The 57,200-nt window shown below is 69.1% G+C and carries 51 protein-coding genes (1 of these 51 running past the window's edge); 24 read left to right on the top strand and 27 right to left on the bottom strand.

Features of this window, described 5'->3' with window-relative positions:
* The 3 genes in view from ACEXHE_RS12690 to ACEXHE_RS12680 are tightly spaced (at most 2 nt apart) and all read right to left on the bottom strand, a layout consistent with a single transcriptional unit that may run on beyond the window.
* Nucleotides 1–934, bottom strand: the 5' portion of a protein-coding gene (locus ACEXHE_RS12690; RefSeq protein WP_374786064.1) for an APC family permease. It extends 632 nt beyond the left edge of the window; the window shows 934 of its 1,566 coding nt (coding positions 1–934); its start codon is at nt 932–934; its stop codon lies beyond the left edge, outside the window.
* Nucleotides 931–1,869 carry a universal stress protein gene (locus ACEXHE_RS12685; RefSeq protein ID WP_374786063.1) on the bottom strand — a complete coding sequence of 313 codons (939 nt, stop codon included), beginning with the start codon at nt 1,867–1,869 and terminating at the stop codon, nt 931–933. The genes ACEXHE_RS12690 and ACEXHE_RS12685 overlap by 4 nt, the downstream gene beginning before the upstream one ends.
* Before the next feature lie 2 nt (nt 1,870–1,871).
* A complete protein-coding gene (locus tag ACEXHE_RS12680; protein WP_374786062.1) occupies nt 1,872–3,386 on the bottom strand; it encodes a flavin monoamine oxidase family protein in 1,515 nt (504 codons plus the stop codon).
* Nucleotides 3,387–3,473: 87 nt separating this feature from the next.
* Here ACEXHE_RS12680 and ACEXHE_RS12675 point away from each other — a divergent pair, with 87 nt between their 5' ends.
* Both ACEXHE_RS12675 and ACEXHE_RS12670 read left to right on the top strand, forming a co-directional pair.
* Complete coding sequence (locus tag ACEXHE_RS12675) at nt 3,474–4,190, top strand: TetR/AcrR family transcriptional regulator (RefSeq protein WP_374786077.1); 717 nt, start codon at nt 3,474–3,476, stop codon at nt 4,188–4,190.
* Between the two features lie 290 nt (nt 4,191–4,480).
* Nucleotides 4,481–5,176 (top strand): DUF899 family protein, encoded by a 696-nt coding sequence (locus tag ACEXHE_RS12670; RefSeq protein ID WP_374786061.1) that lies wholly within the window; start codon nt 4,481–4,483, stop codon nt 5,174–5,176.
* 17 nt (nt 5,177–5,193) lie between these two features.
* On the opposite strand, the gene ACEXHE_RS12665 is transcribed toward ACEXHE_RS12670, so the two are convergent.
* The 4 genes from ACEXHE_RS12665 to ACEXHE_RS12650 form a co-directional block, all read right to left on the bottom strand.
* Complete coding sequence (locus ACEXHE_RS12665) at nt 5,194–5,955, bottom strand: DUF2332 family protein (protein ID WP_374786060.1); 762 nt, start codon at nt 5,953–5,955, stop codon at nt 5,194–5,196.
* Nucleotides 5,956–6,183: 228 nt separating this feature from the next.
* A complete protein-coding gene (locus ACEXHE_RS12660) occupies nt 6,184–7,428 on the bottom strand; it encodes an amidohydrolase family protein (RefSeq protein WP_374786059.1) in 1,245 nt (414 codons plus the stop codon).
* The gene (locus tag ACEXHE_RS12655; RefSeq protein WP_374786058.1) at nt 7,428–9,614 is read right to left on the bottom strand and encodes a S9 family peptidase; all 2,187 of its coding nucleotides are present in this window, start codon (nt 9,612–9,614) and stop codon (nt 7,428–7,430) included. The genes ACEXHE_RS12660 and ACEXHE_RS12655 overlap by 1 nt, the downstream gene beginning before the upstream one ends.
* 49 nt (nt 9,615–9,663) lie before the next feature.
* Nucleotides 9,664–10,500 (bottom strand): formate/nitrite transporter family protein, encoded by an 837-nt coding sequence (locus tag ACEXHE_RS12650; RefSeq protein ID WP_091699290.1) that lies wholly within the window; start codon nt 10,498–10,500, stop codon nt 9,664–9,666.
* A gap of 275 nt (nt 10,501–10,775) precedes the next feature.
* Here ACEXHE_RS12650 and ACEXHE_RS12645 point away from each other — a divergent pair, with 275 nt between their 5' ends.
* The 7 genes from ACEXHE_RS12645 (at nt 10,776) to ACEXHE_RS12615 (ending at nt 20,111) form a co-directional block, all read left to right on the top strand.
* A complete protein-coding gene (locus ACEXHE_RS12645; protein WP_374786057.1) occupies nt 10,776–12,275 on the top strand; it encodes an MDR family MFS transporter in 1,500 nt (499 codons plus the stop codon).
* Nucleotides 12,276–12,606: 331 nt separating this feature from the next.
* Complete coding sequence (locus ACEXHE_RS12640) at nt 12,607–13,584, top strand: M14 family zinc carboxypeptidase (RefSeq protein WP_374786076.1); 978 nt, start codon at nt 12,607–12,609, stop codon at nt 13,582–13,584.
* 195 nt (nt 13,585–13,779) lie between these two features.
* Complete coding sequence (locus ACEXHE_RS12635) at nt 13,780–14,628, top strand: hypothetical protein (RefSeq protein ID WP_374786056.1); 849 nt, start codon at nt 13,780–13,782, stop codon at nt 14,626–14,628.
* A gap of 63 nt (nt 14,629–14,691) precedes the next feature.
* Entirely contained in the window at nt 14,692–15,135 is a 444-nt protein-coding gene (locus ACEXHE_RS12630; RefSeq protein ID WP_374786075.1) for an acyl-CoA thioesterase, read from the top strand.
* A gap of 101 nt (nt 15,136–15,236) precedes the next feature.
* On the top strand, nt 15,237–16,151 hold the full coding sequence (locus ACEXHE_RS12625; protein WP_374786055.1) for a sulfurtransferase: 915 nt from the start codon (nt 15,237–15,239) through the stop codon (nt 16,149–16,151).
* 47 nt (nt 16,152–16,198) lie between these two features.
* Complete coding sequence (locus ACEXHE_RS12620) at nt 16,199–17,671, top strand: YdiU family protein (RefSeq protein WP_374786054.1); 1,473 nt, start codon at nt 16,199–16,201, stop codon at nt 17,669–17,671.
* Between the two features lie 208 nt (nt 17,672–17,879).
* Entirely contained in the window at nt 17,880–20,111 is a 2,232-nt protein-coding gene (locus ACEXHE_RS12615; RefSeq protein WP_091699361.1) for a catalase, read from the top strand.
* A 214-nt stretch (nt 20,112–20,325) separates the two neighbouring features.
* On the opposite strand, the gene ACEXHE_RS12610 is transcribed toward ACEXHE_RS12615, so the two are convergent.
* Nucleotides 20,326–20,889, bottom strand: a complete 564-nt coding sequence (locus ACEXHE_RS12610; RefSeq protein ID WP_374786053.1) for a MarR family winged helix-turn-helix transcriptional regulator — start codon at nt 20,887–20,889, stop codon at nt 20,326–20,328.
* Nucleotides 20,890–21,001: 112 nt separating this feature from the next.
* Between ACEXHE_RS12610 and ACEXHE_RS12605 the strand changes: the two genes are divergently transcribed.
* Complete coding sequence (locus tag ACEXHE_RS12605) at nt 21,002–22,867, top strand: ABC transporter ATP-binding protein (RefSeq protein ID WP_374786052.1); 1,866 nt, start codon at nt 21,002–21,004, stop codon at nt 22,865–22,867.
* A 6-nt stretch (nt 22,868–22,873) separates the two neighbouring features.
* Here the strand turns inward: ACEXHE_RS12605 and ACEXHE_RS12600 are convergent, their stop codons facing one another.
* The 3 genes from ACEXHE_RS12600 to ACEXHE_RS12590 all read right to left on the bottom strand — a co-directional run bounded on the left by ACEXHE_RS12600 (nt 22,874) and on the right by ACEXHE_RS12590 (nt 26,074).
* Nucleotides 22,874–24,193: a hypothetical protein gene (locus ACEXHE_RS12600; protein WP_356969779.1), complete on the bottom strand. Its 1,320-nt coding sequence runs from the start codon at nt 24,191–24,193 to the stop codon at nt 22,874–22,876.
* A 76-nt stretch (nt 24,194–24,269) separates the two neighbouring features.
* A complete protein-coding gene (locus ACEXHE_RS12595) occupies nt 24,270–25,694 on the bottom strand; it encodes a hypothetical protein (RefSeq protein ID WP_091699307.1) in 1,425 nt (474 codons plus the stop codon).
* Complete coding sequence (locus tag ACEXHE_RS12590) at nt 25,691–26,074, bottom strand: DUF6507 family protein (RefSeq protein ID WP_374786051.1); 384 nt, start codon at nt 26,072–26,074, stop codon at nt 25,691–25,693. The genes ACEXHE_RS12595 and ACEXHE_RS12590 overlap by 4 nt, the downstream gene beginning before the upstream one ends.
* 156 nt (nt 26,075–26,230) lie before the next feature.
* On the opposite strand from ACEXHE_RS12590, the gene ACEXHE_RS12585 reads away from it, so the two are divergent.
* The 3 genes from ACEXHE_RS12585 (at nt 26,231) to ACEXHE_RS12575 (ending at nt 28,531) form a co-directional block, all read left to right on the top strand.
* A complete protein-coding gene (locus ACEXHE_RS12585; RefSeq protein ID WP_091699312.1) occupies nt 26,231–26,617 on the top strand; it encodes a hypothetical protein in 387 nt (128 codons plus the stop codon).
* Between the two features lie 79 nt (nt 26,618–26,696).
* A complete protein-coding gene (locus tag ACEXHE_RS12580; protein ID WP_374786050.1) occupies nt 26,697–28,019 on the top strand; it encodes an O-acetylhomoserine aminocarboxypropyltransferase/cysteine synthase family protein in 1,323 nt (440 codons plus the stop codon).
* Complete coding sequence (locus tag ACEXHE_RS12575) at nt 28,016–28,531, top strand: CoA-binding protein (RefSeq protein ID WP_374786049.1); 516 nt, start codon at nt 28,016–28,018, stop codon at nt 28,529–28,531. Before ACEXHE_RS12580 ends, ACEXHE_RS12575 begins: the two co-directional genes overlap by 4 nt.
* Before the next feature lie 92 nt (nt 28,532–28,623).
* Here ACEXHE_RS12575 and ACEXHE_RS12570 read toward each other — a convergent pair whose 3' ends face one another.
* Nucleotides 28,624–28,809, bottom strand: coding sequence for a hypothetical protein (locus ACEXHE_RS12570; RefSeq protein ID WP_091699317.1), 186 nt, complete (start codon nt 28,807–28,809; stop codon nt 28,624–28,626).
* Nucleotides 28,810–29,346: 537 nt separating this feature from the next.
* On the opposite strand from ACEXHE_RS12570, the gene ACEXHE_RS12565 reads away from it, so the two are divergent.
* A complete protein-coding gene (locus ACEXHE_RS12565; protein ID WP_374786048.1) occupies nt 29,347–31,782 on the top strand; it encodes a hypothetical protein in 2,436 nt (811 codons plus the stop codon).
* A gap of 201 nt (nt 31,783–31,983) precedes the next feature.
* On the opposite strand, the gene ACEXHE_RS12560 is transcribed toward ACEXHE_RS12565, so the two are convergent.
* Nucleotides 31,984–32,802 (bottom strand): carbon-nitrogen hydrolase family protein, encoded by an 819-nt coding sequence (locus tag ACEXHE_RS12560; RefSeq protein ID WP_374786047.1) that lies wholly within the window; start codon nt 32,800–32,802, stop codon nt 31,984–31,986.
* Between the two features lie 99 nt (nt 32,803–32,901).
* On the opposite strand from ACEXHE_RS12560, the gene hutG reads away from it, so the two are divergent.
* Complete coding sequence (hutG, locus tag ACEXHE_RS12555; RefSeq protein ID WP_374786046.1) at nt 32,902–33,936, top strand: formimidoylglutamase; 1,035 nt, start codon at nt 32,902–32,904, stop codon at nt 33,934–33,936.
* A gap of 1 nt (nt 33,937) precedes the next feature.
* On the opposite strand, the gene hutH is transcribed toward hutG, so the two are convergent.
* From hutH to ACEXHE_RS12535, 4 genes are all read right to left on the bottom strand, one after another.
* On the bottom strand, nt 33,938–35,557 hold the full coding sequence (gene hutH, locus ACEXHE_RS12550) for a histidine ammonia-lyase (protein WP_374786074.1): 1,620 nt from the start codon (nt 35,555–35,557) through the stop codon (nt 33,938–33,940).
* A gap of 103 nt (nt 35,558–35,660) precedes the next feature.
* Entirely contained in the window at nt 35,661–36,863 is a 1,203-nt protein-coding gene (hutI, locus tag ACEXHE_RS12545; RefSeq protein WP_374786045.1) for an imidazolonepropionase, read from the bottom strand.
* Between the two features lie 107 nt (nt 36,864–36,970).
* On the bottom strand, nt 36,971–38,353 hold the full coding sequence (locus ACEXHE_RS12540) for a YjiH family protein (protein WP_356969792.1): 1,383 nt from the start codon (nt 38,351–38,353) through the stop codon (nt 36,971–36,973).
* Nucleotides 38,354–38,368: 15 nt separating this feature from the next.
* Complete coding sequence (locus ACEXHE_RS12535) at nt 38,369–40,075, bottom strand: urocanate hydratase (protein WP_374786044.1); 1,707 nt, start codon at nt 40,073–40,075, stop codon at nt 38,369–38,371.
* A gap of 89 nt (nt 40,076–40,164) precedes the next feature.
* On the opposite strand from ACEXHE_RS12535, the gene ACEXHE_RS12530 reads away from it, so the two are divergent.
* Entirely contained in the window at nt 40,165–40,824 is a 660-nt protein-coding gene (locus tag ACEXHE_RS12530) for an IclR family transcriptional regulator (RefSeq protein WP_091699367.1), read from the top strand.
* 64 nt (nt 40,825–40,888) lie between these two features.
* Here the strand turns inward: ACEXHE_RS12530 and ACEXHE_RS12525 are convergent, their stop codons facing one another.
* Nucleotides 40,889–42,178, bottom strand: coding sequence for an adenylosuccinate synthase (locus tag ACEXHE_RS12525; protein ID WP_374786043.1), 1,290 nt, complete (start codon nt 42,176–42,178; stop codon nt 40,889–40,891).
* A 257-nt stretch (nt 42,179–42,435) separates the two neighbouring features.
* On the opposite strand from ACEXHE_RS12525, the gene ACEXHE_RS12520 reads away from it, so the two are divergent.
* From ACEXHE_RS12520 to ACEXHE_RS12510, 3 genes are all read left to right on the top strand, one after another.
* Complete coding sequence (locus ACEXHE_RS12520; RefSeq protein WP_374786042.1) at nt 42,436–43,824, top strand: short-chain fatty acid transporter; 1,389 nt, start codon at nt 42,436–42,438, stop codon at nt 43,822–43,824.
* Nucleotides 43,825–44,058: 234 nt separating this feature from the next.
* Complete coding sequence (locus ACEXHE_RS12515) at nt 44,059–44,955, top strand: Abi family protein (protein ID WP_374786041.1); 897 nt, start codon at nt 44,059–44,061, stop codon at nt 44,953–44,955.
* A 64-nt stretch (nt 44,956–45,019) separates the two neighbouring features.
* Nucleotides 45,020–45,364: a hypothetical protein gene (locus tag ACEXHE_RS12510; protein ID WP_374786040.1), complete on the top strand. Its 345-nt coding sequence runs from the start codon at nt 45,020–45,022 to the stop codon at nt 45,362–45,364.
* A gap of 3 nt (nt 45,365–45,367) precedes the next feature.
* Here the strand turns inward: ACEXHE_RS12510 and ACEXHE_RS12505 are convergent, their stop codons facing one another.
* The 3 genes from ACEXHE_RS12505 to ACEXHE_RS12495 form a co-directional block, all read right to left on the bottom strand.
* Nucleotides 45,368–45,997 (bottom strand): thymidine kinase, encoded by a 630-nt coding sequence (locus ACEXHE_RS12505; RefSeq protein WP_285179120.1) that lies wholly within the window; start codon nt 45,995–45,997, stop codon nt 45,368–45,370.
* A 3-nt stretch (nt 45,998–46,000) separates the two neighbouring features.
* Nucleotides 46,001–46,279, bottom strand: coding sequence for a muconolactone Delta-isomerase (gene catC, locus ACEXHE_RS12500; protein ID WP_374786039.1), 279 nt, complete (start codon nt 46,277–46,279; stop codon nt 46,001–46,003).
* A gap of 76 nt (nt 46,280–46,355) precedes the next feature.
* Nucleotides 46,356–47,270, bottom strand: coding sequence for a LysR family transcriptional regulator (locus tag ACEXHE_RS12495; protein WP_374786038.1), 915 nt, complete (start codon nt 47,268–47,270; stop codon nt 46,356–46,358).
* A 197-nt stretch (nt 47,271–47,467) separates the two neighbouring features.
* Here ACEXHE_RS12495 and ACEXHE_RS12490 point away from each other — a divergent pair, with 197 nt between their 5' ends.
* The 5 genes from ACEXHE_RS12490 (at nt 47,468) to ACEXHE_RS12470 (ending at nt 51,978) form a co-directional block, all read left to right on the top strand.
* The gene (locus ACEXHE_RS12490) at nt 47,468–48,526 is read left to right on the top strand and encodes a cyclase family protein (protein ID WP_374786037.1); all 1,059 of its coding nucleotides are present in this window, start codon (nt 47,468–47,470) and stop codon (nt 48,524–48,526) included.
* Nucleotides 48,527–48,552: 26 nt separating this feature from the next.
* On the top strand, nt 48,553–49,263 hold the full coding sequence (locus ACEXHE_RS12485; RefSeq protein WP_374786036.1) for an SDR family NAD(P)-dependent oxidoreductase: 711 nt from the start codon (nt 48,553–48,555) through the stop codon (nt 49,261–49,263).
* Entirely contained in the window at nt 49,256–50,194 is a 939-nt protein-coding gene (locus tag ACEXHE_RS12480; RefSeq protein WP_374786035.1) for a 3-hydroxyacyl-CoA dehydrogenase, read from the top strand. The genes ACEXHE_RS12485 and ACEXHE_RS12480 overlap by 8 nt, the downstream gene beginning before the upstream one ends.
* Before the next feature lie 64 nt (nt 50,195–50,258).
* Entirely contained in the window at nt 50,259–51,641 is a 1,383-nt protein-coding gene (locus ACEXHE_RS12475) for a short-chain fatty acid transporter (RefSeq protein ID WP_374786034.1), read from the top strand.
* A gap of 40 nt (nt 51,642–51,681) precedes the next feature.
* Nucleotides 51,682–51,978: a YciI family protein gene (locus ACEXHE_RS12470; RefSeq protein ID WP_374786033.1), complete on the top strand. Its 297-nt coding sequence runs from the start codon at nt 51,682–51,684 to the stop codon at nt 51,976–51,978.
* 23 nt (nt 51,979–52,001) lie between these two features.
* On the opposite strand, the gene ACEXHE_RS12465 is transcribed toward ACEXHE_RS12470, so the two are convergent.
* The 6 genes from ACEXHE_RS12465 to ACEXHE_RS12440 all read right to left on the bottom strand — a co-directional run bounded on the left by ACEXHE_RS12465 (nt 52,002) and on the right by ACEXHE_RS12440 (nt 57,144).
* Nucleotides 52,002–53,105: a lactonase family protein gene (locus ACEXHE_RS12465; RefSeq protein WP_374786032.1), complete on the bottom strand. Its 1,104-nt coding sequence runs from the start codon at nt 53,103–53,105 to the stop codon at nt 52,002–52,004.
* 3 nt (nt 53,106–53,108) lie between these two features.
* Nucleotides 53,109–53,531, bottom strand: coding sequence for a DUF3151 domain-containing protein (locus tag ACEXHE_RS12460; protein ID WP_091699344.1), 423 nt, complete (start codon nt 53,529–53,531; stop codon nt 53,109–53,111).
* Between the two features lie 143 nt (nt 53,532–53,674).
* On the bottom strand, nt 53,675–55,090 hold the full coding sequence (locus ACEXHE_RS12455; RefSeq protein WP_374786031.1) for a dihydrolipoyl dehydrogenase family protein: 1,416 nt from the start codon (nt 55,088–55,090) through the stop codon (nt 53,675–53,677).
* A 49-nt stretch (nt 55,091–55,139) separates the two neighbouring features.
* The gene (locus tag ACEXHE_RS12450; protein ID WP_374786030.1) at nt 55,140–55,538 is read right to left on the bottom strand and encodes a VOC family protein; all 399 of its coding nucleotides are present in this window, start codon (nt 55,536–55,538) and stop codon (nt 55,140–55,142) included.
* A 2-nt stretch (nt 55,539–55,540) separates the two neighbouring features.
* On the bottom strand, nt 55,541–55,828 hold the full coding sequence (locus ACEXHE_RS12445; protein WP_374786029.1) for a hypothetical protein: 288 nt from the start codon (nt 55,826–55,828) through the stop codon (nt 55,541–55,543).
* 150 nt (nt 55,829–55,978) lie between these two features.
* A protein-coding gene (locus ACEXHE_RS12440; RefSeq protein ID WP_374786028.1) for an IS3-like element ISAar24 family transposase occupies nt 55,979–57,144 on the bottom strand; the annotation gives its coding sequence in 2 pieces (ribosomal slippage) (nt 55,979–56,868 and nt 56,868–57,144; 1,167 coding nt in all).
* Between the last annotated feature and the right edge of the window lie 56 nt (nt 57,145–57,200).

Here is a 57,200-nt window from a genome sequence, read left to right as displayed (position 1 = left end):
CCAGCACCGCGAAGAGGGACTCCTGGTTGTCCGGGTTGCCCGCGCCCAGCCCGTCCGCACCCACGCCGGCCCAGGCGATGATCGCCACGGCGGAGAGCACGTAGACGGCGATGATCACCAGCACCGTGATGGTGGCCGCACGGCCCGGGGTCTTCTCCGGGTCCTTGGTCTCCTCGTTCATGGTCAGGGTCACGTCCCATCCCCAGAACATGAAGATGGACAGGGAGATGCCCGCGGCCAGGATGGACAGGTCGGAGATCTCCAGGGGGTTGAACCAGGACGGCTGGATGGGCGTGAACTCGAACCCGCCCCCGCCGTAGGCCTGCATCAGGGCCATCAGGGCGAACCACCCGAGCACCAGCAACTGGAAGCCCACCAGCACGTACTGCAGCTTCTGCGTGGACTCCAACCCCCGGTAGGAGATGTAGGCCGCCACCGCGATGAACACCAGCGTGGTGGGGATGTTCACCCACAGGTTGGTGGTCAGCTCGGCGATCGACTCATTGCCGGTGATCTGGGCCAGCAGCAGGTAGAAGAAGTCCACCGCCACCGCCGCCAGGTTGGACAGCACAATCACGGTCGAGGCCACCAGGCCCCAGCCGCCCATCCAGCCCACATAGGGACCGAAGGCCTTGGTGGCCCAGGTGAAGGAGGTGCCGGAGTCCGGAACCCGGTTGTTCAGCTCGCGGTAGCCGAACGCCACCAGCAGCATGGGGATGAAGCCCAGCACCAGGATGGCCGGGACGTACTGTCCCACCTCGGCGATGGTCGGTCCCAGACCGGAGGTCAGGGTGTAGGCCGGGGCGATGGTGCTCACACCGATCACCACGGCGCCGAGCAGACCCACCCGGCCGGTGGTCAGTCCCTTGGCGGAGGTCCCGGCGGACTGCGGTGCGGCAGTGCCGGGGGCAGACGCGACAGTGGTCTTGTTCATGGGGTCTTCTCTTCTGCAGGGCCCGCCTCAGCGGTGTGGGTGGACAAGCCGGTGTAGCCCGCGGGGACCACGACCATGGGGACGGGGATGCTGCGCAACATCTTGGCGGCGGTGCTGCCCAGGAACAGTCGGCCGCGGGCGGCCATCCGAGATGACCCGACGACGGCCACCTCCTCGGCCTCCCAGTCCAGTTCGTCCATGGCATAGTCCACGGTCTTGCCGGTCACCACCTGGGTGGAGGCGGTCCCGGCCTCCACCATCTCCTGGGCGGTCTCACCCAACCGCTCGTTGCCGTACCGGGTGACGGACTGGAGGACGCCCAGGTTCATCGCCCGGGTGCTGTCATCGAGCTGCTCCTCATCCTGGTTCCCCACCAGCAGGAGGGAGACCAGGCGCAGTCCGGCCGAGCGGCGCCGGGCGGCCTCCACGGACAGGCCGATCACGTCCACGGCACCGGGCTTGGGGCCGAACATGCAGGTGATGCGGCTGATCGGCCCGGACTGGCGGTAGCCGTGCGGGGCCAAGGCCACCGGGACCGGGGAGGAGTGCAGCAGGGCGGCGGCCACCGAGCCCACGCGGTAGCGGCGCAGCACCCCGCCCTCACGTGCGCCCACCACGATCATGAAGCAGTCCAGCTCCTCCGCGGCCTGGATCAGACCCTCGGTTTCGGACTCGCCACGGACCACCTGACCCACGGCGGCAACGTCGTCGGGAATCATCTCCAGGGCACCCTGCAGCCATTGCCCCAGCTGCTCCTCCAGGATGGAGGCGTACCCCCGGTCGTGCGGGTAGACCCCGGCATAGGGCCCGTCCTGGGGTGCCACCACGGCCACCTGCAGCTCGATGTCCTGACCGCGGGCCAGGGCAATCGCCAGGTTCAGGGCATCTCGCCCGTAGTCGGTGGCCACATAGCCCACCAGGATTCTGCGCGTCATGCTCAGCCCCTCTCGATGATCCGCTGCGCGGCGATCTCGCCCTGCCGGATGGCGCCGTCCACGTGCTGGTATCCCTCGGCGGCGATGTCCGAGCAGGCGTAGTGGATGGGTCCGGTGGGCTGGTTCTGCAGGTGGCCCCAGCGGGAGAGCCCGCCGAGGTCGTAGCTGGTGGCGTACGCGCCTCGGGTCCACTCCTCGGCGGCCATGTCCGAGAGGTAGAAGGCGATCGGCTCCATGGTCTTCGGGCCCAGGTAGTCGGCCATGGCCGAGAGGATCGCGTGCTGGCGCTCCTGCGGCGAGAGCTTCCACATCTGCTCGGCGTAGACGTCCGAGACGAAGCCCACCAGGGTGCCGAACGGGTCCTCCTGACCGGCCTGCCCGCCGGCGAAGTTGGCACCGTAGTTGGTGTTGTCGTAGACCTCCTGCACCAGACGGCCGCCGCCGAACCCGGTGCCGGAGAGGCCCTCCTCGCGCCAGAACGGGGTCTCGTAGACGGCGTGGACCTTGATGACCAGGCCCATGGAGAGGTGCTGGTGGACTATCTGCTGCTCGCGCGGCAGCGGCGGGACGTAGGAGATGCGCTCGTACAGGTTCGGCGGGACAGCCAGCACGGCGTAGCGGGCGCGCACCACGGCGCGATCGGAGCAGGCGGTGACGGAGCCGGGGCCGCCGTCGTTGTCCACACCGTTGCGCACGTCTGCGGGGACGTGGTTGAGCGGGTCCGCGGTGGACTCATCCGGGGTGGCCCATTCCAGGGTGCGGACCGGGGAGTCCAGGATGAGGTCCTCGCCCAGCTCCTCGGCGAGCTTCAGGGAGACCGACTGCATGCCGCCCTCCACGCGGCGGTCCAGGATGAAGTCCTCGTCCACCAGGTTGGAGAAGGACCCGGCGGAGGCGGCCATCAGCACGGCCTGCAGGGTGGAGAAGGTGTGGGAGGGCTTGGTGAGCATGCCGGAGGCCACGTAGATGGAGACGTTGTCGATCGCCTCCTGGTCGTCCGACTGCTGCTTGAGCCACTCGCGGAAGGAGATCGCGTCCAGCTCGGCGGCCTTCGGGTGGGCCCAGGGCTCCTCGGCACCGATCTCCGCGGCGAGCTGGTCCAGGGTGGCGATCAGCTGGTCCATCTCGGCCTGGGTCTTCTCCGAGGCGGGGAAGGTGGTGCCCTCGTACTCGTGGCGGGTGCCGTCCGGGGAGACGTAGATGGAGGTGCCCTCGCGGTAGCGCGGGAAGGTCTCCAGGCCGAGCTCGTCCACCAGCTCGATCAGCCGGGTCTGGTCCGGGGAGATCCACTGGCCGCCGATCTCGATGAAGTGCTCACGGCCCTGGGCGTCGGCCACCTTGCCGTTCCAGGTGCGGCCGCCCACGCGCGGGCGGGCCTCGAGCACGGCCACGCTGCGGCCGGCCTTCTTCAGGGTGCGCGCGGCCATCAGGCCGGCAGGTCCGGCACCGATCACGACGACGTCACGCTCGATCTCCAGGCGGTCACCGGCTGAGGCGGGGGTGGGGTTCTGCGACATGGTGAGGACAGCTCCTGTGGAAGGGATTCTGCGGCGCCAGTAAATGAACGCCATTCATATAGTGCTGGCGGTCACTATACTCGGAACATCACCCCCGCGAAAGGACCCGTCATCACCTCCTCCGCAGCACCGCCCACCCGTTCGAAGGGACGCCCCGCGAACCCTCTGGTCACCCGGGCGCGGATCGCCGAGGCCGCCCTGGACCTGGTGGTGGAGCACGGGTACGACCGGCTGACCATGGCCGGAGTGGCCCGGCGGATCGGAGTGTCACCGAGCGCGCTGTACAACCACGTGGACGGCAAGTCCGCCCTGCTGGCCGTGCTGCAGGACGCGGTGATGGGCCTGGTGGACGTGGATCCCCTGCATGCCGCCGTGCGCGGTGAGGTACCCGTGGCCGAAGCCATGCGCGCGTGGGCCCGGTCCTACCGAGAGGTGTTCGCCCGGCATACGCCATTGATCCCGGTGATCGCCACGCTCCCGGTGGCCGGTGCACCCGCCACCCAGGCCATGTACGACGCCGTGGCCGCCGCCCTGCGCACCGGGGGTGTGCCGGACGGGCAGATCATGCCCCGGGTGATCGCCTGCGAGTCCTTCATCTACGGCTCCGCGTTCGACGTCCACGCCCCAGCCCACCTGTTCGAGACCGTCCCGGGCGACGCCGAGCTGCCGGCCTTCGCCGCGGCGTCAGAGTCGTTCCGTGCGGCTGCAGGTGCTGACGGTGGTGCTGCCGCGGACGCCCCGCCGAACCCCTATGCCGACGCACCCTTCGAGCACGGCCTGGACCTGCTGCTCGCCGGGCTCTGAACTGCGCCGAACCGTCTGCCCCCCTCGGACGGAATGCTGTTGCACGCTTTGTCTCCCCGCGCGGATGTGTTGCACGAGTTGTCGAGAAACCCGCTCTCCAGCGACAGGTGGTGCAACAGGGTTCGAAAAAACGCCCAGGAGTGCAACTCAGCGGCAGATGCGGCCACCTGGTTCAGCTTGGATGCACACCCAGACCGCTCTCCCACCCTTGAGGTGCGCCGCACAGGAGGCCTACGGTTCTGGCACTCCACAGAACCGCCTGTGGAGGCTTCCACGAACCGAGGTCCGTCATGACCACCGAACGCACCGCCCTGCCGCCCGTGGTGGACGCCGAGACCTGGCGGTATGAGCTCGACGCCCTGCGCGTGCGGGAGAAGGCCGCCACGCGCGAGCTGGACGCGATCGCCGCCCAGCGCCGCCGCCTGCCCATGGTCGCCGTGCCGGACTACACGCTGGAGTCCGTCGACGGCCCCGTCCGCTTGGTCGACCTCTTCGAGGGCCGCTCCCAGCTGATCACCTATCACCACATGTGGTCCCCGGACTCCGAGTGGCAGTGCGGCGGCTGCACGTACTTCAGCAGCCAGTTCACCCGGCTGGACTTCCTGGACCGCTACGACGCCCGGTTCGTGATCGTCACCCATGGTCCGCTCCACGAGGCCCTGGCCTACCGGGAGAGGGTCGGCAATCAGATGGAGTGGTACTCCACCGAGAACAGCCCCTTCGGCGCGGACGTGGACGCCCCAGCAGGCGGCGAGTTCGCCCTGAACGTGTTCCTGCGGGACGGGGACACCGTCCACCGCACCTGGACCACCGGCAGCCGGGGCCTGGAGCAGGTCTCCCACATCTTCCCGCTGATCGACCTGCTCCCCTGGGGCCGGCAGGAGCTCTGGCAGGACGTCCCGGAGGGCTGGCCGCAGTCAGAGACCTACTCCCGGTGGCTGGAGTCCGCGGACGTTGCCGCACTCTACGGACGGGCCCCAGCCTGACCCCGACCAGCCCCGACTCACAGCGGCCGGATCCACGCCCCATGCGGTCCCACCAGGGCGGTGGGCTCTCCGTCCACGGACTGCACGAAGAACGGCTCCGTCATCTCTGCGGCCGCCTCCGCTGCCCCGCGGTGCACGTCCGGCAGGACGTTGACCCCCTCCTGGCTCACCCAGTGACCCGGCAGCTCCCGCAGCGTGTCCGCCAGAGCCAGCCGGGCGTCGTCGGGAAGGTAGGCCAGGACCGCGGTGTGGAAGACCACCAGTGTGTGGTCTCCCGGCACCTGCTCCACCAGTCGGTGCAGCGCGGGCACCCCCGGCTCGGACAGGTCCCCGGGCAGGATGCGCGGCTTCACCTGCTCGGCGAGGGCACCGGCCTGCCGCAGCCGGGCTCGGCGCTCGTGGTGCTCGGGCCAGACGAGGGTCTGCAGCCACGCGGTGGTGTCCGGATCGGCAGGATCCAGGGGGTTCAGGTCCAGTCCGGCCCGCCAGGACACCGGCGGGATTTCCGACGGCGGCCCCAGCCATCCGCGGTCAGGCTCGGCTGAGGTGGTGGTCCAGTCGCCGCGGAGCTCGCAGTCCAGGACGGGCGGCTCCAGGCCGGGGAGGGAGACGGTGGCGGAGATGTCCGTGGTGCGGTCCGCGCCCGTGGCTCCGAAGGCATCCGTCCGGTACCGGTAGGCGTAGTGGTCCGGCAGCAGGCAGAGCCCGGCGGCGGCGCCGATCTCCAGCAGGGCCAGCGGCGTCCCGGTGCGCTCGTGGATTCGCTGCAGCGCGGGCAACGCCGAACACCAGGTTGGGCTGCCGTTTGGCGCCCAGGTCCGCCAGGTGCTCGAGCAGCTCGGGGGTGTCCGCCACCCCGTGCGCCCAGTCCGCGCACTGCGGGGAGGTGCCGGCCACCTCCACGTCCGCCCAGTGGCGGTAGCGCGCGGCGATGTCCTCGTTCGAGGACCGACCTCCAGCGGCACCCCTCCCCCGGTCGTCCGGCCCTGACCCGCCGACCGGCTCCATCAGACCAGCTCGAGCTGATCGGCCACCACGCGGCCACGGTGGATGACGGTGCGGTCCGGGGAGCGGTCCATCACGGCGGCGGTGGGGGTGTCCCCGGCCAGCAGCACCAGATCGGCCACATCCCCCACGTCCACGCCGGGGCGGTCGTCCACGCCGTAGAGCCGCGGTCCGGCGGGGTCCAGCAGGGACGCGCCGCCCACGCCGGCCACGGCCAGGCAGTGCTCGATCATCTCGTCCTGCCGGTAGCCGTGCGTGAACGCCAGCTGCCAGGTGCGGTCCAGCATGTCCGCGTTGCCGTAGGGAGACCAGTAGTCGCGCTGGCCGTCCTGACCCAGACCCACGCGCACACCGGCCTGGGCGAGCTCGGCCAACGGCAGCGGTCCGCTCATGGGTGCAATGGTCGCCATGGCCACGTCCAGCCGGCCCATCCGTTCGAAGATCTCCCGGCGCTGGACCTCGGGCAGTGCCGAGAGTCCGTAGCCGTGCGAGATGCTCACGTTCCCAGCCATGCCCAGGGCCTCCGTCCGGTCCAGGATCAGTTCGGTGCTGAACCTGGCCAGCTCGGCGGGCTCATGCAGGTGCACGTCCACGGGCACGCCGTACTTCTCGGCCAGCCCGAACACGATGTCCAGGTGCCGCACCGGGTCCCGGTCCAGCTGGCAGGGGTCGATCCCGCCCACCACGTCCGCACCGGCCTGGACGGCCCGTTCCAGCACCTCGGCGCTGCCCTTCTCCTTCAGCAGCCCGGCCTGCGGGAACGCGATGATCTCCACCTCGCACCGCCCGGCGAACTCCTGTTGGGCGGCCACCACGGCCTCGAAGCGCTCCAGCCCGGCGTCCACATCCACCTGGGCGTAGGTGCGCACCCGGGTGGTGCCGCGCTCGATCGCCATCCGTAGGGCGGTGGTGGTGCGCTCGGTGATGCTGACCTCGGCGACCCGCCAGTTGTTGCGGTCGTTGAGCATCATCCTCCACACGCCCGGCGCACCGGTGTGCGGGCGGAAGGGCAGCTCCAGGCGGTTCGAGTCCAGGTGCACGTGCACATCGGCGAAGGACGGGACCAGGATCCTGCCCCGACCCTCCACCACCACGTCGTCGGGCCCACTCTGCCGAGGGGCACCCGAGGCGAGGGGGCGCACCTCACCGATGTGGCCGTCGTCGGGAATGATGACCTCTGCCGGCTCGCCACCCCAGGGGCGGACGTTGCGCAGGATCAGTGCCCCGCGGGACGTCGAGTTCGCCATCACAGACCCAGCGTCCGCGGCAGCGCCGGGGCGGGCTCGCCCAGGACATGCTCGCCCAGGAAACCGAGCACCACCTCGTACCAGACCTGCGCATGCTGAGGTGCCAGGATCCAGTGGTTCTCCTGTGGGAAGTACAGGAACCGGTGCGCCGTGGAGCCGTCCTCCCCCGCGGGCAGACCGGACGAGGCCAGCAGTTCGTACCAGAGACGCAGCCCCTCGCCGATGGGCACGCGGTAGTCCTTGTCCCCGTGGATCACCAGCATGGGCGAGACGATCTCGGAGACGAACCGGTGCGGCGAGTTCTCCTCCTGCATGCGCTCGGTCATCTCACGCGTCCAGTAGAACGAGGCGTCCGTGGTGGGGCCGAAGCCGTCCAACGCCCAGAGCGAGGCATGGGTGACCACGCAGCGGAACCGATCCGTGTGTCCGGCCACCCAGTTGGCCATGTAGCCGCCGAAGGAGCCACCCATGGCGGCGGTGCGCTGGGGGTCGATATCCGGCCGTTCCTCCACGGCGTCCGTCAGCGCCATCAGGTCGGTGTACGGCGCCTGCCCCCACTGACCCCAGCCGCGCTGGATGAACTCCTGGCCGTAGCCGGTGGACAGGGCCGGGTCCGGCAGCAGCACCGCGTACCCGCGCGCGGCCATCACCCACGGGCACCAGCGCCAGCTCCATGCGTTCCACGAGCCCAACGGGCCGCCGTGGATCCACAGCAGCAGCGGGTGACCCCCGTCCGGCACGGGTCCCTCCGGCAGGACCAGCCAGCCGCGCACACGGGTGCCGTCCTGAGTCACCGTCTCCACGTCCTCCAGGGTCCCGGGGACCTCCGGCCGGGCCGTGGGGTTGAGCAGCCGTGTGGTCTGGCCGGTGGCCAGGTCGATCCGCGCCACCTCCGGCGGGAACAGGTAGGAGGAGCGCACCCCGTAGGCGGTGGTCCCGTCTGGTGAGAGCACGACGTCGGCCCAGGCCTCATCCTCCCGGGTCACCTGAGTGACGGTCCCAGTGGCGATCTCGATGCGGAACACCGGGCAGCGGCCGTCCGAGTCAGCGAGCGCGATCACGGCGGAGTCGTCCGGCAGCCAGGCCACCACCTGACCCCAGCGGTCCCAGTCATGGGCCAACGGCTCGGTGTTGCCGGTGTCCGTGTCCAGCACGTACAGCTGCGGGTGCACGGCGCGCTCCGGGGTGGAGTCCGGGGTGCGGACCAGGATGGCGCGGGTGCCGTCGTGGCTGATGGGGCCCACGGAGGCGTCCTCACCGGGGACGTCATGCAGGACCCGGTGCTCGCCGGTGGCCAGGTCCACGCGGACCACCGTGCCCTCACGGACGTTGCCGCGGGCCTCGGCGGTCGCCACCGTGGTCAGCAGGAAGGTCCCGTCCGGGGAGAGCTGTGCGCCCAGGCTGAAGGCGTGCGAGCGGGGGAACCCGGAGACATGACGCAGGTGGTGCGGGGCGTCGATGGCCTCGGGGTCCAGCAGGGTGGCGGATGACGCCGATGAGGCGGATGCGGCGGATTCTTGGTCGGCCTGCTCGCCCCGCTCGGGGTGCTCGGCGTCGGCGGCGTCGACGTCTGAGGTGGGCTCGCCCTGGGGGTCCACGCCCTCCTCCAGCACGAACAGCTCAGGTCGGGCCGGGCCCAGATCGTGGTCCCAGAACCGGATCGGGTAGCCGGTGTGCAGGATGGCGTCCACCCCGGAGTCCTTCCGGGCCTTGGTCAGCTCGGCGTGCTCGGCCTCGGTGGAGGCGCCCACCAGCCGATTCGCTGTGACCACCACCCGGTCGGCGGCGCGGGCACAGGAGACCGCGGAGATGCCGCCAGGACGGGAGAGGACCATCCGGGCCTCGCCGCCGTGTGACGGGAGTGCCCACAGGGCGCTGCGCTTCTCGGCGTCCTCGTCCACGGGGTCCGGGCGCGCCGAGGTGAACCAGAGGGTGCCGTCTGCGGCGAACTCCGCACCGGCCTCTCCCTCACGAGAACGGGTCAGGCGGCGTGCGGCGCGTTCCCCGGTGGGGTCCACCTCCCACAGTGCGGTGGCATAGCCGGTGCCCTTGGGGTCCCGCGTGGCCACGGTGGTCACCAGACGCTGTCCGTCGGGGCTGAGGGTCAAGCCGGAGAGCCGGGGCAGGGCGGTGAAGACGTCGAGGTCGTGGAAGGGGCTGGCGGGCTCGCCTGCGGGAGAGGTCATGGGGTCGTTTCTACTGGCCTGGCGCTCTGGGGGCAATCTCAGGCAGCGGTCAGCTGTGGTGGGGTGCATCCGGATCGGGCGGAGTCTGGTCTCGGTAGTGTGCCACCAGCTCCTTGGTCCGTACGATGCGTAGAGCGGTCACCAGGAGCAGGCCGCCCAAGACGTTGAAGACCACCGTGTAGCCGAACCATCCCAGCCACTGCAGGACGGTGATCTCTGCGCCGGACATCATGGCTCCGAAGATGAACAGAGAGTCCAGGATCGAGTGGAAGAGCTGGAGGCCGGCCAGCAGGAACCCTCCGCCAATGGCCGCCACCACGCGCACGATCTCCGAGTCCGTGCCCTTCTGCATCCGCGTCATCAGGGTGATGGTGCTTCCCCCGAGCAGAGCGAGGCAGGCGGTCTGCAGGGAGAACGGCGCGTCTGCGTAGTGATGGGCCGTCTCCCCGAGCAGGCCATGCCACTGCGGGAACGCCTGCACCACCAGCCACATGATGATCAATCCCCCGGCCAGGTTGCTGACCAGGGTGACGGCCCAGAGCCGCAGCAGCCTCCAGATGCTGGCCTGGCGCGTGACCAGGGCCATGACGGGGATGTGGAAGTCCTCGGTGAACAGCTCACTGTGGGCCAGCAGAACGGCGATGAACCCGATGCCGAAGGCCAGGCCGGCCAGCAGGTGGCTGTCCGTCTCCTCCAGGACGGCCAAGTAGGCCATCACACCGACGCCGATCTCCATCCCACCGAACAGCCCGGTGATGACCAGGGATCGGAAGGTGCGGTGGAGACGCTCCGCCCCCTCCTCCATCGTGCTCTCGAACGCATCCTGCAGATGCTGCTCGACCGGAAGATCGTTCTCGCCGAGCTCACGGCGCCGTTCTTCACTCATCCTGGTTCCCCTCGCGTGGGCGGTGCGGTGGCCTGTGGTGGGGTCTGATCCTACTGCGCCCACGCGCGGTCAGGTCAGTTGACTGCTTGACGCGGTGGCCCTCATCACAGTGGTCAGCGCGCCTGCACTCGCGTACCCTGGATAGGTTCTGCTGTGTGCACTCCGGCAGGCGCACCCGCTCTCGGACACTGTGGTCCGCCACCCCATGACCTCTGCGCACACGCGCTTCCCTGCCCGACCTGGCTCATCTGACTCTCCGCCCGAAAGGCACCGCTGTGACCTCTGCCCCTGACACCGACCGGCCCACCGCCGATCTGAACCCCAGCGGACAGGGCTCGCACACCGACGATCTCCCCGCCGGCACCGGGAAGCTGATCGCCCTGCTCGTGGCCGCCGCGTTCGTGGTCATCCTGAACGAGACCATCATGTCCGTGGCGCTGCCGGAGCTGATGGAGGAGTTCTCTGTGGGTGCGGCCACCGCACAGTGGCTGACCACCGCGTTCATGCTGACCATGGCCGTGGTCATCCCGGTCACCGGCTACCTGCTGACCCGGATGCCGCTGCGCACCGTGTTCGCGATCGCCATGACCAGCTTCAGCATCGGCACCCTGGTGGCCGCCCTGGCCCCGGTGTTCCCGCTGCTGGTGACCGGCCGCGTGATCCAGGCCATCGGCACCGCCATCATGATGCCGCTGCTGTTCACCACCGTGCTCAACGTGGTGCCGGCCGAGCGGCGCGGGCGGACCATGGGCGTGATCTCGATCGTGATCGCCGTGGCACCGGCCACCGGCCCCACCGTGGGCGGGATCGTGCTGGACATGCTGACCTGGCGCTGGATGTTCTGGCTGGTCCTGCCGATCGCCCTGCTCGCCCTGGTCCTGGGCACCCTGATGATCCGCAACGTCACCGAGCCGCGCCGCATCCCGCTGGACGTGCTCTCCGTGGTGCTCTCCGGCATCGGCTTCGCCGGGACCATCTACGGGCTGAGCAGCATCGGCTCCGCCGCCGAGGGCACCGCCGCCGTGAACCCGCTGATCCCGCTGGGGATCGGCCTGGCCGCTCTGGCGGTCTTCGTGTGGCGGCAGCTGAACCTGAAGGACTTCGCCCTGATGGACCTGCGCGCCTTCAAGGTCGGTGCGTTCAGCCTGGCCGTCTGCCTGGTGGCCGTGAACATGATGTACCTGTTCGGCACCCTGATCCTGCTGCCGATCTACCTGCAGAACGTGGCCGGCTACTCCACCCTGGAGACCGGCATGGCCCTGCTGCCCGGCGGACTGGTGATGGGCGTGCTCGGCTACTTCGTGGGACGGCTCTTCGACCGCCTGGGTCCGCGCCCCCTGGTCATCCCCGGTGCTGTGCTGACCTCAGGGGCACTGTGGGGCATGACCACCCTGGGCGCGGACAGCACCCTGGGCACGGTGATCGCCTGGCACGTGACCCTCAACGCCGGGCTGGCCCTGATGTTCTCCCCGCTGATGACCAACGCCCTGGGCGCCCTGCCGCGTCGGCTGTACCCGCACGGCAGTGCGATCGTCTCCACCATCCAGCAGGTGGCCGGAGCCGCAGGCACCGCACTGTTCATCACCGTGATGACCGCCGCCTCGGTGGCCGGCGCCGCTGCGGGCGTGGATGAGCAGACCGCCCTGATGGACGGCGTGCACAGCGCCCTGCTCTGCGGCGCCGCGATCTCTCTGCTCGCCGTGGTGGGCACCCTGTTCGTGCGCCGCACCACCGCCCCGGAGGAGCCGAAGACGTCAGCACTCACCCACCCCTGATCACGTGCGCAGTTGATGGGGCGACACGCCGAAGGGGACCACAGTTGGCGCTCTCGTGATCCGAGGGGGGACTGGTAATCCAGGAGGTGGCGGTTCGGAGGAAACTCACCGGCAGCGATTGACCGCGCCGCGCGGTCCGAGTTGACTGGGACCATTCGCTTGTGACTCCGTTCACGCTGCCGTGCATCCGGGTCACTCAACCGAGAGGACCCGTCCCATGCGCCGCACCCACACCCCGCTGTCCCCCACCTCCACCCCTAGCCCCCTCGCCTCACGCTCCAGGCGACTGGCCGCCGTCGTGCTGGCCGCAGGACTCACGCTGGGAGGCGGAATGGCCGCCCAGCCGGCCTTCGCCGTGGGCGAGGGCCCGGGCTACGGCGGGAACGAGACCATCAACACCTCGATCCTGCACACCTACGACGAGCTGGTCGCGGAGCTGAAGAAGCAGGACGCGAAGCAGTCGGCCATGGAGCTGGAGGTGATCGGGCAGTCGGTGAAGGGCCGGGACATCCACCTGGTCAAGTACATCTCCGACCCAGACAACCCCACGATCCTCTACCTGACCCAGCAGCACGGCAACGAGCAGCTGACCACCGAGGGCGCGCTGGCGTTCATCAAGTCGCTGGGCACCGGGAAGATGAAGGGCGTGCTGGACGGAGTGAACATCCTGGTGCTGCCCATGGCCAATCCGGACGGCGCCATGGGGGATGTGGACTTCTCACTGGAGGACTACATCGCCTCCGGTGACCGCAACCTCACCCGGTACAACGCCAACGAGGTGGACCTGAACCGCGACCACGTGGCCAAGACCCAGCCCGAGACCCAGGCGCTGCACTACAACGTGCTGCAGAAGTACAGCATCGACTACATGATCGACCTGCACCACCAGAGCGCGAACCGGGCGATCGACGAGGGGCTGGTCTCCGGATCCATCCTCTACCCGACCTCGCCGAACGCCGACGCGGACGTGGTGGAGGCCTCCCAGCGGCTGGGCGCCGTGGTGTACGACGCCCTGTCCCAGTACGGCTGGGCGCTGCTGGGCAAGTACGTGGGCGGCACGGCCGAGACCATCGGCCGCAACGGGATCGCCGTGGAGTACGGCATCGCGACCCTGCTGTTCGAGATGCGCGGCATGTCCGACCACGAGAACGCCAATTCGGTGCTGGGCCAGAAGTCCAACGGCTACCTGATCCGCCAGACGGTCCTCACGCTCGAGGCCACCGCGCGGGCGATCGCCGACGGCTCCGTGGAAACCGCCGACACCTCGGTGTGGGACACCATGCAGGAGCAGTACAGCGTCCCCCGCTGACCCGGCAGGTCAGCTCTGAGCAGGCAGTTCCCGACGACGGCCGGCAGGTGGCGCTTTCGCCTCACCTGCCGGCCGTGGTCATCCCTCCCCCCTGATCACGTGCGCAGTTGGTGCCGCGACACGCCGAGGCCGACAGCAGTTGGCGTGATCATGATCGACGGGTGGGGAGCGGAACGACCTCGATAGGGTGGAAGGATGACCTCCGGCCCTCCACCTGCCTCTGCGTCCCCGTTCGGCGCCGATGACCACGAGGACCAGCTGCTGCCCGACGGCACTCGGCTGGGCGACGCCCTCTCCGCCGGTCGGCGGCAGGCCTGGGCACCCTGGTTCATCGGACTCGGGGTCATCGTCGTCGGGCTGGTCTGGGCGTGGATGACCCTGCCCACCCTGCCGGACCAGATGCCCACCGGGTTCGGACCCAGCGGGGAGGTCCGCGGCTGGGAGGACACCTCGTTCGGCTCTGCCGCCCTGAGTCTGATCATCGGTGCCGGTGAAACCGTGCTGCTGGGCCTGATCGCCGCCATGGTCCCGATGTTCGACTCCACCGACCCGGCACAACGCTCCCTCTGGGGACACTTCCGCGTGGAGGGCTCACACCGTGCGCTGCGCGCCGTCCTGGGGTGGATCACGCTCCTGCTGAATCTGATGTTCGTCTACCTGACGGCCCAGTCCTGGTCGTACGCGCGCGAAGCCGCGGACGGCACCGGCGCGGACATGCCAATGTGGCCGGTCCTCCTCTTCCTGGTCGGCATCTTCGTGGTCATGGTCCCGCCCTTCCGTCAGTGGGCACGGTGGTCCCGCCGCACGGCCGCAGAGCACGGCGTCCACCCCACCCCGGAGGAGGAAGCGGAGGAACGGCGCTGGCTGCCCGGCGGAATCCTGAACGACCCCACCGAGCCCAAGCTGTTCGTGCCCAAGCGCGAAGGCTATGGCGTGGGAGTGACACTGAACGTCGGGCACGCCAAGGGGAAGGCCGTCGTCGTGGTCTTTCTGCTGGTGATCATCGGCCCCCTGGTCCCGATCTTCCTGACCCCTGGGAACTGACCTGGCCCACCCCTATCCTGAGGGGACGACGACGTGACCCCGCGAGCCCAGGATGTGGTGCAGATGTCAGACCAGATCGATCAGCCCCGGCCGTCCGAGGAGGTCCACTTCCACACGCGCAAGTGGGTCAAACCGGAGGACCTGAACGCCAACGGCACCCTGTTCGGCGGATCGCTGCTGCGGTGGATCGACGAGCAGGCCGCGATCTACGCCATCATCCAGCTGGGCAACCAGCGCAGCGTCACCAAACTGATCTCCGAGATCAACTTCGTCTCCTCCGCGCAGCAGGGCGACATGATCGAGATGGGACTGAAGGCGGTCTCGTTCGGGCGGACCTCGCTGACCATGAAGGCCGTGGTGCGGAACATGATCACCCGGCAGACCATCCTCTCGATCGAGAAGATCGTGTTCGTCTCGCTCGGGGAGGACGGCAAGCCTCAGCCGCATGGGTACACGGAGATCACCTACGACCGCGACCGCCTTCCTCGCGAGCTCCCCGAGGAGTAGGCGTCGGCACCGGACGCCGCGAGCGAGTCGGCGCGCCACCGTGCTACGCCGGATGAAGCGTGCACACGCGCCGTCCAGGTTCAATGCGTTGCGTGGAGGGCATGACCACGAACCCCACGCACACCGCACAGAACACCGAGAACACCGACCGCACCACCACCCCGCTGCTCGTGGGCGCCGCCTGGCTCGCCGAGCACCGGAAGGATGAGAACCTGCGGATCGTGGACGCCACCACGTTCCTGGAGCAGCCCGAGGGCGACGGCTACTACGTGGTCTCCTCCGGCCGTCAGGCGTACGAGCGCGAGCACATCCCCGGTGCGGTCTTCGCCGACCTGCTCACCGAGTTCGCGGACACGGACGCCCCCACCACCTTCACCGCGCTGGACAGCCAGGCCTTCGCCGAGCGGATGGGGGCCCTGGGGATCGGGGACGGCGCGCACGTGGTGATCTACGACCAGGGCGTGAACATGTGGGCCACCCGCCTGTGGTGGAACCTGCGCTTGGAAGGGTTCGAGACCATCTCCGTGCTGGACGGCGGGCTCACCGCGTGGAAGGACGCCAGCCTGCCGCTGGCCTCCGGCACCGAGACCCTGCCCGCCGCCACGTTCACTGCACGCCGCCGCCCCGAGCTCTACGCCGACCGCGCGCGCGTGCTGGCCGCCATCCAGGACGACTCCCAGCTGCTGATCAACGTGCTGGACGAGGACACCTTCTCCGGCCACCGCCTCACCTATGACCGCGCCGGCCACATCCCCTCCAGCGTCAACGTCCCGTTCCAGGGCGCGCTCACCCCGGAGGGTCGGGTGGCCGGGGTGGAGGACGCCCGCGCGCTCTTCGCCGAGTCCGGCGCCCTGGAGGGCTCGAAGCAGCCCATCACCTACTGCGGCTCCGGGATCGCCGCCACCCTCATGGCATTCGAGCTGGCCCGGCTCGGCCGTGAGGACGTGGCCGTGTATGACGGCTCCATGACCGAGTGGGCCGCGGACGAGACGCTGCCCCTGCAGACCGGCCGCTGACCCCCGCCCCTTGACCGCCCGTCCGGCACCAGTGGAAGAGTGGTGACGTGCCCCTTCACCTCAGCCACGACTTCGCCACCGCCCTGCCCGAGCTCTCCGTGCCCTGGAGTGCGGAGGAGGTCGCGGACCCGCAGCCGGTGGTGGTCAACGCCCCGCTGGCGCAGCGGTTCGGCCTGGACCCGGAGTGGCTGGGCGGTCCTGAGGGTGCACGGTTCCTGAGCGGCCAAGAGCTTCCCGACGGCGCCACACCGGTCGCGCAGGGATATGCCGGTCACCAGTTCGGCGGGTATTCACCCCGCCTGGGTGATGGGCGCGCCCTGCTGCTGGGCGAGGTGCGGGGCGAGGACGGCCGGCTTCTGGACGTGCACCTGAAGGGCTCCGGACCCACGCCGTTCTCCCGGGGCGGGGACGGGCGCGCGGCCCTGGGCCCGATGCTGCGTGAGCACCTGGTCAGCGAGGCCATGCACGCCCTGGGGATCCCCACCACGCGGTCCCTGGGTGTGGTGGCCACGGGGCGGTCCGTGATGCGCGCGGACGGTCCACTGCCGGGCGCCGTGCTGGCCCGGGTGGCGTCCAGTCACCTGCGCGTGGGCTCCTTCCAGTACGCCGCGGCACTGCAGGCCCAGGACCAGGACCAGGACCAGGACCAGGATCTGGTGCGCAGGCTCGCCGACTACGCCATCACCCGGCACCATCTGCAGGCGGCGGACGCGGATCAACCGTACCTGGCCCTGCTGCAGCACGTGGTGCGGGCCCAGGGTGAGCTGGTGGCGCAGTGGATGTGCGTGGGCTTCGTGCACGGGGTGATGAACACGGACAACATGACCATCTCCGGGGAGACCATCGACTACGGTCCGTGCGCCTTCCTGGACGCGTATGACCCCGCCGCGGTGTTCAGCTCGATCGACACCGGCGGCCGCTACGCCTACCGGAACCAGCCGGCCATCGCCCACTGGAACCTGGCCCGGTTCGCCGAGACCCTCATCCCCCTGCTGGACCCGGACCAGGACCGTGCGGTGCAGATCGCCACCGAGGCGCTCAACGGGTTCGCCCGCGCGTTCAGCGTGGCCTGGGTGGACGGGATGCGCCGCAAGCTGGGGCTGTCCTCTGACCAGGACGACTCCACGGTGGGCCCCCTGGCCGACCAGCTCCTCCAGCTGCTCACGCAGGACCGCGTGGACCACACCGGGTTCTTCCACGCACTCACCCAGGCCGCCGCCGGGGACACGCGCCGGGTGCGCTCGCTGTTCACGGACCTGCCCGCCTTCGACGACTGGCTGGCCGGGTGGCAGGCCTTCACCCCGGATGCGGAGCTGATGTCCCGGGCCAATCCCGTGTACATCCCGCGCAACCATCTGGTGGAGGAGGCCCTTCAGGCCGCCACCGCCGGAGACCTGGACCCCTTCCACCGGCTCAACGAGGTGCTGGCCCAGCCCTACACCGAGCGCCCGGGCCTCGAGAGGTACGCCCAGCCGGCACCGGACTCCTTCGGCCCGTACGTCACCTTCTGCGGGACCTGACGCTCCCCTTCGCTGGATCACATACGCGCCAACTGTGGAGACATGCCGAGCCGAAGCGCACGTGGCGTGACCGTGATCGGTGAGGGGCCGGCGTCGGGTACTGCTGGCCAGGCCCCCTGGTGGCGCACTAGCGTCAGGACCTGGACCGATGTCCCAGGTGGCCCGCCACACCACACCCCTTGAGGCCGCCGCGAGAAAGGTGGATGCCATGAGCAGTGCAGACCAGAGCCAGCCGAAGATCCCCGGAGCCCCCGCGCCCCAGCCACCTGCTGTGGAGGAGCCCACCACCCCGGCGCCTCCGCTGGACCCCAAGCCGGACCAGAAGGGACCGGCCACCGTGTCCCCCACCGGCCAGCAGACCGGGACCGATCCCGCCCAGGTGGCCCAAGGCGGCGAGTTCCTGACCACCGCCCACGGCGCCCGCCTGAAGGACACCGACCACACCCTGCGCGCTGGGCCCCGCGGTCCGGCCCTGCTGCAGGACCACCACTTCCGGGAGAAGATCAGCCACTTCGACCATGAGCGCATCCCCGAGCGCGTGGTCCACGCCCGCGGCGCCGGAGCGCACGGCGTGTTCACCGGCTACGGCACGGCCGCGAAGATCTCCCAGGCCGGGGTGTTCGCCAAGGACAAGGAGACCGAGGTCTTCGTCCGGTTCTCCACCGTGCTGGGCTCCCGAGGCTCCGGTGACCTGGCGCGTGACACCCGCGGCTTCGCCACCAAGTTCTACACGGACGAGGGCACCTGGGACCTGGTGGGCAACAACATGCCCGTGTTCTTCATCCAGGACGCCATCAAGTTCCCGGATGTGGTGCACGCCGCCAAGCCCCACCCAGACCGAGAGATCCCGCAGGCCCAGTCTGCCCATGACACCTTCTGGGACTTCGTCTCCCTGCACACCGAGGCCCAGCACCACACCATCTGGAACATGTCCGACCGCGGCATCCCGCGGTCCTACCGGATGATGGAGGGCTTCGGCGTGCACACCTTCCGGCTGATCGGGCCGGACGGATCCACCTCCCTGGTGAAGTTCCACTGGAAGCCCAAGCTGGGCGTGCACTCGGTCACCTGGGAGGAGGCGCAGCTGATCAACGGCGCCGACCCGGACTTCCACCGCCGGGACCTGGCGGACGCCATCGAGGCCGGCGCCTACCCGGAGTGGGAGCTGGGCGTGCAGGTGTTCGAGGACACCGAGGACCAGATGTTCCAGGGCATCGACCTGCTGGACCCCACCAAGCTGGTCCCGGAGGAGCTGGTCCCGGTGGAGCCGATCGGCAAGATGGTGCTGAACCGGAACCCCTCCAACTACTTCGCCGAGACCGAGCAGGTGGCGTTCAACCCGAACAACCTGGTCCCGGGGATCGACGTCACCAACGACCCCCTGCTGCAGGGCCGGCTGTTCTCCTACCTGGACACCCAGCTCAGCCGGCTGGGCGGGCCGAACTGGACCCAGTTGCCCATCAACCGTCCGCACGCCGCGGTCAACGACATGCTGCGTGACGGCATGCATCAGACCGCCGTGCACCGCGGAGTGGCCCCGTACCACCCGAACTCGCTGGACGGGAACAACCCCTTCCCCACCCCGGCGGACGACCGGCCGTTCATCGACCACCCCGCCCCGGTGGCCGCATCCGTCAAGGAGCGCGAGCTGGCCGCGTCCTTCGAGGACCACTTCAGCCACGCCCGCCTGTTCTACCTCTCCCTGTCCGAGGTGGAGCGCGAGCACGTGGCCCAGGCGTACACCTTCGAGCTGGGCAAGTGCTACGAGCAGAACATCCGCGAGCGCCAGCTGCGCTGCCTCGGGGCGATCGACACCGGACTGGCCCAGCAGGTGGCCGCGGGGCTGGGCATGCCCGTCCCGGAGCCGGAGGAGGCCCCCGCGGACGTGCAGCCCTCGCCGGCACTGTCCCAGGTGGGGCAGGAGTGGCCGCTGGACGGTCGGCAGATCGGCCTGCTGGTGGGCCCGGATCCCGACGCCGGCCAGCTCGCCTCCGCGGTGCAGGCGATCGACGGCGCGGGGCTGGTTCCGCTGATCATCGCCCCGCAGGGCGGGCCGGTGGGCGGTGCGGACTCGGGCCTGGTGGCCCAGCGCACCTACCTCACCGCCCGCTCGATCGAGTTCGACGCCCTGCTGGTGCTCTCGCCGGCGCCGGCCGGGGACGACGCCGCCCACGGACTGGATGCCAAGGCCGCGGCCGCCGGACCGCGGACGGACGTGGATCCGCGTGCGGCTCTGCTGGTGCAGGAGGTGTGGCGCCAGGCCAAGGCGATCGCCGGGGTCGGCGGCGGGACGGACATGCTCCAGGAGGCCGGCGTGGCCGACTCCGCGGGCGTGGTCTCCGTCGGTGACGCCGCTGCTGCCGTGCAGGAGCTGCTCGGCCTGATGCCGGCCCACCGCGTGTGGGAGCGGTTCCCCACCACCGGGCGCCTCTCCGGCTGACCCTCAGCCGCGGCACTCTTCGTGTGACAGGAACCGGTCCCTCGGGGCCGGTTCCTGTCACATGAACGGTGTCTGCCGTCGTCGGCTGTCACTCGAACGGTGTCCGGGCTGCTCCCCCGCGCCTTGACCCCCTTCCCGGGACAGATCGGACCCTGTCCACCCGCGGAACTGTCCCGGGAAGGGGGTGAAACCGTCCCGGTCCGGCCCCACCCCGTCAGTCGCGGCCGGACAGCAGCCCCAGCAATCGGGCCAGCTCGGCCTGGTCCTCACTCCCCAGCACCGCGAAGAAGTCCCCGGCCTCGCGCCGGCGCACCTGCGTGACCTGACGCCGCAGCTCCACCCCGGCCTCCGAGAGCACGATCCGCGTGGCCCGCCGATCGGATGGATCCGGGGTCCGCTCCACCAAGCCCTTGTCCGCCAGCTGGTCCACCACTTCGGTGGCCGAGCGCGGGGCGATCCGCAGCCGCGCGGCCAGATCCTTCAGGCGCACTCCGGCCCCGTCGTCGCCCCTCTCTCCAGGACCGCCGTGGTGGCTGTGTCCGCACGGGGCAGGGTGGGAGCATCCTCCGTGCTCCACGGCGAACAGCGCCCGGGACTGGTGCGGCGTCAGATCCAGCGGCGCCAACTGCTCGCTCCACCGCCGGCGCAGTTGCCTGAACGCCGCGTGCATCAGCTCGCCCAGGTCCCCGCCGTCCACACCAGCGCCACCAGCGCCGCCCACGGCCCCAGCCGCACCAGAGCCTGGCTCCCCAGCACTCGCACTATCCACCTCTCGCATGCCCGCAGTCTACCCAGATTGCGCGGCAACCTCTTAGTGAGGTAACCTCACTACATCGAACCGCTCGGACGCATCTGTCCCCGAGCCCGGCGCACGCACGAAGGAGCGCCCCATGAACCACCCTTCCCCGAACATCCCCGCCGCCACCCCTGGCAGCATCCCCCACACCTCAGACCGCCCCGGCCGCGGCCCTGCGCGTCTGAACCCCGCAGACCGGACCCAGCTGACGCGTCATCCGGTCTCCCTGCGCCGCATCGCAGCCCTCTTCGCCCCGCACCGCCCGACCATCGTCGTCGTGGTCCTGCTCATCACCGCCGCCTCCGTGATCAACCTGGCCCAGCCGTTCCTGGTGCGCGGCGTGATCGACGACGCCCTGCCCCACCAGGACATCCCCCTGCTGATCTGGCTGACCGCGGCCATGGTGGGCGTGGCCGCTCTGACCAGTGTGATCGGGGTGGTGCAGACCTGGATGGCCACCGCCATGGGCCAGAAGGTCATGCATGCCCTGCGCGTGAAGCTCTTCACCCACCTGCAGTCCCAGCCGCTGTCCTTCTTCACCCGCACGCGCGGCGGCGAGGTGCAGTCGCGGCTGACCCATGACATCGCCGGCATGCAGTCCGTGGTCACCTCCACCGCCACCGGCGTGGCCAGCAACCTGACCACCACCGTCGCCACAGCCGTCGCCATGGTGGCGCTCTCCCCGCAGCTGAGCCTGATCTCCCTGGTGGTGCTGCCCCCGGCCATCTGGCTCTCCCGACGCGTGGCCCTGATTCGCCGCCAGGTCACGGACGAACGTCAGGCCACCCTGGCCGCCCTGCACACCCAGGTGGAGGAGGGACTCTCGGTCTCCGGCGCCCGCCTGGCCAAGACCCTGGGCACCACCGCGCGGGATGCCACCCTGTTCACGCAGCGCTCGGACCAGCTGATCGGCCTGGAACTGCGCAGTCAGCTGGCCGGGCGGTGGCGGATGGCCACCATGCAGATCGTCTTCGCGGCCATCCCCGCGGTGATCTACCTGGCCGCCGGCCTGCCCGCCACCTCACAGGGCATGACCATCGGCACCCTGGTGGCCTTCACCGCGCTGCAGGGTCAGGTGTTCCGCCCGGTGATGGGGCTGCTGAACATCGGCGTGCAGTGGGTGACCGCGCTGGCTTTCTTCTCTCGCATCTTCGAGTACCTGGACCTGGATCCGGACCTGAAGCCGCCGGCGGATCCGGCCCCGTGGGACGCCGAGCGCGTCCAGGGTGAGGTCCGCTTCGAGCAGGTCAGCTTCGCCTACGACGACGGCTCCCCCACCTTGGCAGAGATCGATCTGGTGATCCCTGCGGGCACCACCTCGGCGGTGGTCGGTTCCACCGGGTCTGGCAAATCCACGCTGGCCTCCCTGGTGCCGCGGCTGTACGACGCCACCTCCGGACGGGTGATGATCGACGGCGTGGACGTGCGGGATCTGGCCCCGGCGGACCTGGCGGCCACGGTCGGCGTGGTCTCGCAGGAGACGTACCTGATCCACGCCAGCGTGCGGGAGAACCTGCTGTTGGCCCGGCCCGGGGCCACCGACGCAGAGCTGTGGTGCGCCCTGGAGACAGCGTCACTGGCCGGGACCATCGCGGCACTGCCGGAGGGACTGGACACCCTGGTTGGAGCGCGGGGGCGTCGGTTCTCCGGTGGTGAGCAGCAGCGGCTGGCGATCGCCCGGACGGTGCTGCGCAACCCGCCCGTGCTGGTGCTGGACGAGGCCACCTCGGCGTTGGACAACACCACGGAGGCGCGCGTGCAGGCGGCCCTGGACGACCTCTCCTCCGGCCGCACCACCCTGATGATCGCCCACCGCCTGTCCACCGTGATGGACGCGGACCAGGTGATCGTGCTGGAGGACGGGCGGATCGTGGAGCAGGGCGCCCCGTCCGAGCTCCTCACCGCAGACGGCCCGTTCGCCTCCCTGGCCGCCGGCCGGGAATCAGCCCTGGTGGCTTGACGAGAATCAGGAGTGCGGCCCCACCAGTTCCGAGACCGTGCCCAACAGGTGTTCGTAGATGGTCCAGGACGGCTCGGCCTGCAGGCTGACTTCGCCGGAGTCACGACTCGCGGACGCATAGAGCCGGTAGGTGCCCCTGTCTCCGGCCGACACGCGCACCACTTCCTCCATCTTCGAGGTGGGGCCAGCGGCATTGAGCGTCCAGATGAACCATGGCTCCGCCCATACGGCCTGGTCCACCGGAGAGCTCCCCGGAGCCTCCGCCTGCGCAGTCCAGTGGCGCATGAGCTGCTCCTGGGAGACGGTCTCCTCATCCAATGCCAAGGACCAGGCCGGCCCTGCACCAGCCCAGGCGAAGAGTGATCCGGGAAGGTCTTCAGTGGTCACCACATCAAGCTGGCGGTAGCCGGAGTGCCCCACGTCGGCGACCTGTTCGTGGTCGAGGTACCCGGCAGACGGCCCCGCGGCGATGACCGCGAATCGGCTGTCGAACCAGGCCTGGAAGTCCGTGGCCCTCTCGCCACGGTGTGCGTGCACCGTGATCTGGGCCTGGGGACGAGCCAGCAGTCCCAGGATCAGCCCTGCCTCCTCGGACGGACTGGTTCCGTCCATCAGCTCGGCCCGTTGCAGCTCGTGGACGGCCGGCGTCCCCTGCGCCATCCGGCCCGGACGGTGTCCCTGCGCCAGGCTGACCAACAGCTCCCAGGCCTCGGAAGAGAGCACCGGTCCGCTCGAGCGGTAGACGCCCAGGGAACGCACTGAGTCCAGACGTTCACAGGGAAGGCCTATGGCCTGGGTTGCCACCTCGTCGAGTCGGATCTGGTGCCCCACATCAGCCGGCCCATCGCCGTCATGGACGTGGTCCGCCACCCTCGCGCTGGCAGCGATGGCGTCGAACACCGGACGCAGCGCACGGTAGGACGGTGGGGTCATGGTGGCAGTCAGCTGGACGGCCCAGCCCTTCTCGATGAAGAGGTAGTCCACCGACACCAAGATCCTGCCGTGGTCGGTCCTTGAGGAGAGAATGGCCCGCGCGGGCCCCTGCTCACGTTCCCACCAGGTCACGTCGATCACTCGGAGATCCTCGAACTGGGCGAAGAGGTGCCCCTGTGCGGAGGCCGAGAACTCGTGAAGGCCACCGGCGAACGGGTTGATCGTGCCGACGATGTTGGGGACGAACACGCCCTCCCCACTCACCTGGGGGAAGGCGAAGAACTCCACCTCGGGGCGAGGAGACTCCTCCGCTGCCCAGCCCCCGGGGATCTGGACATGGATGCGCGAGGTCTCCCCCGTTGTCGCTGAATGCTGGTCGGAGGAACTGGTCATCGGTGCACTGTCCTTGGTCGCTGGGGTCGGTGTCAGTCTACGGTCGTCGGTTCAGTGTGATCTGGTGCAGACCGATTCAGCCGAAGAGCCCACCGATGAAGTCCTTGGCCTTGCTGGCCGCGCCAGAGACCGCTCCTCCAATGTCCTTGGCCGCTTCCGTGAAGTTCGTGTTGTCCGCGATCCATCCGCCGACCTTCCCGCCGACCCATCCGCCGACCGCACCACCGACGAAGTTGCCGACGAAACCGCCGACCACGCCGCCGACGGCCGCGCCCACGCCGGGAATGGGGATCAGAGCCTGCCCCAGTGCGGCCCCACCGGCACGCCCGATAGCCGTGCCAACCTTCGAACCCACCTCCTCGCCCAGCGCCGTGGCGAACTGGGTCGTGGCTCCGTCAGCGACCGCCTCGGCCATCAGCTGTTCCTCAGACCAGTCAGGGTACTTGGTCCGCAGTTCCTCGTACTGCTCGCTGGTGGCCGACGCGAATCCGAGAGCATGTCCCCCGACGTTGATGCCTCGGAGGGTGTTCTTGGCCCACCCGGGGACCTTCGGCTTGCCCTTGCGATCGCCGAGCGTCGCTGCGTAGCCGACGGTGATCGTGCCGTCCTTCACGGAGATGTGATGGCGCTCCAGCAGACGCCGGAAGCTGGCGTTCGAGTTCGCGCCACGGGCACCCAGGAGCTTCCGGAAAGTCGGGGAGGCCATCAGCGCGGTGAAGCGTGGGTTGGCGAAGGGGTCGAAGCCCGCGGTCTCGGTCACGAACCGGTTCTTGGTGACGTCCGGAAGCAGGCGACGATGCTTCTCATCGATCCACCGATTGCCGCTCTCCACCCACTCATCCAGGCGGTTGACAAGCCCCGGAGGGATGGGGAGCCGATCCAGGACGGAGGGCCTGACGATCCGCGGGTTGGCGAACTCGTACGTGAAGTAGGTGGCGTTGCCCTTGGTGCTGTATCCCTCCAGGGCCTTGGTGGTCACGAAGGACGCGAGGCCGACCGGAAGTCCGCCGTCTCCGATCTCGAAGAGCTTGCCGGTGTTGGCAGCGCTGATCGCATCCGCACACGTCTTGGAGGCCTCGTCATAGGTGGTGGCCACGGCATCGATGCGGCCCTGAAGCGCACTCCGCTCCCTGCCATGTGCATCCCAGTCGAAGTCCTCGACCGAGGTGTCCACCGCGTTGTGCGTGGCGGCCTCGGCCTTCACCGCGTCGTACTCGGCTTTCAGGCCGTCGATCGTCTCCGCGAAGGCATCCAGGGCGTCCTTGATGGAGGTGGAGCAGGTCTCGGCCTCCTCCGCGTAGGTCTTGACGATCTGCGGGGCCGTGCTGACCAGCTCGTCGTCCGGGGAGGTGTAGACGGCGGAGAGACCGGCCCAGGACGCTGCACCGTCCTCGGCGTAGGTGACCGCGTCCTTCCCGGCTGTGGAGATGTTCGCGGCGGCAGTGCGGATGTTCTCCGTAGTCGGCAGCTTGGCCGGAAGGCCCTCAAGATAGACGGTCACTGGGGAACCCCCGGCCGGTTGCGGACCTGAGGCGTGACCTTGTCCGCCTCCGGGTCCTCGTCCGGGACGGCGGAGACAGCGGCCTGCGCGTCCTCGGCCACCTGTCGATCCCCGTCGACGTAGGCGTTGATGGCCTCATGCATCTTCAGGCAGATGTTGTCCCCCACGGCCTCGGCCGAGCCGAGCATGATGGACAGGTACTCATTGTTGGTCATCGACAGCGCCTGACCGATCTCCAGGTTGTCCGTGGCCGTGATGGCGTCCATGACGGCACCCTGCGAGTCGACCTTGAGCTGATCGATCTTGTCGAAGTGCCCTTTGGTGGTGTTGACGATACCCCGGGCAGTCTCTACCTCGATGTCCCACGAGCTCAATGCCATGGGTATCCTCCCTGTCTGTGCATGAAAGCGGTCTGTCCTGGTCCGCGAAACGGTTCCCCGTCATTCTAAGAACCCGACCTGTCGGCCGCGATGGGGAGTTCTCCCCATCCCTCGGCTCGGCACAGAGACGCCGGCCCACACGGTTACCCTGGAGGCATGGACATGTGGATCGGCATCGGCGTCCTGCTCTTCGGCGGACTGTTGGTCATCGCCAACCTGACCCGCATCCTCGGCTTCGACCGTGAATGGGCCCGGGCCACCCCGTCGATCTTCAACTATCTGGCCCGCAACTTCATGCCGTACACCTACCTGGGACTCGGCTTGGTCCTGGTGGGGTTGTCTCCGCAGCTCATCGTCACCGACCCACCGGAGCTGGTCAGTGCCCTCGGGGGAATCCTGGCGCTGCTCGGCATTCCCATTGGTCTGATCTCCCTGGTCCACTGGCCGCTGTTCCTCTCCCCGCCCTGGTACCGCCGCTGGTATCGCCGCGGCGGTCGCATGGGCAACAACGCTCCCCTCTGGGAGCCCGGCGAACGCCGGTGACCGCGGCCCCGGCCGAGCCCCCACGTAGCCCGAGGACACACGCCCAGGTGACCGGGCCGTCGTCGTGAAGAATGACCGCATGGAAGACCAGCCCAACCAGGCAGACCACCAGTTCGGATTCCGCACCCGCGCCCTGCATGCCGGGGCGGTGCCGGATGCCGTGCACGGCTCGCGTGCGGTGCCCATCCACCAGACCTCCTCGTTCGTGTTCGAGTCCGCGCAGGACGCAGCGAACCTGTTCGCCCTGCAGAAGTACGGCAACATCTACTCCCGGATCGGCAATCCCACGGTCGCCGCGTTCGAGGAGCGGATGGCCTCCCTGGAGGGCGGCCTGGGCGCTGTGGCGACGGCGTCCGGCATGGCCGCGGAGTTCGTCACCTTCGCCGCGCTGGCCGGGGCGGGCGATCACATCGTGGCCTCCTCCAAGCTCTACGGCGGCACCATCACCCAGCTGGACGTCTCCCTGCGCCGGTTCGGGGTGGAGACCACGTTCGTGAACTCCACCGAGGCCGAGGACTTCGCCGCCGCCATCCAGCCCAACACCAAGGCGGTCTACACCGAGATCGTGGCCAACCCCTCCGGTGACGTGGTGGACCTGCCCGGTCTGGCCCGGGCGGCGCATGAGGCCGGCGTGCCGCTGGTGGTGGATGCCACCCTGACCCCGCCGTACCTGATCCGCCCGATCGAGCACGGCGCGGACATCGTGATCCACTCGGCCACCAAGTTCCTCGGCGGGCATGGCACCACCCTGGGCGGCGTGGTGATCGAGTCCGGCCGTTTCCCGTGGGACAACGGGCGCTTTCCGGCCATGACCGAGCCGGTCCCCTCCTACGGCAACGTCTCCTGGTGGGGGAACTTCGGGGAGTACGGCTTCCTGACGAAGCTGCGTTCGGAGCAGCTGCGCGACTTCGGCCCGTCTCTGGCCCCGCAGTCCGCGTTCCAGCTGATGATCGGCGTGGAGACCCTGGCCCAGCGGATGGACGCCCACCTGGCCAACGCCCAGCGGGTGGCCGAGTGGCTGGCCGCCGATGATCGAATAAGTTGGGTCTCCTACGCCGGCCTGCCCGAGCACCCCCACCACGCGCGGGCGAAGGAGCTGCTGCCGCTCGGTCCCGGTTCGGTGTTCAGCTTCGGTGTGAAGGGTGGCCGGGAGTCGGGGGCCCAGTTCATCGCGAACCTGCAGCTGGCCAGCCACCTGGCCAACATCGGCGACGCCAAGACCCTGGTGCTGCACCCGGCCTCCACCACCCACCAGCAGCTCACCCCCGAGCAGCTCGAGGCCGGCGGTGTCCCGGAGGACCTGATCCGGATCTCCGTGGGCATCGAGGACGTGGAGGACATCCTCTGGGACCTGGACCAGGCCCTGACCGCCGCCGTCACGAACCCGGAGGAGACGAAGTGAGCACCGCACTGCCTGACCGCACCTGGACCGGTCCCACCGCCCCGGAGCGGCTGGACCTGTTGCGCCGCGCCCGGTCGATCGCGATCGTCGGAGCCTCGGACAAGCCGGCCCGTGCCTCCTACTTCGTGGCCACCTACCTGCTCTCCTCCACCACCTACCGGGTGTACTTCGTGAACCCGGTGCTGGCCGAGGCGGGCAAGCAGATCCTGGGCCAGCCGGTCTACCCCTCGCTGGCGGACCTGCCGGAGACCCCGGACCTGGTGGAAGTCTTCCGCAAGGCCTCGGACGCCCCGGAGATCGTGGAGGAGGCCCATGCGGCGGGGGCCAAGACCGTGTGGCTGCAGCTGGGCATCTGGAACGAGGACGCCGCCCACCTGGCTGAGTCCAAGGGCATGAACGTGGTGATGGACCGTTGCGTGAAGATCGAGCACGCTCGGTTCCACGGCGGCCTGAACCTGGCCGGCTTCAACACCGGCGTGATCTCCTCCAAGCGCCAGGAGCTGGACCGCTAGTCCGCTCCCCCCGCCCCTGAGACGCACTGAGACCGAGCCACACGGCTCGGTCTCAGTGCATCTCAGGGCGCCTCAGCGCAGAGAAGGAGAGCTCAGCGGCGGCGACCGCGGCCCAGGAACTGCTGGGCCAGACCCATCAGACCGCCACCGGCGGGACGGGTGCCGCCGCGGCGACCACCGCGACTGCGGGCGGCCCGGCCGGCCTGATTGATCATGCGCTTGCCCTCCGGGCTGCGCGCGAAGGACTGGGCCCGGCGGAACAGGTTCTTCAATGGCATGGTGGCCTCCGTCAGTGGAATGGGGTGTGCACCGAGGCTGGCTCGCCTCAGCGGTCTGATCACTCTACGGTCCTCAGCGGTGCACGCACAGGCTGCCGGTCCTCCCGGCTGTCCCGCCGCGGGGACAGCGCATCGTGCGGCAGCGGACAGAGCAGGGCCCCGGGTAGTCCGGCTGCGTGAGGGGGACGCATTCTGCCGGGCCCGGGGCCCTCTGTCATCACTCGCACCTTGATGAGGTGACTTCAGGATAGGAAGCCACGATGTGCATAGACCGGAGACAGCCTGGGAGGAAGCTGTCAGTCCTGAGGCGAGCGACGTCGTCGGGGTATCAGATACCCCTCTTGCGCGCAGGGTTACTGACTGGTAACCATTGACGCTAGTGCTTGTGACCCGGCTCACATCCGGCGTGATCAACGCGAAGGATGCGGATCGGAGCGATGGACCACCCGTCCAGCACTGCCCCTGACCGGTCACCCTGGTCGGCATCCACTCGCCCCCTGGATCTGAGGATCCTGGATGTACGGAAAGAACGCACCTATGCATTCACGCACTCGCCATCACCTGCCCTGGGCGGTGCTGGCCTCGCTGCTGGCACTGTTCCTGATCGGCGGCCTGGCCTTCTACTCGCTGTACAGCACCAAGGTCGCCGACGGCGCGGTCCGACTGGACGACGGCATGCGGACCGCCCAGACCGGCTCGACCGAGCTCAACGACGGTGCCGGCCGCGCCGCTGAAGGCGCCCAGGCCCTGGCCGACGGCTCCTCGGACCTCGAGGCAGGGACCGCCAAACTGGCCGACGGCGCCTCGAACGCGCACGAGGGCTCGACCGAGCTGGCCTCGGGTGCGGAGGAGCTCAAGGACGGCGCGGGTGAGCTGAACACCGGCGCCGCCCAGGCTGCCACCGGAGCGCAGAAGCTGGCCGAGGGTGCCCAGAAGCTCTCCACCGGTTCCGGTGAGGTGACTGCCGGTGCACAGCGCGCCGATGCCGCCGCCGGAAAGCTGGATGCAGGTGCACAGAAGCTCAAGACAGGGGCCGGTGCCGCCGCTGAGGGGGCAGGCAAGGTGGCCGGCGGTGCCGGGGAGCTCCGAGACGGTGCGGGACGCCTCAACGCCGGCGCCGGGGAGATCCAGGCCGGTGCCGGCAGGCTCGCCGACGGTGCAGGACAGGTCGACTCCGGCGCCCGGGAGCTTCAGGCTGGAGCAGGTGCCGCAGCCGAGGGCGCCAAGAAGGTCGCCGGCGGTGCCGGTGAACTGAAGACCGGTGCGGGGCGCCTCGATGCCGGCGCCAACGACCTGAAGACCGGAATGGGCTCCCTGGCCGCCGGTGTGGACCAGGTGGACGCCGGTGCCCAGGAGCTCCAGACCGGTGCTGATCGCGCCTCCCAGGGAGCCGCCCAGCTCGCCGCCGGCGCCGACTCCCTCGCCGCCGGGGCCCAGCGTCTCAGCGGCGGTGTGGACGCTGCCGCCCAGGGGTCCACCGACCTCAACCAGGGCCTGGGCCAGCTCTCGGGCGGGCTGACCAGCGCCCTCACCGGGGCCACCGCCCTCAAGGGCGGTTCGGCCCAGGTCGCCACCGGAGTGCAGGAGCTGGAGACCGGTGCACAGCAGCTCGCTGCCGGCCTGGCTCAGGGCACGGAGGGCCAGGCTCGTCTGAAAGCCGGCTCTGCAGAGCTCTCCACCGGACTCGGTGACCTGCTGGAGTTCGCCCAGAAGAACCCGGCCGTCCCCGTGGGCATGATGCTGGTCCAGCTCGAGCAGCTCAACGCGGGTGGCCAGAAGCTGGACGCCGGCGTGGCCGAGCTCCAGGCCGGCTCGGCTCAGATCCGTGCGGGCGCCGACCGACTCTCCGCCGGTGCCACTGAGGCGTCCACCGGGGCCGACCAGGTGGCCGGCGGAGCCTCCCAGCTGCAGGCCGGCCTGACCGAGCTGGAGGCGGGAGGCAAGAACGCCTACGCCGGGTCCACCGAGTTGAAGACGGGGCTGGCCCAGATCCAGGCCGGGGTGAAGGGGACTCAGTCTCAGCCGGGCCTGGTCGCCGGGGCACAGCAGCTCAAGGCCGGCGCCGGAGAACTGGCTCAGGGCAACCAGGCGCTGGCCGACGGTGCCGGGCAGCTGGTCGAGGGCACCGGGAAGCTTCAGGCAGGCGCAGGCCAGCTCAGCGACGGGGCCGGCGCACTGGCCACTGGTGCCCAGCAGCTGTTCGCCGGTGCGGGCTCGCTCTCCAGCGGAGCCTCTGAGCTGGCGCAGGGCAACCAGGCACTGGCTGAGGGCTCGGGCCGCCTGGCCCAGGGCACCGGTCAGCTCAAGACCGGTGCAGGAACGCTGCAGGCAGGCGCCGGGGACCTCTCCGACGGCGCGGGCCAGCTGTTCACCGGTGCCGCCACGCTCTCTGCCGGAGCCGGCGACCTCGCCGAGGGCAACCAGGCTCTGGCCACGGGTGCCGGAACCCTGCAGGAGGGCACCTCGGAGCTGAAGTCCAAGACCCCGGACCTGGTCGCCGGGTCCCAGAAGGTCACCACCGGAGCGGGAACCCTCTCCGCGGGTGCTGTGACGCTGCGCGAGGGCAATGCCGCCCTGGCTGCAGGCACGTCCAAGCTGAACCAGGGCACCAAGAAGCTCGCCCAGGGTGCGGGCAAGCTCGAGGGCGGCCTGAAGCAGCTGGACACCGGCGCCGGTGACCTCAGCGATGGTGCGAAGGAGCTCAAGGCCGGTGCCCGGGAACTCTCTGAGGGCAGCGCTGAACTGGCCGACGGAACCGGGCGGCTGGCCTCCGGATCGCTGCAGCTGGCCTCGGGCACCGAGGAGCTGCGCTCCTCCACCCAGGCCGCCTCGGCCGATCGGGTCTTCACCGGTCCGGCTGCCTGGCTGCTGCTGATCCCGTTGCTGCTGCTGGCGATTCCGGCGGTCATGTTCGTGATGAACCGCCGCCGCGAGCAGACCGCAGAAGCTCATGCCTGGGACGGTGAGGGGTGAGGCTCACCTGAGTGATCCATCCCCGAGGGACTTCCCTGGGGATGGCGAAGGGCCCCGGGCGATCCGGCTGCGTGAGGGGGAACGCATGCCGGACCCGGGGCCCTTCTTGTCATCACTCGCACCTTGATGAGGTGCTTTCAGCGTAGGAGTCCAGTGTGTGCACAGCCGCAACGCCGGCTGGGAACTCCCTGGCAAGGGTGGTCAGCGGGTGAGCTGGCCCTCGGCGACGGTGACCTCCAGGACGTCTGTGCGGCGGTTCTGCAGCACGGGCAGGAAGGAACGCACCTCGTCGATCCGCTCGCGGGTGACCTCTGCCGTCGCAATGGCCTCGGCCTCCTCGCCCAGGTGAGCGACCGGGATGGCCAGCGGATCCACGATCGCCGAGTGGCCCACGGTGTTGTCCGAGCGGGTGCCGGCGGCGACCACCCAGACGGTGTTCTCCACGGCGCGGGCCTTGAGCAGCGTCTGCCAGTGGTCGATCTTGTGGTCGCCCTTGAACCAGGCGGCGGGGATCAGCAGGACGTCGGCGCCGGCCACGGCCAGGGCACGGGCGACCTCGGGGAAGCGCAGGTCGTAGCAGGTCATCAGCCCGAAGGTGAGTCCACCGAGCTGGACGGTCAGCAGCCCGGAGTCGCCGGGCTGGATGCGGTCGGACTCCTTGTACTTGAAGGCATCGTAGAGGTGCAGCTTCCGGTAGGTGCCGGCCACCTGTCCGCTCTCGTCCACGGCCACCAGCGTGTTGTAGGGCAGCTCGGTCCCGGAGGGCTCGTACCCGCCGGCCACCACGGCCAGCTGCAGGTCCTCGGCGATCTGCTGCAGGCCCTCCACGAATCCGTCCCACTGCTGGGCGACCACTTTGGACAGGGTCCCGGCCACGTGCCGGATGGTGAACATGGACTCCTCCGGGAACAGCACCAGTTCGGCGCCGTCCTCCCGGGCAGACTCGGCCAGACGTCGCATGGAGGAGAGGTTCTCCGCCATCACTCCGGTGGGCCGGAACTGACCGACACTGATCTTCATGGTCCATCCTCCTGACGGGGCGGGGCTCTGGGACTCCAGCCTATCGCCCGGCCGCCCGCCGGGATTGCGCCCGTGGGCCGAACCGGGTGGGATGGAGTCATGAGCATTCCTCCCGCCGGCTGGTCCGGACGCACTGACGGCACCGGCCCCGAACACCTGCGCTGGCATCAGGCGGTCCGCGCCCTGGACTCCACAGCCTTCCCGACGACGGCCCCCTCACCGGAGCAGGCCGGTTCGGCTTCTGCAGGGGGAGACAGCACGGCAGACGGCGATGCGCACTCCACGGCGCTGGTCGGCTTCGCCTCGGACGAGGGCGTGCGCCGCAACCATGGCCGGGTGGGTGCCGCCCAGGGCCCGGCGGCCCTGCGTTCTGCCCTGTCTTCCCTGGCCGTGGTGGACGGCACCGGCTCCCTGGCCGACGCCGGGGATGTGAGCGTTCAGCTCGGTGATGAGGACTCCCCCGGGGATCTGGAAGCCGGTCAGGCACAGCTTGCCCAGCGCATCACCGCACTGCTGGACGCCCACGACCTCACGGTGGTGCTCGGCGGCGGGCATGAGACCGCGTACGCCTCCTATTCCGGCCTGGCCGGGTCAGCCCGCGTCGGCTCGGACACCCGGATCGGGATCCTGAACCTGGATGCCCACTTCGATCTGCGCCAGGCCCCGCTGCCCAGCTCCGGCACCCCGTTCCTGCAGGCCGCCCAGGATGAGCAGTCCGCCGGGCGGCAGTTCTCCTATGCCGTGGTGGGGATCAGCGAGGCCAACAACACCCGCATCCTGTTCCAGACCGCCGAGCGGCTGGGCGTGCGCTGGCTGACGGATGAGCAGTCCCATACCGCCGACCTGGATGCGGTGCGCCAGTTCGTGCGCGGGTTCATCGCCGAGGTGGACGTGCTCTACCTGACCATCGACCTGGACGTGCTGCCGGCAGCCGTGGCCCCGGGCGTGAGTGCACCTGCCGGATTGGGGGTGCCCCTGGAGGTCATCACCGCCTGCGTGCAGGAGGCGACCCGGTCCGGGAAGCTGGCGCTGGCCGACGTCGTGGAACTGAATCCCACGCTGGATGTGGACGGGCGCACCGCCCGGACCGCCGCGCGACTGATCCACACGATCGTCACGCGTCACCAGTGCTGACCTAGTGCCCCTCGGCGGTGGGGTGGTCCACCCCGGCGAGGTCCTCGGCACCTGGTTCGCCGGCACCGGCCTGGGACAGCACCTCCTCCACGGCGGCCAGCACGAAGCCCTCGCGCAGCAGCTGCTCGGCGGCGGCGAGCTGGGGTGCCATGAAGGAGTCGGGGCCGGGCCCCTCCACGCGGGTGCGCAGCACGCCCAGGGCAGCACCGGTGGCGGGACCGGGCTGCAGCGGGGCACGCAGGTCGATCGCTCGGCCAGCGGCCACCAGCTCCACCGCCAGCACCCGGCGCAGATTCTCCACCGAGGTGCGCAGCTTGCGGGCGGCGTGCCAGCCCATGGACACGTGGTCCTCCTGCATGGCGGAGGACGGGATGGAGTCCACGGAGGCCGGGATCGCCAGGCGCTTCATCTCCGAGACCAGTCCGGCCTGGGTGTACTGGGCGATCATCATGCCCGAGTCCACGCCGGGATCGTCCACCAGGAACGCCGGCAGCCCGTGGGAGCGGGCCGGGTCCAGCATGCGGTCGGTGCGCCGCTCGGACATGGAGGCCACATCCGCCACGGGGATGGCCAGGAAGTCCAGCACGTAGGCCACGGGTGCGCCGTGGAAGTTGCCGTTGGAGGAGACCCGGCCGTCCGGCAGCACCACGGGGTTGTCGATGGTGGCGGCCAGCTCCCGTTCGGCCACGGTGGTGGCGTAGTCCAGCAGGTCCCGCAGTCCGCCGGAGACCTGGGGTGCGCAGCGCAGCGAGTAGGCGTCCTGCACGCGGGAGTCCCCCTCACGGTGGGAGGCGACGATCGGCGAGCCGGCCAGGATCCGCAGCATCCGGTCCGCAGCACGGGCCTGACCCGGGTGCGGGCGCAGCGGGGCGTGCAGCTCGGGGACGAACACCCGGTCCGTGCCCAGCAGCGCCTCCACCGCCATGGCCGCCGTCAGGTCCACGGTGTCCGCGAGCGCAGTCAGGTCATGCAGGGCCAGGATGAGCATGCCCAGCATGCCCTCGGTCCCGTTGATCAGGGCCAGCCCCTCCTTCTCCCGCAGCTCCACCGGCGCGATCCCGGCCTCGGCCATCAGCTCCCCGGAGGGCCGGACGGCTCCGCCCGGCCCGGCGGCCTCACCCTCCCCCATCAGGGTCAGCGCCACGTGGGACAGCGGTGCCAGATCTCCGGAGCAGCCCAGGGAGCCGTACTCCCGCACCACGGGGGTGATGCCGGCGTTGAGCAGGTCCACCATGGTCTGGACCACCACGGGGCGCACTCCGGTCCGCCCGGAGGCCAGAGTGGTGGAGCGCAGGAACATCAGGGCCCGCACCACCTCGGTCTCCACAGCCGGGCCCATGCCCGCGGCGTGGGAGCGGATCAGCGACTTCTGCAGCTGCGCGCGCGACTCCTGCGGAATGTGCTTGTCCGCCAGCGCCCCGAACCCGGTGGAGATGCCGTAGGTGGGGGTCTCCCCGGCGGCCAGGTCCTCCACGTGCTGGCGCACCTCGGCCACGGCCTGCAGTGCCTGGTCGCTGAGCCGGACCTGGGCCCCGTGCCGGGCCACGGCGACCACGTCGGCGAGAGTGGTGCCGGAGGGGCTGAGGGTCACGGTCTGGGCTGACTGAGGGTGGGTCACAATCTCTCCTGGGTCCGGGCCGGTGGGCCCGCGAGTGTGGACGGGGGTGGTGTCGTAGGGGTCATACAGGTGGTGCAGCTCGCGCAGGTCGTACTGGAGCGGCGGCTCAGACCACGCGGCGGCCGGCCCGCCAGACGGCGTGGGTGAGCGGCATCCCGGGGCGGTAGGCCAGGTGGATCGCGGCGGGAGCGTCCACCAGGTGCAGATCCGCCCGCTTGCCCACCTCGATGCTGCCCACCTCCTCCTGCGCCCGCAGTGCCAGCGCCCCGCCGAAGGTGGCCGCTCGCACCGCCTCGGCCAGGCTCAGGTGCATCTGCAGCACGGCGGTGCCCACACAGAAGTTCATGGACGAGGTGTAGCTGGTCCCGGGGTTGCAGTTGGAGGCCAGCGCGATCTGCACGCCCGCATCGAGCAGCTCCCGGCCCGGCGCCAGCGGCTCTCGCGTGGAGAGGTCGCAGGCCGGCAGGCAGGTGGCCACGGTGCCCGGTGCACTCTGCCCGCCCCGCTCCCAACCGGACCAGGACTGTGCCAGGGTCGCGACGTCGTCGGGAGTGAGGTGGTTGACGTGGTCCACGCTGGCGGCGCCCAGCTCGACGGCGAGCGCCACGCCCGGCCCCTCCCCCAGCTGGTTGCCGTGCACGCGCAGCCCCAGCCCGGCCTCGGCGCAGGCCTGCAGGACGGTGCGGGACTGCTCCTGGGTGAAGGCGCCGCGCTCACAGAACACATCCGCCCACTGCACGTGCTCGCGCACGCCCTCCAGCATGGGCCCGACGACGTCACGCACATAGGCGTCCGCGTCACCTCCCGGGGGCACCAGGTGGGCGCCGAGGAAGGTCACCTGGTCCACCACGCCCTCGGTCCGCAGCTCGGCGAGCAGGCGGGCCTGGCGGATCTCCTCGTCCACGGAAAGCCCGTACCCGGTCTTGGTCTCCAGGTAGGTGGTGCCGCCCCGGACGGCGTCCTGCACCCGCCCGGTGACCAGCTCGCGCAGCTGGGCGTCGCTGGCCGCGCGGGTGGCCTCCGTGGTGACGTTGATCCCGCCGGCGGCGTAGGACTGCCCGGCCATGCGGGCCTCGAACTCTGCGGAGCGGTCCCCGGCGAACACCAGGTGGGTGTGGGAGTCCACCCACCCCGGCAGCAGGGCACGGCCCTCCACGGAGGTGACGGTGTCCGCGGCGGGGGCCTGGGCGGCGGGGCCGATCCAGGCGATCCGGTCCCCCTCGATCACCACGGCGGCGTCCTGCAGGACCCGTTCCTCCGGGTCCACCGTGGTCAGTTCGCCGATGTCCGTGATCAGCTCTGCGCTCATCGTGTCCTCTCGCGCCGGGCGGCTGGCCCTCTGAGGGGCTGGTTCAGGGTTCGTGCTGGTTTCGTGTGGGTGGCTGTCCGGTCAGTGTGCACCGACCTCCGGACAGGTTAGGTGACCGCGGCCACCAGATGGGCCAGCGGGGTGGCCAGCAGGATCGTCAGGATCACCCGCTGAGCCCAGATCACCAGCAGCTGCCACAGCTTGATCGGGATGTCCGTGGCCAGGATCGCCGGGACCAGGGCGGAGAAGAAGATGATCGCGGACACGCAGATCACCCCGATCACGAACCGGGAGACGAAGTCCTCATGCCCGGCGAGCATGGTGGCCGGAATGAACATCTCCGCCACCGAGGTGGCCGCAGCGGAGGACATCAGGGCGGGATCGGAGAAGCCCAGGATCCAGAAGAACGGCAGGAAGATCACCCCGATCCAGGAGAACACCGGGGTGTAGGTGGCCAACAGCAGCGCGATCAGGCCCACGGACATGATCGAGGGCAGGATCTGCATGACCATGATCAGCCCGTCCTTGAGGTTGATCCACGCGTTGCGGGGCAGCGCGGGAGCCGCGGCCAGGGTCTGCTCGGCGGCGCGGCGGGCCACGGCGAACCGGTTGCGGGTGACCGGGTGCTCCGGCTGCGGCTCCACCCCCTCCATCACCGCATCGGGGATCCGGCTCAGCGGCGGGATCCGCACGGTGATGGCGGTGACCAGAAAAGTGACCACCAGGGTGCCCAGGAAGTACCAGAGCCACACGTCCATCAGGTCCAGGGCCCGGGCCACGATCACCATGAACGTCACCGAGACGGTGGAGAACCCGACGGCGATGATCGCCGCCTCCCGGGCGGTGTAGCGACCCGTGCGGTACATCCGGTTGGTCAGCAGCAGGCCCACGGCGTAGCTGCCCACGAAGGAGGCCACTGCATCCACGGCGGAGCGTCCCGGGACCCGCCACAGCGGGCGCATGGCCGGACGCAGGTAGACCCCCACGAACTCCATCAGCCCGTAGCCGATCACCAGGGCCAGGAACACCGCTCCGACCGGGACGATCAGCCCCACGGGGATGACCAGGCTGTCCATCAGGAACGGTCCGATGCTCGGCTCGTGCAGGAACGCCGGGCCGAAGCCGAAGGTGATCATGCTGGCGCTGACCAGCCCCAGGACCGCGAACAGGGCGAACACCGTCTTCAACGGGCTCTGGCGCCACCGTCCCGTGGCGAACGGGAACACCGCACCGGCGGCGATGATCGCCAGGGCCACGTACCGATCGGCGTCACCGAGCAGCGCCCGGATCCCCTGCACCAGGTGGTCCAGGGGGATGGTGTTGGCACCGTTGAGGGTGATGGGGACGAAGAACATGAAGATCCCGATCACCGAGTAGACGATCATCCGCCATCGGTGGGGCGGACGGGGCTCGTCCTGTTCGATCGCGGCCATCGCCGTGGTGTTCGTGTGCAGCTCGGACCGACCGTGTCCGTGGTATTCGGGCGCCATCTGCGCTCCTCTCGATCAGTCGCGGATCTGCGATTCCATGGGGACGCGCACACCGCGCGCCTCGGCCACCTCGGCGGCCCGGCTGTACCCGGCGTCCACGTGGCGCAGCACGCCCATGGCCGGATCGTTGGTCAGCAGGGCCTCGAGCTTGGCGGCGGCCAGCTCGGTGCCGTCGGCCAGGCCCACCTGCCCGGCGTGGATGGAGCGGCCGATCCCCACACCGCCGCCGTGGTGGATGGACACCCAGGTGGCGCCGGAGGAGGTGGCGGTCAGCGCGTTGAGCAGCGGCCAGTCGGCGATCGCGTCCGAGCCGTCCAGCATGGACTCCGTCTCGCGGTACGGGGAGGCCACCGAACCCGAGTCCAGGTGGTCGCGGCCGATCGCGATCGGGGCCTTGACCTTGCCCTCGGCGACCAGTCGGTTGAACAGCAGCCCGGCCTGGTGGCGTTCGCCGTAGCCCAGCCAGCAGATGCGTGCGGGCAGGCCTTCGAACTCCACGAACTCAGCCGCGCCGTCCAGCCAGCGGTGCAGGTGCTCGTTCTCCGGGAAGAGTTCCTTGAGCGCCTCATCGGTCACGCGGATGTCCTCCGGGTCTCCGGAGAGCGCGACCCAGCGGAACGGGCCCAGCCCCTCGCAGAACAGCGGACGGATGTAGGCCGGGACGAAGCCCGGGAACTCGAACGCCCGGGAGTAGCCTGCCTGCCGGGCCTCGTCCCGGATGGAGTTGCCGTAGTCGAACACCTCGGCGCCGGCGTCCTGGAACCCCACCATCGCCTCCACGTGCCGTGCCATGGAGGTCTGGGCCTTCTTGGTGAAGCCGTCCGGGTCGGCCTCGGCCTCGCGGGTCCACTCCTGAAGGGAGTACTCCACGGGGAGGTAGGACAGCGGATCATGCGCGGAGGTCTGATCGGTGACGATGTCGATCTGCACCTGCCCGGCCTGGTGGCGCTTGAGCAGCTCGGGGAAGACCTCGGCGGCGTTGCCCACCAGTCCCACGGAGACGGCCTCGCCGTCCTGCTTGGCCTGGTTCACCCGGGCGATCGCCGCGTCCAGGTCCGGGGCGATCTCGTGCAGGTACCGCTTGGAGACCCGGCGGCGCAGCCGCTCCTCGGAGACGTCCACGATCAGGCAGACGCCGCCATTGAGGGTGACGGCCAGCGGCTGGGCGCCACCCATGCCGCCACAGCCACCGGTGAGGGTCACGGTGCCACGCAAGGTGCCGTCGTCGTTCCTGCCCAGCTTCCGGCCGATCGCCGCGAAGGTCTCATAGGTGCCCTGCAGGATGCCCTGCGTGGCGATGTAGATCCAGGAGCCGGCCGTCATCTGGCCGTACATCATCAGGCCCTCGGCCTCGAGCTTGCGGAACTCCTTCCAGTTCGCCCAGTCCCCCACCAGATTGGAGTTGGCGATCAGCACGCGCGGGGCCCACCTGTTGGTGCGGATCACGCCCACGGGCTTGCCGGACTGGACCAGCAGGGTCTCGTCCTCCTCCAGGTCCTTGAGGGTCTGCACGATCGCGTCGAACGCCTCCCAGGATCGGGCCGCGCGGCCGGTGCCGCCGTAGACCACCAGGTCCTCGGGGCGCTCGGCGACCTCCGGGTCCAGGTTGTTCATCAGCATGCGCAGGGGTGCCTCGGTCTGCCAGCTCTTGGCGCTGATCTCGGTGCCGCGGGGCGCACGGACGGTGCGGGTGGGATCGTGCTGGGTGAAGGAGGTCGTCACGGTTATGCCTTTCACTGGATGGCAGTGGATTGCCACCTATTGAAACGCGGATGTGTGATCTGCACAACCCCCCGGGTACGATTCCGTCCATGACCAGCCCCTCCGCCCCGTCCACGCGCACGGTGGATCGCGCCCTGAACCTGCTGGCGATCGTGACCGAGCACCCGCCGCTCTCCCTCGCCGACGCCGCACGTCAGACCGATCTGGCCACCTCCACGGCGCTGCGTCTGCTGCGCAGCCTGGAGACGGCGGGACTGGTGATGAGGGACGACGACGGCCGCTTCCGTCCGGGGTCGCGCCTCCTGCAGCTGGGGGCGCGGGCGTTCTCCCGGGAGCCGTTGATCGCGTTGGCGCAGGTGCCCATGGAGCAGGTGGTGGAGCGGACCGGCGAGTCGGTGTACCTGTCCATCCCGGGCCCGGCCGGCACGGCGATGTACATCAAGATCGTGGAGGGCACGCACTCGGTGCGGCACACCAACTGGGTGGGCCGCTCGGTCCCGTTGGAGGGCACGGCGGTGGGACAGGTGCTGCGCGGGGAGATCCCGGCCAGACAGTTCGCGTTGATCCAGGACACCGTGGAGTCGGATGTGACGGCGTTGAGTGCCCCGGTGACGGTGCACGGCACGGTGGTGGGCGCCCTGAGCACCCTGGTGCCGACCTACCGGTGCACGGACGAGCTGGCCGAGCGGTGCGGCCAGGCCCTGGTGGAGGCCACACAGTCCTTGGCCGGCGCACTCAGCGGGGAGTGAGCCGGCCAGGGACTGTGCAGCAGTCAGGCTGTCAGTCCGTCAGGCTGTGCCGCTCTGGTGAGACTCAGTCGTTGACCAGGTCGCGCACCTGGATGACCTGGTCGCGGCCCGGGCCCACGCCGATCGCGGAGATCCGGGTGCCGGACATCCTCTCCAGGGCCAGCACGTAGTCCCGGGCGTTGGTGGGCAGATCGTCCAGCGACCGGGCGCCGGAGATGTCCTCGGTCCAGCCCGGGAAGTGCTCGAAGATCGGCTTGGCGTGGTGGAACTCGGTCTGGGTCATCGGCATCTCGTCGTGCCGGACACCGTCCACGTCGTAGGCCACGCACACCGGGATCTGCTCCAGGCCGGTGAGCACGTCCAGCTTGGTGAGGAAGTAGTCCGTGAACCCGTTGATCCGGGTGGCGTAGCGGGCCATCACGGCGTCATACCAGCCGGTGCGGCGGGGGCGTCCGGTGTTCACGCCGAACTCGCCGCCCACGGTGCGCAGCCGCTCACCCATGTCGTCGAAGAGCTCGGTGGGGAACGGGCCGGCACCCACACGCGTGGTGTAGGCCTTGACGATCCCGATCGTGCGGGTGAACCGCGTGGGACCGATTCCCGCGCCCACGGAGGCCCCGCCCGCCGTCGGGTTGGAGGAGGTGACGAACGGGTAGGTGCCGTGGTCCACGTCCAGGTAGGTGGCCTGGCCGCCCTCCATCAGCACCACCTTGCCGGCATCCAAGGCGTCGTTGAGCAGGATGGTGGTGTCCACCACCATGGGGCGCAGGCGGTCGGCGTAGCCCAGGAAGTACTCGGCGATCTCGTCCACGGTGATGGAACGGCGGTTGTAGAGCTTGACCAGCAGCTCGTTCTTCTGCCGCAGGGCACCGTCGATCTTCTGGCGCAGGATGGACTCGTCGAAGATGTCCTGCACGCGGATGCCCAGGCGGGCCACCTTGTCCATGTAGGCGGGGCCGATCCCGCGCCCGGTGGTGCCGATGGCGCGCTTGCCCAGGAACCGCTCGGTGACCTTGTCCATGGTCTGGTGGTACGGGGCCACCAGGTGCGCGTTGGCGGAGATCTTCAGGTGCGAGCAGTCCTGGCCGCGGGCCTCCAGACCGTCGATCTCCTGGAACAGTGCCTCCAGGTTCACCACCACGCCGTTGCCAATCACCGGGGTGGCGTTCGGGGAGAGGATGCCGGCGGGAAGGAGCTTGAGCTCGAACTTCTCGCCGCCCACCACCACGGTGTGGCCGGCGTTGTTGCCGCCGTTGGGCTTGACCACGTAGTCGACGATTCCGCCGAGCAGGTCGGTGGCCTTTCCCTTGCCTTCGTCGCCCCACTGGGCTCCGACGATCGCGATGGCGGGCATTGGTCCTCCTGGAGGTCAGGTGACATCGTTCTGCCGGGGTGCCCCCGGACATGACAACGCCTCCGTTTTGCCCGTTCACGGCCCGAGGGCAACACCGGCAAGACAGAGGCTCTTACCTTTGGATCCTAGCGCACGGGCGCCCCGCTGGGCGCTGGTCGCGTCTTCCGGCTTCCCGACGACGGCGCTCGGCTACTGTGATCACCGTCACCTGAGCGCACCGCGGGTCGAGGGGCCCGCCTGAGGAGAGAAACGTCATCATGCCTGCACCTGCAACCCAGCAACAGCCCCCGAAGGAACGGCAGGGGACGGCACTGTCCCGGGCGATGCGTCCGGTGAACAACGTCGTCGAGCGGTTCATCCCCTCGGCGCTGGTGTTCTCGATCGTGCTGACCTTCGTCGTCGCCATCCTCGCCCTGATCCTCACCGGCACCGGGCCAGCGGACCTCGTCCTGCACTGGGGCGAGGGGCTGGCGGGGCTGCTGAGCTTCATCACCCAGATGGCGCTGATCCTGCTGTTGGGGCACATCCTGGCCAACACCGGCCCGGTGCGGCGTCTGCTGGCGTTCCTGGGGAGCATCCCCCGCACGCCGTTGGCCGCCTACGTGTTCGTCTTCGTCGTCGCCGCCATGGCCTCCCTGATCACCTGGGGCCTGGGCCTGGTGGTCGGTGGACTGCTGGCCCGCGAGGTGGCCTACCAGGGCCGCGAACGCGGGATGCACCTGCACTTCCCCATGCTGGTGGCCTCCGGGTTCGCCGGGTTCGTGGTGTGGCACATGGGCTACTCCGCCTCCGGCCCACTGACTGCCGCCACCGAGGGCTCGTTCCTAACCGAGTCCCTGGGCGGACGCACCGTGCCGATCACCGAGACGGTGTTCTCCAGCTGGAACATGATCGCCGCCGTGGTCACCGTCGTCGTCGTGGCCCTGGCCCTGTTCCTGGTGGCACCGCGCGGCGGTGACCGGATCGTGGAGCTGGACGTGGATGCCCGCGAGACGGTGGGTGACGGCCAGGAGGAGATCGTCACCCCGGCAGACCGGGTGGACGCCAGCCGGATCCCCACCCTGCTGCTGGGTCTGATGCTCACCGCCTACCTGGTGCTGCACTTCGTGGAGGGCGGCACGCTGACCCTGGACACGGTGAACTGGTCCTTCCTGGCGCTGATCCTGCTGCTGGTGCGCAACCCCTTCGAGCTGATCCACCTGACCAAGGAGGCGGCGTCCAATGTGGGTGAGATCCTGCTGCAGTTCCCGCTGTACGCGGGCATCCTGGGGCTGATGACCGGCTCGGGCCTGATCCAGGTCTTCTCGGATGCCTTCGTGGCGATCTCCAACCCGGTGACCTTCGGGGTGCTGGCGTTTCTGGCGGCCGGTCTGGTGAACTTCTTCGTCCCCTCCGGCGGCGGTCAGTTCGCCGTGCAGGGACCGATCATGCTCTCTGCCGGCGAGACTTTGGGCGTGGATCCGGCCATCACCATCATGGCCGTCTCCTACGGCGACCAGTGGACGAACATGATCCAGCCGTTCTGGGCCATCCCGCTGCTGGCCATCGCCGGACTGAAGATGCGGGACATCCTGGGCTACACCACCGTGGTGCTGATCGCCTCCGGCCTCGTCTTCGCCGGGACCCTCCTGCTCGTCTCCCTCTGACCCCACCCCACCCCCACCACCCACCGGATCACGTGAACGATGGCGGTCGAGACTCGCCGAGCAAAGCCTCATCCAGCGTTCACGTGATCTGGGGGCCGGAGCCAATGAGAGTTCGTTGATGAACCCGTACGGAACGGGTATCCTCATACCCATCAAGACCGGTTCCGCCTACCTCGGTAGGTCCAGGGCCGGTCCTCATTTTTCCGGGGGGGAATCATCGATCGAACAGTCAAGGTGTTCAAGACCTACGATCAACAGGTTGACCAGCTCATTGAGCGTGGAATGGATGTGGGTGACCGCACCACAGCTGTCAGTACCTTGAAACGCGTCAACTACTACCGGCTCAGCGGATACTGGTATCCCTTTCGTGTCGCCAGCCGCCAGGGTCCACGAACGAGCGACTTCTATCCGAATACACGGCTCTCAGACGTCCTCGCTCTCTACGAGTTCGATGCTCGACTCCGCACCGCGACTTTCGCCGCCCTGACGCCGATCGAACTGGCCATCCGCTCGTCGCTGGGACACGAGCTGGGCCGTATCGATCCCTGTGCACATCTCGACGTCCAGAAGCTGGGAGCGACAGCACGACAGGAGGATGTCTACGGCAGATGGCGCCAAATGCTTGAAGAAGAGATCGAACGGTCCCGCGAGGACTTCGTGGAACATCATCGACAGCGCTACGGTGGCCTTCTGCCAGTTTGGGTCGCTGTTGAAGTTCTCGACTGGGGCGGCCTGACCCGCCTGTTCGGCTTCGCTCCTCGAGCTGTGCAGGATGCGGTCGCGAATGCCTACGGCCTGACGGCTCCCCAGCTGACCAGCTGGTTGAAGTCCTTGAACATCGTCCGGAACATCTGCGCTCATCATGGACGCCTGTTCAATCGCGTCCATGCCTTGTCTCCGAAGCTGCCGACAATCGGACGCCAGCCAGATTTGGATTCAGTCTCGACAGATTGGTCTCGAACTTTCGGCCAGCTGACGCTGATTCAATTCCTCCACGACAGACTTGACGGGGGACGGACGACCCTGCTCCCCGCAGTGGTCAGGTCTTTCCCCGCAGTGCGGGCAGTTCCCCTCGAGCACATGGGCGCTCCCAAGGACTGGGAGCACTGCAGCCCCTTGTGGCACACGTAGACCCAGGCGTCCGCATGCACAGATGGTGGAGCGTGCGATCCCTGACCCCGGTAGGGTCTGAACCATGACCATCGCGGGACTGATCATCGGACTTCTGCTGCTGGCCGGCGCCGCCGTCACCTGGGTGGGTGCCTGGCGTGGCTGGGCCGACTGGCGTGGCCCGTTCACGGACCACCTCTACCTGCCGCCGATGCTCACGTTCCTCGGCCTGGCCGCCGTGCTGTGGGCCTTCTCGGACTGGGCCGGTGACTCCTCAGCCGGAGCGGCACTGGACATCGCCGCTGGGATCGGTGTGGCCGGCGTCGTGTTCACCCTGTTCTGGTGGAACCTGAACTGGATGCCGCGCTGGTACCGCGACCATCACGCCGCTCCCGGTCAGGGGCCGGACAGCACGCCGGTCCGCCGCTGAGTCTCAGCCCAGGCGGCCGCCGGACTCGGTGAGGTAGCAGACCGCGCAGAGGGACTCATAGGTGACCTCCACGCCGTCGATCGCCACCTGGTCGCCTTCGAACACGAAGGTCTCCCCCGCCTTGCGGGTGTTGAAGATGGCCTTGCGCCCGCACCGGCAGATGGTCTTGAGCTCCTCCACCGAGTGCGCCAGCTCCATCAGCCGGCCCGAGCCCGGGAAGGACTGGGTGCGGAAGTCGGTGCGGATGCCGTAGGCCATGACCGGCACGTTCTCCAGGACCGCGATCCGCAGCAGGTCATCCACCTGGGCCGGCTCCAGGAACTGGGCTTCGTCCACCAGCAGGCAGGCCACCGGCTTGACCTCGGCGTCCACATGGGAGAGCAACGCCTCGGGGTCGTCCCCGGTGGCGTGCTGGTGGAAGATCTCCAGGACGCTGGTGCCGTGCGGGATGAGGAAGTCCACCGTGCGGGTCACGCCGAGGCGGGAGACGATCTGGTCCTCGCCCTTGGAGTCGACCTGCGGCTTGGCCAGCAGCACCCGCTGGCCCCGCTCCTCATAGTTGAAGGCAGCCTGCAGCAGCCCGGTGGACTTGCCGGAGTTCATGGCCCCGTAGCGGAAGTAGAGCTTGGCCACGGGCTACTTGATGGAGTTGGGGTGCTTGGCCAGCGGGGTGACCTTGATCTTCATGTAGGGGTACATGGGGAAGCCGGAGAGCACGGCGTGCAGCTCATCATGATCGGCCACGTCATAGACGGAGTAGTTGGCGTACTCACCGACCACGCGCCAGATGTCCACCATCTTGCCCTCACGCTGCAGGTTGCCGGAGTACTCCTTCTCCTGCGCCACGAAGTCTGCCCTGGTCTCAGGGCTCATCGATTCGGGGAAGGTCACGTCCATCCGTGCCAGGTACAGCATGTGGTCTCCAGTCTGGTGAGGTTCGTCGGATCGGTGCCCTTTCACTGTAGGCCCCATCCGTTCTTGGCGGCCTTGTTCAGTCCAGGTGCAGCCCTTCGGGACGGTCTGGGACAGGCTGGACCTGAGCGATGACGTCGAGCACGGCCTGCGTGGCCGGTGATGGGTTCTGCCGGTGCACCACGGTGGCAGTGAGGTAGCGCGGAGGCCCGTCCAGCGGGACCAGTCGGAGTCCGGGGGTGGCCACGTGGGACACCGATGAGACTGTCAGCGTCACTCCTACGCCGGCTGCGACCAGACCTAGGATGGTGTACGAATCCGGTGCCTCCTGAGCGATCCGCGGCTGATATCCGGCCTCATCCGCCAGCCGCAGACCCATCTCCCGCACGGAGGAGCCACGCGTCCCCGGAAACATCACCCATGGTTCATGCCGCAGGTGCTCCATCCCCACGGACTCTCGGTCCGCCAGGGGATGGTCCGACGGAAGCCCCACCAGAATCCGCTCGTACTCGAAGATGCGCTCGACCAACCCGGGACGCGAGAACGGTCGTCGGCTGAACGCCAGATCCACGTCACCGGACTCGAGGCGGGACGGGCCAGCACCGGCATAGACCATCGAGCGCAGGTGCAGTTCGACTCCCGGCGCCTGCTGTCGCACTGCCCGGGCGATCGGCGGAAGCCAGGGGCGAGACGAAGCACCGGCGTACCCCAACGTCACTGCGCCCACCACCGGGGCTCCGTCCAGGTCGGCAGCCCGTTCCATCAGCCGAGCCGCCTCCACCGTCTGACGGGCGAACGGAAGGGCCGCCTGCCCCGAGGCGGTGAGTCGGGCAGCTCGGGTCGTGCGCTCCACCAGGACCGCGCCCAGCTCCTGCTCCAGACGGCGGATCCACTGGCTCATGACCGGCTGTGCGACTCCCAGCCGTTCGGCGGCACGCGTGAAGTGGAGCTCCTCCGCGAGGACGACGAACGCTCTCAGCACCTTCAGATCCACGTGTCCTCCTGGCTTCACTCCCTCGATTCATCAGGATTCTGCATGAAACACTACCGATTCTATGTTGGACAGAAGTCCAGCGGCAGGTCCACGATGTTCCTCTGTGGGTCAGGTCATAGCATGCGGTGATCCACCTCACTCGTATCGCACTCAACGCTGACAACCCAATCGTTGCGGACAGAACCCAGGAGGCCACCATGGACACTTCATCGTCCCCCCGGTGGACCCACCGACCCGAGCGCTCGACGTGGGGTGACTTCGGCGCCGACGACGCCCTGGGCCGGATGAACCTGCTCTCGCCGCAGAAAGTCAGGGAGGGCCTGGCAGAGGTGCAGGAGGGTCGGGCGTTCAGCCTGGGCCTGCCCTTGACACTGCCCGGCGGGAACTCCCTGAACCCCAACCGTCTGCCACCGGTGCACCGCCCGAACCTGCGTGAGGGCCTGCCGAACGTGAACTGCGCGTTGGAGTCTCTCCGCCCTGGCTCCTCCGATGTGATGAACGACGACCTCGTGGTGCTCCACACCCAGTACTCGACCCAGTGGGATGCCCTGGTCCACGTCGGCTCGATGTTCGATGCTGACGGCGACGGACACCCCGAACCGGTCTACTACAACGGTTTCCGCCCCCACCACGAGGTGCGCGGACCGCAGGACCCCTCGGACTGCGGCCTGCCGGGCCCCGGCGAGCCCTCCACCATGAACCTGGGCCCCTTGGGGATCGGTACCCTGGCGGCCCACCCGGTTCAGGGCCGTGCGGTCATGATCGACCTGGCGCACCATTTCGGGACTGAGCACCAGGTGATCGACTTCCCCCTGCTGGACCAGGTCCTCCGCGCCGACGCCATCGACGTCCGTCCCGGAGACATGGTCACCGTGCACACCGGATATGCCCGCCGACTGATCGAGATGGGCGGCGCCCCAGACCCGGAGGTGCTGCATGGATTCGGCGCCGTCCTGGACGGTCGCGACCCCGCCTTGCTGGAGTGGATCACCGAGTCAGGCATCTGTGCCATCGCAGCGGACAACTACGCCGTCGAGCTGTATCCGGCGCATCCTGCCCCACCCCCGGCCTCCATCCTGCCGCTGCATGAGCACTGCCTGTTCAAGCTCGGCGTTCAGCTAGGCGAGCTGTGGCATCTGAGCGAGCTGGCAGATCACCTACGCACGCAGTCCCGAACCGCCTTCCTGCTGACAGCCCCGCCGTTGAACCTCCCGGGCGCCTCAGCGTCCCCGCTGAATCCCATCGCCACCGTCTGAGAATGACCACCACCGTCAGGAGTCACATGCCAGCCACCGCCGAACGGGTCCTCATCACTGGCGGCGCCCACGGTATCGGCGCCGCCATCGCCCAACGCTGCGCCGAGGATGGGTACCGTCCCGTGGTCCTGGACCGTGAGGGAGAAGGCGCGATCCACTGCGATCTGGCGGATCCAGAGTCCACACGCCGGGCCCTGGAGACCGCGCTCGCGGACGGACCCATCACCCGTCTGGTCAACAATGTGGGCGCGGTCTTCCCCCACACGCTGGAGGAGCAGACCCTGGAGGAGTTCGACGCAGCCGTTGCTCTGAACCTGCGGTGCGCCTTCCAGTGTGCTCAGGCCCTGTTGCCGGGCATGAAGGCGACCGGCTTCGGGCGCATTGTCTCCATGTCCTCGCGGGCTGCGCTGGGCAAGGAGCTGCGCACGGCTTACGCAGCCACTAAGGCTGGGTTGCAGGGCATGACCCGGGTCTGGGCGTTGGAGGCCGGACCGTTCGGAGTGACGGCCAATGCGGTGGGGCCGGGCCCGATCGCCACGGACCTGTTCACCCGCGCCAATCCGCCGGAGGCCCCGCGCACCCAGGAGATCATCGACGCTGTCCCGGTCCAGCGCATGGGCACCCCGGAGGACGTCGCGCACGCCGTGTCCTACCTCTTGGACGCCCGCTCCGGTTTCGTCACGGGCCAGACGCTGTATGTCTGCGGCGGCATGACGGTGGGGCAGAGCCATGGGTGATCAGGAGATTCCCGATGGCGGCCCAGTCCAGGTCGCGGTGGTGGGTGGCGGTTCCATCGGTGTCGCCTTCGCGGTGGTCTTCGCCCGCGCCGGCTTCACGGTGTGCCTCACCGACCCTGATCCACAGCGACGCGAGGCTGTCCCAAGGGAGGTGACGGAACGACTGGATCGGTGGTCCCGTGCCGGCCTGGTCACCGAACCGGCTGAGCAGGTGGCCGCCCGCGTCCGGGTGGAGGGTGAACTGGCCGAGGCCGTGGCGAGTGCTGAGCTGGTCCAGGAGTGCGTGCCGGAACGGCTGGAGATCAAGCAGGAGCTGTTCACCGAGCTGGGCCGGCTCACTGGACCGGACTGCATCCTGGCCTCCTCGTCCTCGGCGATCCCCTCATCCCAGAGCGCCCAGGGATCCGATGCCGCCCACCGCTCCTTGGTGGCCCATCCGGGCAACCCGCCGCTGCTGATCCCCGTCATCGAGCTGGTGCCCAGTCCGCAGACCGATCCTGAGGTGCTGGACCGGGCGCAGGAGCTGTACTCCCGTGCCGGGCTCTCCCCGGTCCTCGTCCAGAAGGAGGTCGAGGGATTCGTCTTCAACCGCCTCCAGGGCGCGGTGCTGCGCGAAGCGTACGCCCTGGTCCGGGACGGGGTGGCCACCGTGGAGGACATCGACACGGTGATGCGCGATGGCCTGGGCCGCCGCTGGGCTTTCATGGGCCCGTTCGAGACCGTGGACCTGAACACGCGGGGCGGCATCGCCTCGCACGCCGAGAAGATGGGTCCGGCCTATGAACGCATGGGCGCCGAGCGTGGTCAGCATGATCCGTGGACGCCCGAGCTGGTCGCCGAAGTCACCCGTCAGCGCCGCGAGCTGCTGCCCCTGGACCAGTGGGAGCAGCGCATCGCCTGGCGGGATGAGCAGCTGCTGCGTCGCAGCTGAACCCTTCTTCACCTAAACGTCACTGCATCACCTCTCATCGCACCGTTTCACTGAAAGGCACATCATGAGCACCACCACCACAGCCCAGCCGCAGCGTCGGCGCGGGGTCCTGGAGAGGGTCGCCGGATTCTTCTCCAACCTGATGGACAAATATCTGCCTGATCCGTTGGTCATCGCGATCATGCTGACCGGGCTGACCATGATCCTGGCCGTGCTGTTCCGCGGCACCAGCCCCATGGACGTCGTCACCTACTGGGGCGACGGCTTCTGGGACCTGCTGGCGTTCACCATGCAGATGACCGTGGTCTTGCTGGCCGGCTACATCCTGGCCAAGACCCCGATCGTCGACCGGCTGCTGGACGCCCTGACCAGCCGGGTCAGCTCCCCGCGCGCGGCGATCATCGTGGCCACTTTGGTAGGCGGCATCGGCAGCTGGCTGAACTGGGGCTTCGGCCTTGTCATCGGCGGCATCGTCGCCCAGAAGCTGGCCATGAACGTCAAGGGCCTGCACTACCCGCTGGCCATCGCCGCCGGCTACTCCGGCTTCGCCGTCTACGGCATCGGCCTGTCCGGATCCGTCCCGCTGCTGATCGCCACCGAGGGACACTTCCTGCAGGAGCAGATGGGGATCGTCCCGCTGACCGAGACCATCTTCTCGCCCTACCTGCTGCTGACCAATCTGGCCGTGATCATCATCCTGCCGCTGTTCAACGCCATGCTGCACCCGAAGGATCCGGCCTCGATCAAGGAGATCGACCGGTCGAACCAGGAGGCCACGCGGGCGGCCGTGCTGGAGCAGAGCCTGGACGAGCGCCCCACCCTGGCCGCGAAGCTGAACAACAGCCGCTTCATCGGCTACGGCATCGGTGCCATCGCTCTGGTCTTCGCCGTGTCCTACTTCGTCCAGGGCGGCACCCTGAACCTGGACGCCGTGAACTTCATGTTCCTGTTCCTGGGCATTGCCCTCTTCGCTCGCCCGTCTCAGTTCCTGGCCGCTGTCAATGACGGTGTCAAGGTCGTCTCCGGCATCATCATCCAGTACCCGTTCTATGCCGGCATCATGGGCATCCTGGTCGGTTCCGGCCTAGTGGTGTCCTTCGCCGACCTGTTCGGTGCCACCTCCACCGCAGAGACCCTGCCGTTCTGGTCCTTCGTCTCCGGCGGCATCATCAACCTGCTGGCACCCTCCGGCGGTGGCCAGTGGGCAGTACAGGGGCCGGTGATGATCGAAGCCGCACAGGCACTGAACGCCGACCTGGCCGCCACCTCGCTGGCCGTGCAGATCGGTGACCAGTGGACCAACATGGTCCAGCCGTTCTGGATCCTGCCTGTCCTGGCCATCTCCGGCCTGAAGCTCCGCGACGTGATGGGCTACATGGTCCTGATCCTGGCGCTCCTGGGCGTCATCTTCGGCGCCGCAGTGCTGATCTGGGGCTTCACCGCCTGAGTCCCGGGACCATCTCCTCCTGACGAGAGAAAGGCAGACCATGCCGTACCTGATCGAGACCTACGACGATCCCGCCTCCGCCCACGTGCGCCAGGAGCGCTACCAGGAGCACCTGGACTTCCTGGACCGCAACGCGAGCCTGCTGCTGGCCTGTGGTGCCAAGCTCTCCGACGACGGCGCGCGGGCTGACGGAGGGATCTACCTCGTCGATCTGGACTCACGCGAGGACGCGGAGGAACTGATCGCCCAGGACCCCTTCAGCCAGGGCGGACTGTTCCGCAAGGTCGTGGTCCAGCGTTGGCGCAAGGCCTACCTGGATGGGACCTGTCACCTCTGACATGGCCCAGCTGCTCTGCAGGGTCAGAGCGGGAGCACGAAGCCCGGGCGCCGGACAGTCACCTGACCGGACGGGGCCTGCGGCGTTCCGTTCTCTCCCAGAGGCAGGAGCACGACGGCGTCATCGCGTTCCAGCGCCACGGCTAGGGCCTGCCCCGCGGGTGTGGAGACGAGCCCGATGTGGCGGGGCCAGGAACCCCCGCAGGGGACCTCGGCGATCAGCTCGGGGATCTCGGCCACACGGATGACGCCGATGGTGTCCCGTCCACGGTTGGCCACGTAGAGCAGCGAGCCGTCCTCAGAGAGGACCAGGTGGGAGGGCAGGTTCTCCTGGATGGAGTCCGGATCGGCGTCCGGCAGGTGGGTGGGGGTGATCGCCACTCCCTGGAACCCCTCAGGACCGGGGTCGCCGGCGGGGACGTCCATCACGTGGATCCGCGAGTCCAGCTCGCCCACCACGGCCAGGCGCACCGAATCCGGATCATGGGGGCACGCCAGCACGGCGATGTGCCGGGGGCCGGTGCCGCCGGGGAGGCGGTGGGTCTGACGCGGCTCGGTCTGCCCCTGAGTCAACGCCTGCATCGAGTATTCGAGGATGCGGTCGGCACCGAGATCGGTGACCAGCAGACGGTCGTCGTCCAGGAACAGCACGAAGTGCAGGTGGGGCTCGCCCTGGCGGCCCTCGATCGGACCGGCCCCCTCCGGGGCGGTGACCGCGATCGCCTCACCCAGCCGGCCGTCGTCGTGCACGGGGACCACGGTCAGCGTGGCCGAGTCATACGAGGCTGCGGCCAGCCACGTGGCGGAGGGGTTGAGATCTGCGTGGCAGGTGCTGCTCCCCTGCGTGGGGACCTGCTGGACGGTGGTCCAGGCGCCGGGGTCCTCGCCGGGTTCGAGGACCGCGAGCGCCCCCTCCTCCACGTGCAGGGCGGCGTAGAGGCGTCCCTCCGTGCGGGTGCCGGGGCGGCCGCGGACCAGCCAGGAGGGTGCGTCCGGGCCGGAGCCGTGCGTGACCTCAGGGGCGGTGGGCCAGCCGGTGGTGGTGACCAGGCCGTGGGAGGACGGGGGCGCGCCGAGGTCGGAGCCGGGGTCGTTGAACGTGCCAACCAGGAGGGAGCCGGTGGCCACGAATCAGCCCTGCTCGATCGCGGCGGCGGCGGTGGGGTCGGAGTCGTCCAGGAAGGTGCGGATGCGGGTGACCTCCTCGGACTCGCCGATCGCTGCGGCGGCGCGGCCCAGGGCGTAGAGGGCGCGCAGGAACCCACGGTTGGGCTCGTGGCTCCACGGGACGGGGCCGGCACCGCGCCAACCGGAGCGGCGCAGGGCGTCCAGGCCACGGTGGTAGCCCACGCGGGCGAAGGCGTAGGACTCGATGGTGCGTCCCTCGGACCAGGCGTCGTCCGCCATCAAGGCCCAGGCCAGGGAGGACTCAGGGTGGTGCGGGGCGATGTCCTCGGGCAGGTCCCCGGCCTCGATGCGCTGCAGCACCTCCGGCTCCTCCGGCAGGAGGGTGGGGTCAGGCTGCATGAGGTTCTTGCCGATCACTGAGGACATGGGGTGCTCCTGGGACGCGGTCGATTCGGTGCGGGGCCGGCGTCAGGGGGCTGACGCAGGTCCCGTGGTCGCTTCCGACTCTACCGCCGGGGTGTGACGCCGTACGGGTCGATTCGCGCAGGGCCGAGCGTGCGCGCGCAGCGTCAGCCCAGCTGGCCCAGCACCTCGTTGAGCGCCTCGGTGGAGGAGGGGTGGGTCCAGATGCCGTCGCGCAGCTGCGTGGCGGTGATCCCGGCGCGCATGGCCAGGGCCAGCAGGTTGATGACCTCCTGCGAGTCCACATGGAACAGCCGGGCGCCCAGCAGCAGGTCGGTGTCCGCGTCCACCACGATCTTGGTGACACCGCGGGCATCCCGCAGGGTCTTGGGCCGGGGCATGGCCTTGATCTTCTCCACCTGGGCCACGGCCGTCTTCACCGAGTGCCCGGCCTCGCGCGCCTGGGCTTCGGTGATCCCCACGGTGGACAGCGGCGGGGTGATGAACGTGGTGGCAGGCACCGCCACCCGGTCTGACACCCGGCGAGCGCCGTCCCCGGTGACCGCGCTGAGCACCACGCGGTGGTCGTCCAGGGAGAGGTAGGTCTGCTGCTGTCCGCCGTGGACGTCACCCAGGGCGAACACACCCTCGGCGGTGGTGCGCAGCTGGTCGTCCACCACCACGGCGCCCTGCTCATCGGTCTCCACACCGGCGGCGTCCAGACCCAGATCCTCGGTGGCGGGCTTCCGGCCGGTCGCCACCAACACGGCATCGGCCTGCACCGGGTCCTGGTCGGCGATCCGCACCACCACGCCCTCGCCGCTCTCAGCATCCGCGATCGACTCCGCGCTGGCGTCGCTCCTCAGGGTGATGCCCTCCCCGGTCAGCACCTCGACCACCGAGTCACGTACCTCCGGCTCCTCCTCCGCAAGGATCTCCCCGCGGGCGATCACCGTGACCTCGGATCCGAAGTCGCGGAACATCGAGGCGAACTCCAGCCCGATCGGCCCACCGCCGATGATCGCAAGCCGGCGCGGGAACGGTTCGGCGTGCTGAATGGAGGTGGAGTCGTACACGCGCGGATGGTCGATCCCCTCAAGCGGCGGCATCACGGGGACCGCGCCGGTGTTGATCACCACGGTCTCGGCACTGATCCGCAGATGCTCGGCCACGCCCTGCCCACCGGCGGACGGGGTCACCTCCACCTCGCGCGGACCCACGAACCGGGCCCGGCCATCCACCACGGTTACGGCGTCCTGGTCCAGCAGCATGTGCAGGTTCACGTCGTTGAGCTTGCCGATCAGGGTGTCCCGGAACTGCACCGCCTCGGCGAAGAACTCCTGAGGGTCGTCACCCTCACGCCGCCGCGCAGCCTCATGCACCAAGGCTTTCGTCGGCACGCACCCGATGTTGATGCAGGTGCCGCCGTACATCAGCGCGTCCTGCTCCACCATCACCACGGTCTTGCCCTGCCCCGCCATGGCCCCGGCGAAGGTCTTGCCGCCCTTGCCCCAGCCGATCACGAGCACGTCGGCTGTGAGATGGCGCGGCTGTTCGGAGACGGTGGTCGGCGCAGATGTCATGACCTCAACGCTACGCCCGGCCTCTGGACGGACGCTCAGCGAGTCCGGCTCAGTCCTGGAACCCGATCAGCCAGTGCACCCCGAACCGGTCCACCACCTGGCCGTCGCTGTCACCCCACGGCCGCACCTGCAGCGGATCCATCACCGTGCCTCCCTCAGACAGCTGCTCGAACCAGATACGCAGGGTCGCCGCATCCGCCGTGCCCAACAGCGAGAAGTGCATCCCGGCCATGCTCAAGGTCGGCTCACCCTCAGCGGCGTCCGAGGCGAAGAGCGCTACCGGCCCGCTCCCGAGTTCCCCGTGCGCGATCGCCTCGCCGGGACCGTCCTCCCGCTGGAACTGCTTGTAGGTGTGCAGCTGGAGTTCGCCGCCGAACACCCCCTGATAGAAGGTCAGTGCCTCACGGGCGGTGCCCGGCAGGTAGAGGTACGGGACCAGTCCGGCCATGGTCAGCTCTCCCCCAGCCCGAGTTCACGCGCCTGGCGCTCCCAGCCGTCGTGTTCCAGCTCGCGGGCCTCACGCTTGTCCAGCCGGGCCTCGATCCGTTCGATCCGCCGCTCCACGTGTGGGTCGGTCTCTCCCGACTCCAGTGCCTCGAGCCGCTCACGCAGCTCCTGCAGCTCCTGGGCCCCCACGTGGGGCGTGCCCGGCAGCGGCTTGCCCAGCACCATGGACAGGATCATCACCACGCCCCACACGCCGATACCCACAATGGCGACGATCGCGAACCACGGCATCCCAGCCTCCTCCGGCCTTGAGAACTCCTCTGCCTCCCACTCTTCCAGTTACCCCCGGGTACGACGACGGCCGGTCACCTTCTTTCTGGAAGGTGACGAACAAGCCAGCTCGGGTGACCTGCCCTGCGGTTTGGTTTCCACTCTTGGTCGCTAGCTTCCGGTGGTGGTGAGTGCCCGCGGGGTGCGGGCGAGGTCGTAGTCGTGGGGTGTCGCGTACTCGAGTGAGGAGTGCCGGCGACGACGGTTGTAGAACACCTCGATGTACTCGAAGATCGCGTTCGCGAGCTCGATGCGCGTCTTCCACTTCTTCCGGTTCAGCAGCTCGATCTGCATCGTCGACCAGAACGACTCCATCATCGCATTGTCGAGGCCATCGCCAACGGCCCCGAACGAGGGCAGCAGTCCCGCTGAACGGATCTTCTGCGTGAAGACCCAGGAGGTGAACTGGACTCCGTGGTCTGCGTGCACGATCCCTCCGGGCCCTGGCTGACGTGCGCGGATTGCCATGTCCAGAGCGTTCACGACCAGGGTGGAGTCCTGTTTGGAGTCGATAGCCCAGCCGATGATCTTGCGGCTGCAAGCATCCAACACGGCGGCACAGTAGATCTTGCCCTCCCGGGTGGGATGCTCGGTGATGTCGGTGACCCAAAGCTCGTTCAGCGCGAGACGGTGGAACTTGCGGTTGACCAGGTCGTCCGCTGTGGCGACCCCCTTGAGTCGCTTGATGCGGGCTGGGCCTGGAAGGCCACCGATTCCGGCGCGAGTCATGAGGACGGAGATGAGCCGGCTGGAACACGGAATGTTCATTCCGATGGTGAGCTCGGCGTGGATGCGGCGGTAGCCGGAGGTGCCGCGGGACGCGACGTGGATCTCCCGGATCAGGCCGGTCAGCCAGCGGCGGCGCAGCTCAGTGGCACTGGTCGGGCGCTTTCGGTACCGGTAGTAGCCCTGACGGGAGACGCCCAGTAGGCGGCAGCAGGTGCTTGTGGGTGCCCCGGCATCGACGAGTCGGTCGATCACCGGGTGCGCCCTTTTGGGGCGACTCCTCCCTCCTCGTCGAGCCACGTCGCGGCCCGGCGGAGGATCGCGATCTCCTGCTCGAGCTGCCGGACACGGCCGCGCGCCGCGCGGAGCTCAGCAGATTCCTGACTGCTTAGTCCCGGCCGGCGGCCGTGGTCGATATCGTCCTGGCGCAGCCAGGTGTGGAGGGTGACCTCGTGGATACCCAGGTCCAGTGCGGTCTGCTTGACCTGGCGGCCCTCGCGAACCAGAGCGATGGCACGGGCACGGAACTCTGGAGGGTACGGGCGTGGCATGCGAAGAGCCTTCCATGAAGACCATCGACTAGGGCGTGTCTCCCTTATGCGCGTAT

It is taken from the genome of Micrococcus sp. IITD107 (genome assembly GCF_041927415.1).
Classification (GTDB): Bacteria; Actinomycetota; Actinomycetes; order Actinomycetales; family Micrococcaceae; genus Citricoccus; species Citricoccus terreus.
The sequence above is the reverse complement of the archived record's forward strand: the minus strand, read 5'-3'. Positions and strand labels throughout refer to the sequence as shown.

Bases quoted from the DNA above. Each gene is read 5' to 3' on its own strand.
- ACEXHE_RS12480 (WP_374786035.1), top strand. From the start codon at position 49,256: ATGGGTGATCAGGAGATTCCCGATGGCGGCCCAGTCCAGGTCGCGGTG.
- ACEXHE_RS12490 (WP_374786037.1), top strand. From the start codon at position 47,468: ATGGACACTTCATCGTCCCCCCGGTGGACCCACCGACCCGAGCGCTCG.
- ACEXHE_RS12530 (WP_091699367.1), top strand. From the start codon at position 40,165: ATGACCAGCCCCTCCGCCCCGTCCACGCGCACGGTGGATCGCGCCCTG.
- ACEXHE_RS12525 (WP_374786043.1), bottom strand. From the start codon at position 42,178: ATGCCCGCCATCGCGATCGTCGGAGCCCAGTGGGGCGACGAAGGCAAG.
- ACEXHE_RS12460 (WP_091699344.1), bottom strand. From the start codon at position 53,531: ATGTCCTCAGTGATCGGCAAGAACCTCATGCAGCCTGACCCCACCCTC.
- ACEXHE_RS12580 (WP_374786050.1), top strand. From the start codon at position 26,697: ATGGAAGACCAGCCCAACCAGGCAGACCACCAGTTCGGATTCCGCACC.
- ACEXHE_RS12565 (WP_374786048.1), top strand. From the start codon at position 29,347: ATGCATTCACGCACTCGCCATCACCTGCCCTGGGCGGTGCTGGCCTCG.
- ACEXHE_RS12625 (WP_374786055.1), top strand. From the start codon at position 15,237: ATGACCACGAACCCCACGCACACCGCACAGAACACCGAGAACACCGAC.
- ACEXHE_RS12560 (WP_374786047.1), bottom strand. From the start codon at position 32,802: ATGAAGATCAGTGTCGGTCAGTTCCGGCCCACCGGAGTGATGGCGGAG.
- ACEXHE_RS12450 (WP_374786030.1), bottom strand. From the start codon at position 55,538: ATGGCCGGACTGGTCCCGTACCTCTACCTGCCGGGCACCGCCCGTGAG.
- ACEXHE_RS12680 (WP_374786062.1), bottom strand. From the start codon at position 3,386: ATGTCGCAGAACCCCACCCCCGCCTCAGCCGGTGACCGCCTGGAGATC.
- ACEXHE_RS12590 (WP_374786051.1), bottom strand. From the start codon at position 26,074: ATGGCATTGAGCTCGTGGGACATCGAGGTAGAGACTGCCCGGGGTATC.
- hutG (WP_374786046.1), top strand. From the start codon at position 32,902: ATGAGCATTCCTCCCGCCGGCTGGTCCGGACGCACTGACGGCACCGGC.
- ACEXHE_RS12670 (WP_374786061.1), top strand. From the start codon at position 4,481: ATGACCACCGAACGCACCGCCCTGCCGCCCGTGGTGGACGCCGAGACC.
- ACEXHE_RS12540 (WP_356969792.1), bottom strand. From the start codon at position 38,353: ATGGCGCCCGAATACCACGGACACGGTCGGTCCGAGCTGCACACGAAC.
- ACEXHE_RS12640 (WP_374786076.1), top strand. From the start codon at position 12,607: ATGGCCGCCCAGCCGGCCTTCGCCGTGGGCGAGGGCCCGGGCTACGGC.
- ACEXHE_RS12630 (WP_374786075.1), top strand. From the start codon at position 14,692: ATGTCAGACCAGATCGATCAGCCCCGGCCGTCCGAGGAGGTCCACTTC.
- ACEXHE_RS12475 (WP_374786034.1), top strand. From the start codon at position 50,259: ATGAGCACCACCACCACAGCCCAGCCGCAGCGTCGGCGCGGGGTCCTG.
- ACEXHE_RS12455 (WP_374786031.1), bottom strand. From the start codon at position 55,090: ATGACATCTGCGCCGACCACCGTCTCCGAACAGCCGCGCCATCTCACA.
- ACEXHE_RS12660 (WP_374786059.1), bottom strand. From the start codon at position 7,428: ATGGCGAACTCGACGTCCCGCGGGGCACTGATCCTGCGCAACGTCCGC.
- ACEXHE_RS12485 (WP_374786036.1), top strand. From the start codon at position 48,553: ATGCCAGCCACCGCCGAACGGGTCCTCATCACTGGCGGCGCCCACGGT.
- ACEXHE_RS12610 (WP_374786053.1), bottom strand. From the start codon at position 20,889: ATGCGAGAGGTGGATAGTGCGAGTGCTGGGGAGCCAGGCTCTGGTGCG.
- ACEXHE_RS12635 (WP_374786056.1), top strand. From the start codon at position 13,780: ATGACCTCCGGCCCTCCACCTGCCTCTGCGTCCCCGTTCGGCGCCGAT.
- ACEXHE_RS12510 (WP_374786040.1), top strand. From the start codon at position 45,020: ATGACCATCGCGGGACTGATCATCGGACTTCTGCTGCTGGCCGGCGCC.
- ACEXHE_RS12520 (WP_374786042.1), top strand. From the start codon at position 42,436: ATGCCTGCACCTGCAACCCAGCAACAGCCCCCGAAGGAACGGCAGGGG.
- ACEXHE_RS12655 (WP_374786058.1), bottom strand. From the start codon at position 9,614: ATGACCTCTCCCGCAGGCGAGCCCGCCAGCCCCTTCCACGACCTCGAC.
- ACEXHE_RS12585 (WP_091699312.1), top strand. From the start codon at position 26,231: ATGGACATGTGGATCGGCATCGGCGTCCTGCTCTTCGGCGGACTGTTG.
- hutI (WP_374786045.1), bottom strand. From the start codon at position 36,863: ATGAGCGCAGAGCTGATCACGGACATCGGCGAACTGACCACGGTGGAC.
- ACEXHE_RS12685 (WP_374786063.1), bottom strand. From the start codon at position 1,869: ATGACGCGCAGAATCCTGGTGGGCTATGTGGCCACCGACTACGGGCGA.
- ACEXHE_RS12470 (WP_374786033.1), top strand. From the start codon at position 51,682: ATGCCGTACCTGATCGAGACCTACGACGATCCCGCCTCCGCCCACGTG.
- ACEXHE_RS12570 (WP_091699317.1), bottom strand. From the start codon at position 28,809: ATGCCATTGAAGAACCTGTTCCGCCGGGCCCAGTCCTTCGCGCGCAGC.
- catC (WP_374786039.1), bottom strand. From the start codon at position 46,279: ATGCTGTACCTGGCACGGATGGACGTGACCTTCCCCGAATCGATGAGC.
- ACEXHE_RS12445 (WP_374786029.1), bottom strand. From the start codon at position 55,828: ATGCCGTGGTTCGCGATCGTCGCCATTGTGGGTATCGGCGTGTGGGGC.
- ACEXHE_RS12615 (WP_091699361.1), top strand. From the start codon at position 17,880: ATGAGCAGTGCAGACCAGAGCCAGCCGAAGATCCCCGGAGCCCCCGCG.
- ACEXHE_RS12600 (WP_356969779.1), bottom strand. From the start codon at position 24,193: ATGACCAGTTCCTCCGACCAGCATTCAGCGACAACGGGGGAGACCTCG.
- ACEXHE_RS12650 (WP_091699290.1), bottom strand. From the start codon at position 10,500: ATGAGTGAAGAACGGCGCCGTGAGCTCGGCGAGAACGATCTTCCGGTC.
- ACEXHE_RS12605 (WP_374786052.1), top strand. From the start codon at position 21,002: ATGAACCACCCTTCCCCGAACATCCCCGCCGCCACCCCTGGCAGCATC.